54 protein-coding genes and 2 pseudogenes (1 of these 56 running past the window's edge) are annotated in these 55,279 nt (G+C 60.0%); 17 read left to right on the forward strand and 39 right to left on the reverse strand.

Translation table 11 applies throughout. The annotated features are described in order from the left end of the window. The 3 genes in view from ACKUG4_RS15335 to ACKUG4_RS15345 are tightly spaced (at most 47 nt apart) and all read left to right on the forward strand, a layout consistent with a single transcriptional unit that may run on beyond the window. Positions 1–197 carry the final stretch of a carbohydrate ABC transporter permease gene (locus ACKUG4_RS15335; RefSeq protein ID WP_007951486.1) on the forward strand. The gene continues 604 nt to the left of window position 1, outside the view, so 197 of the gene's 801 nt are visible here — the last part of the coding sequence; the start codon falls outside the window, past its left edge; its stop codon occupies positions 195–197. A 10-nt stretch (positions 198–207) separates the two neighbouring features. Next, a complete protein-coding gene (locus tag ACKUG4_RS15340; RefSeq protein WP_039767461.1) occupies positions 208–480 on the forward strand; it encodes a DUF2160 domain-containing protein in 273 nt (90 codons plus the stop codon). A gap of 47 nt (positions 481–527) precedes the next feature. After that, entirely contained in the window at positions 528–2,270 is a 1,743-nt protein-coding gene (locus ACKUG4_RS15345; RefSeq protein WP_007951484.1) for an ABC transporter substrate-binding protein, read from the forward strand. Between the two features lie 42 nt (positions 2,271–2,312). On the opposite strand, the gene ACKUG4_RS15350 is transcribed toward ACKUG4_RS15345, so the two are convergent. The 4 genes and pseudogenes from ACKUG4_RS15350 to ACKUG4_RS15365 form a co-directional block, all read right to left on the reverse strand. After that, positions 2,313–3,191: an alpha/beta fold hydrolase gene (locus ACKUG4_RS15350; protein ID WP_445434332.1), complete on the reverse strand. Its 879-nt coding sequence runs from the start codon at positions 3,189–3,191 to the stop codon at positions 2,313–2,315. 129 nt (positions 3,192–3,320) lie between these two features. Further along, positions 3,321–3,495 (reverse strand): annotated as a pseudogene (locus ACKUG4_RS15355) (OprD family porin); the annotation flags it as partial. Between the two features lie 185 nt (positions 3,496–3,680). Beyond that, positions 3,681–3,995, reverse strand: coding sequence for a helix-turn-helix domain-containing protein (locus ACKUG4_RS15360; protein WP_064597757.1), 315 nt, complete (start codon positions 3,993–3,995; stop codon positions 3,681–3,683). After that, positions 3,985–4,335 carry a type II toxin-antitoxin system RelE/ParE family toxin gene (locus tag ACKUG4_RS15365; RefSeq protein WP_445434399.1) on the reverse strand — a complete coding sequence of 117 codons (351 nt, stop codon included), beginning with the start codon at positions 4,333–4,335 and terminating at the stop codon, positions 3,985–3,987. Before ACKUG4_RS15365 ends, ACKUG4_RS15360 begins: the two co-directional genes overlap by 11 nt. 372 nt (positions 4,336–4,707) lie before the next feature. On the opposite strand from ACKUG4_RS15365, the gene ACKUG4_RS15370 reads away from it, so the two are divergent. Further along, positions 4,708–5,181 (forward strand): GNAT family N-acetyltransferase, encoded by a 474-nt coding sequence (locus ACKUG4_RS15370; RefSeq protein WP_064597750.1) that lies wholly within the window; start codon positions 4,708–4,710, stop codon positions 5,179–5,181. Between the two features lie 58 nt (positions 5,182–5,239). Here the strand turns inward: ACKUG4_RS15370 and nuoN are convergent, their stop codons facing one another. From nuoN to ACKUG4_RS15480, 22 genes are all read right to left on the reverse strand, one after another. Beyond that, positions 5,240–6,703 (reverse strand): NADH-quinone oxidoreductase subunit NuoN, encoded by a 1,464-nt coding sequence (nuoN, locus tag ACKUG4_RS15375; RefSeq protein ID WP_064597748.1) that lies wholly within the window; start codon positions 6,701–6,703, stop codon positions 5,240–5,242. Between the two features lie 7 nt (positions 6,704–6,710). Continuing rightward, complete coding sequence (nuoM, locus tag ACKUG4_RS15380; RefSeq protein WP_011334963.1) at positions 6,711–8,243, reverse strand: NADH-quinone oxidoreductase subunit M; 1,533 nt, start codon at positions 8,241–8,243, stop codon at positions 6,711–6,713. 39 nt (positions 8,244–8,282) lie between these two features. Further along, a complete protein-coding gene (gene nuoL, locus ACKUG4_RS15385; protein WP_085612666.1) occupies positions 8,283–10,136 on the reverse strand; it encodes an NADH-quinone oxidoreductase subunit L in 1,854 nt (617 codons plus the stop codon). After that, on the reverse strand, positions 10,133–10,441 hold the full coding sequence (gene nuoK / locus ACKUG4_RS15390) for an NADH-quinone oxidoreductase subunit NuoK (protein WP_003180046.1): 309 nt from the start codon (positions 10,439–10,441) through the stop codon (positions 10,133–10,135). Before nuoK ends, nuoL begins: the two co-directional genes overlap by 4 nt. A gap of 3 nt (positions 10,442–10,444) precedes the next feature. Next, complete coding sequence (gene nuoJ, locus ACKUG4_RS15395) at positions 10,445–10,945, reverse strand: NADH-quinone oxidoreductase subunit J (RefSeq protein ID WP_007951462.1); 501 nt, start codon at positions 10,943–10,945, stop codon at positions 10,445–10,447. Between the two features lie 9 nt (positions 10,946–10,954). Further along, positions 10,955–11,503 (reverse strand): NADH-quinone oxidoreductase subunit NuoI, encoded by a 549-nt coding sequence (nuoI, locus tag ACKUG4_RS15400; protein ID WP_007951461.1) that lies wholly within the window; start codon positions 11,501–11,503, stop codon positions 10,955–10,957. An 11-nt stretch (positions 11,504–11,514) separates the two neighbouring features. Next, complete coding sequence (gene nuoH / locus ACKUG4_RS15405) at positions 11,515–12,522, reverse strand: NADH-quinone oxidoreductase subunit NuoH (RefSeq protein WP_007964859.1); 1,008 nt, start codon at positions 12,520–12,522, stop codon at positions 11,515–11,517. Beyond that, a complete protein-coding gene (nuoG, locus tag ACKUG4_RS15410) occupies positions 12,519–15,233 on the reverse strand; it encodes an NADH-quinone oxidoreductase subunit NuoG (RefSeq protein WP_445434333.1) in 2,715 nt (904 codons plus the stop codon). The genes nuoH and nuoG overlap by 4 nt, the downstream gene beginning before the upstream one ends. A gap of 137 nt (positions 15,234–15,370) precedes the next feature. Continuing rightward, positions 15,371–16,726: an NADH-quinone oxidoreductase subunit NuoF gene (gene nuoF / locus ACKUG4_RS15415; RefSeq protein ID WP_064597744.1), complete on the reverse strand. Its 1,356-nt coding sequence runs from the start codon at positions 16,724–16,726 to the stop codon at positions 15,371–15,373. After that, entirely contained in the window at positions 16,723–17,220 is a 498-nt protein-coding gene (nuoE, locus tag ACKUG4_RS15420; protein WP_003223804.1) for an NADH-quinone oxidoreductase subunit NuoE, read from the reverse strand. Before nuoE ends, nuoF begins: the two co-directional genes overlap by 4 nt. 2 nt (positions 17,221–17,222) lie before the next feature. Then, entirely contained in the window at positions 17,223–19,007 is a 1,785-nt protein-coding gene (gene nuoC / locus ACKUG4_RS15425; RefSeq protein WP_039767687.1) for an NADH-quinone oxidoreductase subunit C/D, read from the reverse strand. Positions 19,008–19,076: 69 nt separating this feature from the next. Further along, positions 19,077–19,751 carry a NuoB/complex I 20 kDa subunit family protein gene (locus tag ACKUG4_RS15430; RefSeq protein ID WP_007951456.1) on the reverse strand — a complete coding sequence of 225 codons (675 nt, stop codon included), beginning with the start codon at positions 19,749–19,751 and terminating at the stop codon, positions 19,077–19,079. 10 nt (positions 19,752–19,761) lie between these two features. Next, entirely contained in the window at positions 19,762–20,175 is a 414-nt protein-coding gene (locus ACKUG4_RS15435; protein WP_003223812.1) for an NADH-quinone oxidoreductase subunit A, read from the reverse strand. Positions 20,176–20,722: 547 nt separating this feature from the next. After that, positions 20,723–22,048, reverse strand: a complete 1,326-nt coding sequence (aceA, locus tag ACKUG4_RS15440; RefSeq protein WP_064597742.1) for an isocitrate lyase — start codon at positions 22,046–22,048, stop codon at positions 20,723–20,725. Positions 22,049–22,524: 476 nt separating this feature from the next. Next, a complete protein-coding gene (locus ACKUG4_RS15445) occupies positions 22,525–23,277 on the reverse strand; it encodes a secretin N-terminal domain-containing protein (protein WP_236189185.1) in 753 nt (250 codons plus the stop codon). Between the two features lie 243 nt (positions 23,278–23,520). Continuing rightward, positions 23,521–23,946 (reverse strand): GNAT family N-acetyltransferase, encoded by a 426-nt coding sequence (locus ACKUG4_RS15450; RefSeq protein ID WP_039767415.1) that lies wholly within the window; start codon positions 23,944–23,946, stop codon positions 23,521–23,523. After that, entirely contained in the window at positions 23,939–25,114 is a 1,176-nt protein-coding gene (locus ACKUG4_RS15455; protein WP_007951451.1) for a ribosomal protein uL16 3-hydroxylase, read from the reverse strand. The genes ACKUG4_RS15450 and ACKUG4_RS15455 overlap by 8 nt, the downstream gene beginning before the upstream one ends. A gap of 86 nt (positions 25,115–25,200) precedes the next feature. Further along, complete coding sequence (gene purB / locus ACKUG4_RS15460) at positions 25,201–26,571, reverse strand: adenylosuccinate lyase (RefSeq protein ID WP_039767413.1); 1,371 nt, start codon at positions 26,569–26,571, stop codon at positions 25,201–25,203. Positions 26,572–26,698: 127 nt separating this feature from the next. Beyond that, positions 26,699–27,322, reverse strand: a complete 624-nt coding sequence (gene hflD / locus ACKUG4_RS15465; RefSeq protein ID WP_039767411.1) for a high frequency lysogenization protein HflD — start codon at positions 27,320–27,322, stop codon at positions 26,699–26,701. Then, entirely contained in the window at positions 27,319–28,443 is a 1,125-nt protein-coding gene (gene mnmA, locus ACKUG4_RS15470) for a tRNA 2-thiouridine(34) synthase MnmA (protein ID WP_445434334.1), read from the reverse strand. The genes hflD and mnmA overlap by 4 nt, the downstream gene beginning before the upstream one ends. A 59-nt stretch (positions 28,444–28,502) precedes the next feature. Continuing rightward, on the reverse strand, positions 28,503–28,949 hold the full coding sequence (locus ACKUG4_RS15475; protein ID WP_085612662.1) for an NUDIX hydrolase: 447 nt from the start codon (positions 28,947–28,949) through the stop codon (positions 28,503–28,505). A 78-nt stretch (positions 28,950–29,027) separates the two neighbouring features. Beyond that, entirely contained in the window at positions 29,028–31,253 is a 2,226-nt protein-coding gene (locus ACKUG4_RS15480; RefSeq protein ID WP_445434335.1) for an NADP-dependent isocitrate dehydrogenase, read from the reverse strand. 481 nt (positions 31,254–31,734) lie between these two features. Between ACKUG4_RS15480 and icd the strand changes: the two genes are divergently transcribed. Continuing rightward, complete coding sequence (icd, locus tag ACKUG4_RS15485) at positions 31,735–32,991, forward strand: NADP-dependent isocitrate dehydrogenase (RefSeq protein WP_007951441.1); 1,257 nt, start codon at positions 31,735–31,737, stop codon at positions 32,989–32,991. Positions 32,992–33,071: 80 nt separating this feature from the next. On the opposite strand, the gene ACKUG4_RS15490 is transcribed toward icd, so the two are convergent. Continuing rightward, positions 33,072–33,365: a cold shock domain-containing protein gene (locus tag ACKUG4_RS15490; RefSeq protein ID WP_064600893.1), complete on the reverse strand. Its 294-nt coding sequence runs from the start codon at positions 33,363–33,365 to the stop codon at positions 33,072–33,074. 224 nt (positions 33,366–33,589) lie between these two features. Here ACKUG4_RS15490 and clpS point away from each other — a divergent pair, with 224 nt between their 5' ends. Both clpS and clpA read left to right on the forward strand, forming a co-directional pair. Beyond that, a complete protein-coding gene (clpS, locus tag ACKUG4_RS15495) occupies positions 33,590–33,973 on the forward strand; it encodes an ATP-dependent Clp protease adapter ClpS (RefSeq protein WP_011334948.1) in 384 nt (127 codons plus the stop codon). Between the two features lie 30 nt (positions 33,974–34,003). After that, a complete protein-coding gene (gene clpA, locus ACKUG4_RS15500) occupies positions 34,004–36,274 on the forward strand; it encodes an ATP-dependent Clp protease ATP-binding subunit ClpA (RefSeq protein WP_064597727.1) in 2,271 nt (756 codons plus the stop codon). A 950-nt stretch (positions 36,275–37,224) separates the two neighbouring features. Here the strand turns inward: clpA and infA are convergent. The 3 genes from infA to aat form a co-directional block, all read right to left on the reverse strand. Further along, complete coding sequence (gene infA / locus ACKUG4_RS15505; RefSeq protein ID WP_002553999.1) at positions 37,225–37,443, reverse strand: translation initiation factor IF-1; 219 nt, start codon at positions 37,441–37,443, stop codon at positions 37,225–37,227. A gap of 112 nt (positions 37,444–37,555) precedes the next feature. After that, a complete protein-coding gene (locus ACKUG4_RS15510) occupies positions 37,556–38,263 on the reverse strand; it encodes an arginyltransferase (RefSeq protein ID WP_007958178.1) in 708 nt (235 codons plus the stop codon). Positions 38,264–38,321: 58 nt separating this feature from the next. Continuing rightward, positions 38,322–39,002 (reverse strand): leucyl/phenylalanyl-tRNA--protein transferase, encoded by a 681-nt coding sequence (gene aat, locus ACKUG4_RS15515; protein WP_445434336.1) that lies wholly within the window; start codon positions 39,000–39,002, stop codon positions 38,322–38,324. Positions 39,003–39,523: 521 nt separating this feature from the next. Between aat and ACKUG4_RS15520 the strand changes: the two genes are divergently transcribed. From ACKUG4_RS15520 to cysG, 6 genes are all read left to right on the forward strand, one after another. After that, positions 39,524–41,932, forward strand: coding sequence for a DNA translocase FtsK (locus ACKUG4_RS15520; protein WP_011334945.1), 2,409 nt, complete (start codon positions 39,524–39,526; stop codon positions 41,930–41,932). Between the two features lie 78 nt (positions 41,933–42,010). Further along, complete coding sequence (gene lolA, locus ACKUG4_RS15525) at positions 42,011–42,631, forward strand: outer membrane lipoprotein periplasmic chaperone LolA (protein ID WP_011334944.1); 621 nt, start codon at positions 42,011–42,013, stop codon at positions 42,629–42,631. 24 nt (positions 42,632–42,655) lie between these two features. Further along, positions 42,656–43,978, forward strand: a complete 1,323-nt coding sequence (locus tag ACKUG4_RS15530; protein WP_445434337.1) for a replication-associated recombination protein A — start codon at positions 42,656–42,658, stop codon at positions 43,976–43,978. Further along, positions 43,978–44,352, forward strand: a complete 375-nt coding sequence (gene crcB, locus ACKUG4_RS15535) for a fluoride efflux transporter CrcB (RefSeq protein WP_445434338.1) — start codon at positions 43,978–43,980, stop codon at positions 44,350–44,352. Before ACKUG4_RS15530 ends, crcB begins: the two co-directional genes overlap by 1 nt. 15 nt (positions 44,353–44,367) lie before the next feature. Next, positions 44,368–45,648 (forward strand): serine--tRNA ligase, encoded by a 1,281-nt coding sequence (gene serS, locus ACKUG4_RS15540; protein ID WP_074688938.1) that lies wholly within the window; start codon positions 44,368–44,370, stop codon positions 45,646–45,648. Continuing rightward, complete coding sequence (gene cysG / locus ACKUG4_RS15545; protein ID WP_445434339.1) at positions 45,649–47,043, forward strand: siroheme synthase CysG; 1,395 nt, start codon at positions 45,649–45,651, stop codon at positions 47,041–47,043. A 116-nt stretch (positions 47,044–47,159) separates the two neighbouring features. Here cysG and ACKUG4_RS15550 read toward each other — a convergent pair whose 3' ends face one another. The 8 genes from ACKUG4_RS15550 to ACKUG4_RS15585 all read right to left on the reverse strand — a co-directional run bounded on the left by ACKUG4_RS15550 (position 47,160) and on the right by ACKUG4_RS15585 (position 51,783). Then, positions 47,160–48,161, reverse strand: a complete 1,002-nt coding sequence (locus ACKUG4_RS15550; protein WP_445434340.1) for a glutathione S-transferase family protein — start codon at positions 48,159–48,161, stop codon at positions 47,160–47,162. A gap of 92 nt (positions 48,162–48,253) precedes the next feature. Further along, positions 48,254–49,255, reverse strand: coding sequence for a glycosyl transferase family protein (locus tag ACKUG4_RS15555; RefSeq protein WP_445434341.1), 1,002 nt, complete (start codon positions 49,253–49,255; stop codon positions 48,254–48,256). Continuing rightward, positions 49,252–49,587, reverse strand: a complete 336-nt coding sequence (locus ACKUG4_RS15560; RefSeq protein ID WP_007958196.1) for a TusE/DsrC/DsvC family sulfur relay protein — start codon at positions 49,585–49,587, stop codon at positions 49,252–49,254. Before ACKUG4_RS15560 ends, ACKUG4_RS15555 begins: the two co-directional genes overlap by 4 nt. Continuing rightward, positions 49,584–49,877, reverse strand: coding sequence for a sulfurtransferase complex subunit TusB (gene tusB / locus ACKUG4_RS15565; protein WP_445434342.1), 294 nt, complete (start codon positions 49,875–49,877; stop codon positions 49,584–49,586). The genes ACKUG4_RS15560 and tusB overlap by 4 nt, the downstream gene beginning before the upstream one ends. Beyond that, positions 49,877–50,233 carry a sulfurtransferase complex subunit TusC gene (gene tusC / locus ACKUG4_RS15570; protein WP_039767393.1) on the reverse strand — a complete coding sequence of 119 codons (357 nt, stop codon included), beginning with the start codon at positions 50,231–50,233 and terminating at the stop codon, positions 49,877–49,879. The genes tusB and tusC overlap by 1 nt, the downstream gene beginning before the upstream one ends. A gap of 1 nt (position 50,234) precedes the next feature. Continuing rightward, positions 50,235–50,627, reverse strand: a complete 393-nt coding sequence (tusD, locus tag ACKUG4_RS15575; RefSeq protein WP_085613268.1) for a sulfurtransferase complex subunit TusD — start codon at positions 50,625–50,627, stop codon at positions 50,235–50,237. A gap of 100 nt (positions 50,628–50,727) precedes the next feature. After that, complete coding sequence (locus ACKUG4_RS15580) at positions 50,728–51,429, reverse strand: YoaK family protein (protein ID WP_445434343.1); 702 nt, start codon at positions 51,427–51,429, stop codon at positions 50,728–50,730. A 24-nt stretch (positions 51,430–51,453) separates the two neighbouring features. Then, positions 51,454–51,783: a DUF6388 family protein gene (locus ACKUG4_RS15585; RefSeq protein ID WP_085648284.1), complete on the reverse strand. Its 330-nt coding sequence runs from the start codon at positions 51,781–51,783 to the stop codon at positions 51,454–51,456. Positions 51,784–51,918: 135 nt separating this feature from the next. On the opposite strand from ACKUG4_RS15585, the gene ACKUG4_RS15590 reads away from it, so the two are divergent. Continuing rightward, complete coding sequence (locus ACKUG4_RS15590; RefSeq protein ID WP_445434344.1) at positions 51,919–52,269, forward strand: hypothetical protein; 351 nt, start codon at positions 51,919–51,921, stop codon at positions 52,267–52,269. 61 nt (positions 52,270–52,330) lie between these two features. Here ACKUG4_RS15590 and ACKUG4_RS15595 read toward each other — a convergent pair whose 3' ends face one another. Continuing rightward, positions 52,331–52,756: a GNAT family N-acetyltransferase gene (locus tag ACKUG4_RS15595; RefSeq protein ID WP_039767388.1), complete on the reverse strand. Its 426-nt coding sequence runs from the start codon at positions 52,754–52,756 to the stop codon at positions 52,331–52,333. A 137-nt stretch (positions 52,757–52,893) separates the two neighbouring features. On the opposite strand from ACKUG4_RS15595, the gene ACKUG4_RS15600 reads away from it, so the two are divergent. The 3 genes and pseudogenes from ACKUG4_RS15600 to ACKUG4_RS15610 all read left to right on the forward strand — a co-directional run. Continuing rightward, complete coding sequence (locus tag ACKUG4_RS15600; protein ID WP_064597703.1) at positions 52,894–53,331, forward strand: hemerythrin domain-containing protein; 438 nt, start codon at positions 52,894–52,896, stop codon at positions 53,329–53,331. Between the two features lie 223 nt (positions 53,332–53,554). Further along, positions 53,555–54,190, forward strand: a complete 636-nt coding sequence (locus ACKUG4_RS15605) for a lytic polysaccharide monooxygenase auxiliary activity family 9 protein (RefSeq protein ID WP_445434345.1) — start codon at positions 53,555–53,557, stop codon at positions 54,188–54,190. A 40-nt stretch (positions 54,191–54,230) separates the two neighbouring features. After that, a pseudogene (locus ACKUG4_RS15610) lies at positions 54,231–55,256 on the forward strand (chitinase); the annotation flags it as partial. Positions 55,257–55,279 lie beyond the last annotated feature (23 nt).

Genomic DNA, 55,279 nt, shown 5'->3' on the forward strand with positions numbered 1-55,279 from the left:
AACTGCTGCTGGCGCGCACGCTGACCTCGGTGAACGCCAAACCGATCGCGGCGGTGATGACGCGCACGGTGTCGGCGTCCGGTATCGACTGGGGTGTACTGGCGGCGGCGGGGGTGTTGACTATTCTCCCCGGCATGCTGGTGATCTGGTTCGTTCGCAACCACGTGGCCAAGGGCTTTGCCCTGGGCCGGGTCTGAGGAACTGATGATGGAATGGATGAGCTGGACCGTCCCGACGGCGGCGTTTTTCATCGTGATTGGTTTGATCCTGGTGGGCATGACCACCTGGGAACTGCGCTCGCCGAGCATCTTGCGGCGAGGGTTTCTGCCGATTGCCACCACCCGTGGCGATCGCTTGTTCATCGGTCTTCTCGGCAGCGCCTACCTGCACCTGCTGGTAATCGGCGTGACCGATTGGAGCATCTGGGTAGCGTCCGCGTTGTCCCTGGTGTGGCTGTTGGCTGTGATGCGTTGGGGCTAGTCGAATCGCTCGGCAATCGTGCTCCGAAAACCTAACAGGAGGTCTCTATGTTCGATAAGAAAAATAAGCTGCGACATAGCATTTCATTGGCAGCCATGCTGGCACTCAGCGGTTTGAGCGCGTCCGCCTGGGCCGACGCCTACGAAGATGCCGCAAAAAAATGGATCGGCAGCGAGTTCAAGCCGTCGACCCTGACGGCCGAGCAGCAGCTCGAAGAACTGAAGTGGTTCATCAAGGCGGCCGAGCCGTTTCGCGGGATGGACATCAAGGTCGTCTCGGAAACCCTGACCACCCACGAATATGAATCCAAGGTGCTGGCCAAGGCCTTCAGTGAAATCACCGGCATCAAGCTGACCCACGACCTGCTGCAGGAAGGCGACGTGGTGGAAAAAATGCAGACGGTGATGCAGTCGGACAAGAACATCTACGACGGCTGGGTCAACGACTCGGACCTGATCGGTACGCACTTTCGCTACGGCAAGACCGAATCGATCACCGACCTGATGGCCAACGAAGGCAAGAACTTCACCTCGCCGACCCTCGACATCAAGGACTTCATCGGCATCTCCTTTACCACTGCGCCGGACGGCAAGATCTATCAATTGCCCGACCAGCAGTTCGCCAACCTGTACTGGTTCCGCGCCGACTGGTTCGAACGCGCCGACCTGAAAGCCAAGTTCAAGGAAAAGTACGGCTATGAACTGGGCGTGCCGGTGAACTGGTCGGCCTATGAAGACATCGCCAAGTTCTTCAGCGAAGACGTCAAGGAAATCGACGGCAAACGCATCTACGGGCATATGGACTACGGCAAGAAAGACCCGTCGCTGGGCTGGCGCTTCACCGATGCCTGGTTCTCCATGGCCGGTGGCGGCGACAAGGGCATTCCCAACGGTTTGCCGGTGGACGAGTGGGGGATTCGCGTCGAGGATTGCCACCCGGTCGGCTCCAGCGTGACCCGCGGCGGCGACACCAACGGCCCGGCGGCGGTGTTTGCCACCACCAAATACGTCGACTGGCTGAAAAAGTACGCGCCACCGGAAGCGGCGGGCATGACCTTCTCCGAATCCGGCCCGGTGCCATCCCAAGGCAACATCGCCCAGCAGATCTTCTGGTACACGGCCTTCACCGCCGACATGACCAAGCCGGGTCTGCCGGTGGTCAACGCCGACGGCACGCCGAAGTGGCGCATGGCGCCGTCGCCGCGCGGGCCGTACTGGGAAGAAGGGATGAAGCTCGGTTATCAGGACGTGGGCTCGTGGACCTTCATGAAGTCCACGCCTGAGAAACAGAAACTCGCGGCCTGGCTGTACGCGCAGTTCGTGACCTCGAAAACCGTGTCGCTGAAGAAAACCATCGTCGGTCTGACGCCGATTCGCGAGTCGGACATCAACTCGCAAGCGATGACCGATCTGGCGCCGAAACTCGGTGGTCTGGTCGAGTTCTACCGCAGCCCGGCCCGTGTGCAATGGACGCCGACCGGCACCAACGTGCCGGACTACCCACGCCTGGCACAATTGTGGTGGAGCCACATCGCCGAAGCCGCCAGCGGCGAGAAGACCCCGCAACAGGCCCTCGACGGTCTGGCCAAGGATCAGGACGCGATCATGACCCGTCTGGAACGCTCCAAGGCCCAAGCGGTGTGCGCCCCGAAAATGAACCCCGAGCGCGACGCGCAATACTGGTTCGACCAGCCGGGCGCACCCAAACCGAAACTGGCCAACGAGAAACCGAAAGGCGAAACCGTGAGCTACAACGAACTGCTCAAGTCGTGGGAGGCGGCACGCAAGTAAGCGCCTTTGCGGGACGGAACGGCACCTTCGGGTGCCGTTTTTTTAGCCCTCGATTTCACGTTTCACCGCCCGACGCACCGCTTTGAGGAGGGCGTTTTCAAAGGCGTTGTGCCCGGCGTGCAGCAGCCGGCAGTGAATGTTCATGCGTTGCCTGAGCCAGCGCACGCTGGCCATGCCATGGGTGTCGCGGATGCCCTGGATCAGCAGGGTGTTGTCGTCGAGGGTCAGGTATTCGTCCTTTGGTGTGAAGAAATAGTTGTGCAGGTGGTAATGCAGTTCGAGGCGGATCGCGAGCACCGCTTCCTGATCGACGAAGCGCTCCAGTGTGGCGCGGCAAATCGTCTGCCCTGTGCGACGTAGAACAGCGTTCAACCATACGATGGCGGCGCGGTGTTGCTGCGATGGACAGCCTTCGCCGAGGATTCGGTAGATGTTCCTGGCGCGGTCGCCGGTCGACGTTTGAGGCGATTGAGCCAACCCGTCATTGAGTGCCTGATCGTAGGTCTGGACATTGGCGGCAAACGGCACGAATACCGAAACCAGCGTGGTTTTCAGCAGGTGCTGCGGATATCGCTGTTGGTACTGGATCGCCAGCCAGCTACCCCATGACATGCCCAGCACGCTGATTTTTTCGAAGCCGAAATGCTGGCGCAGGGCATCGATGTCTTCGACACACGGCGCGGTGCTGTTGTCCCGCAGCTCGCCGTAAGGCGTCGAGCGCCCGCAACCCCGTTGGTCAAACAGGATGATGTCGAACCGGCCCGGGTCGAAAAATTGCAGATGGTGACGACTGCTTCGCCCGCCGGGCCCGCCATGGAGGAAAAACACCGGTTCGTGTCCCGGAACACCATGGCGTTCCCAATAGAGTTGATGGCCGTCGCCGGTCGGGTAATAACCCCGGCTGTGCAGGGAAAAGGTCATGCCGGTTGCGCAGTCTGGAGACTTTGAGGTGCATGACGCGCAGTCTTGATGTCGCTGACGTAGCTCATTAGGTGTTCCCCCTGACGGTTCTGTGGGTGAGCGAGTTCAAGCACGAACCGAATCTAGGCCTGCGGCAATATAAACATTGCCGGTAGGACTGGACTGGCCGTTGCGGTGATCACGATTGAAATAGAAGTTACGGTTGAGCACCGTCAGGCTGCGGCATTCGATAAACCCTTCGGGTTTTTCTTCTGTAAAACACCACGGACGGCCCGGAGTCGACAATCACTGCCAGAGCGGCCATCGACACTCTTTTGTTGTTAACCATCAATCACTCCTTGGGTTAGGCAGAGCGGGAACGAGCTTCGGCGTGGGTTTTATTGTTCGACGGGCAAGAACCCGCCGGTATGGTCGCCGGGAGAAATCGTTGCTGCGCTGCGGATAACGCCGAGGTGATCGGGGGATCACAAATTTGTTGGATCCCCGAAGTCAGGTCAGAGCCGCAAGATGGTCGATCGTTTGTGGAAAACGCTCGACCAGTCGAATGAGTGTCGTCGCTTGGGCATTTGGCGTTGCTCGACCTTGTTCCCAGTTTTCGAGAGTTCGTGTGTTGGTTCGCAGATACATGGCGAACACTGACCTGGAGAGGTTGAGTTGTTGGCGGATCGCGACCACTTCCTCCGCGGTTATCGGCAACAGCTTTGGTAATTGGACTTTGTGGGTTCGAAGGGTGACCTTGCCCTGGCGCTCGTCAGCCAAAGCCTCCATGCCCTCCATCAGTTCGGAAAAAATGTCACGTTTCATATTTGGCTCTCGTGTTGATTTCTGTATCCAATGCCTGTTTGAAGACTCTTTTCTGGGAAGGCAACAGATCGTCTTGCTCGTTTTTGCTGTACACGGTGAACAGCCAGAATTGGTCGAAACCAGACCACCAGTAATAAATCACTCGTAATCCGCTGCGCTTGCCTTTTCCGCGTCGTTGGTCGCAGAAGCGAATTTTGCGCAGCCCACCCGTGCCTTCGATGAGATCGCCCGCTTCGGGATTTTTCAGCAACTCCAACTGAAAGCTGCGGAATAGATCATCATCCAGGTAATCGTTCCGGTGCTTCTGGAACGCGGGTAATTCGATAAAAAGAGCATCCATGTTCTGTACGTTACCTGCGTATAGTTTTGTCCCGATGATCGAATTGGTCAAGGCCTCCAGGCCATCCTTTTCGCCCCCTTTTCAACGGTAGTCACCGACCGTAAAAACGCCTGTAGGACGAGTCGGCCAGTGTGGTGGGAACGTTCAACTGTTCAGGGAAGAGCTTTGCGATTGACTCGTCGGAACAATCCGCAGCACTATCCAGCCATGACTGCCCAACACCGAATGACCATGATGTGCTCCTCTATGACCGCTTCCGGCGGGCCATAAGGTCATGCATGTCTGGTAAATGACGTGTTGTTACCCAAAGCCCCGCCAGAAATGGACGGGGCTTTTTCATTGCCCGTCCGCACATGGCTCAAGGAGAGAGAAATGTTCGAAATGAAAAGAGCCGACCCGGACGATGCCGGGATAGCGTTCGAGATCCGGCGACTGGCGATCCGGCATCAATGCATCGGTGCCTACAGCGAGCAGCAAATGCTCGACTGGACAAAGGGCTCGGCAGCGGATGGTTATGACACGCTCATGCAAAAGCATTTCTATCTGGGTTGCATTGAGGGTGAGCCCGTGGCAACCGGAATGCTCGATCTGGAGCACCGTGAAATCGGTGCAATCTTCATTCATCCGGATTTCATGCAGCGTGGGCTGGGTAAGCGAGTGCTGCAGTTTCTGGAAGCGCTGGCACAGGATCTGGGGCTGGCAGAGGTTTGTCTGGATGCGACGTTGAATGCCGCTGATTTTTATCGGCGCTGCGGTTACGTCGGGGAGGGGAGGGCGATCTATCAATCGCCTTCAGGTCTGCAACTGGTTTGCGTGCCGATGGTGAAAAAACTCAAGACGGTCTAGACGCAAAAACGGCACCCGAAGGTGCCGTTTCTGTTTGTAGCCAACTATCGCTGAGCGATCAGCCCGCCAGGCCCGATTGCTGAACCAGGGTCAGCAACGGTTGTGGGTACAGGCCGAGGAAGAACGCCAGGACGGCAATCGCCAGCAGCATCACGCCGCCTGCTTTCTGTTCCCAGTGCAGTTGGGCGTCGTGGCGGCGCAGGTTCGGTTCGATCAGGTACAGGGTGACCATCACGCGCAGGTAGTAGAACACGCCGATGGCGCTGCCCAGGACCAGGGAACCGACCAACCACCATTGGTGCGATTCGACACCGGTGGCGATGATGTAGAACTTGCCGATGAAGCCTGCGGTCAGCGGGATACCGGCCAGGGACAGCATCATCACGGTCAGTACGGCGGTCAGGTACGGACGGCGCCAGAACAGGCCGCGGTACTCGTACAGCGCGTCTGCGTCACGGCCGTTGTACGGGGAGGACATCAGGGTGATCACGCCGAAGGCGCCGAGGCTGGTGATCACGTAGGTGACCAGATACACGCCGATGGCTTCCACCGCCAGACCCTTGCTCGCCACCAGTGCGATCAGCAGGTAGCCGAAGTGCGCGATGGACGAGTAACCGAGCAGACGCTTGAGGTTGCTCTGGGTCAGGGCCAGCAGGTTACCGAACAGGATCGAAGCGATGGCGATGATGGTCAGCACGTTGCTCAGAACGCCACTGCTTGCGGCAGGGGAGATCTGGAACAAACGAACCATGACCGCGAACACGGCCACTTTCGACGCGGTGGCGAGGAACGCGGCTACCGGTGCCGGAGCACCTTCGTACACGTCCGGCGTCCACAGGTGGAACGGTACCAGCGACAGCTTGAACGCCAGACCGATCAGCATCATGCCCAGGCCCAGTTGCGCCAGCGAGCTTGGCAGGCCGGTCGCGGCCAGTGCCTGACCGATGCCGACGAAGCTCAGCGAACCCGAGTCGGCGTACAGCAGCGCCATACCGAACAGCAGGAACGCGGAACCGGCGGCCGACAGCACCATGTACTTGATGCCGGCTTCCAGCGAACGCTTGTTGAAGAAGGCGTAGGCCACCAGACCGTAGACCGGCACCGACAGCAGTTCCAGACCGATGAACAGGCCGGCCAGGTGCTGCGCGCTGACCAGAACCAGGCCACCGGCGGCAGCCATCAGGATCAGCAGGTACAGTTCTTCACGGTTGCCCGGGTAACCCGAACCGCCATCGCCGAGGTAGGCGTGGGCGAGGGTGACGCAAGCGAGGGTAGCGACCAGGATCAGCGCCATGTACAGGCAGGCAAAGGTGTCGATCTGCAGCAATGGGGTCACGGCCAGAGGCGCGACTTTCAGGGCCGGCAGGATCGACAGCAAGGCCAGGTTCAGACCTGCCACCGAAATCAGGAAGGTCTGCGAGTGGTTGCGGCGCCAGGCGATTGCCAGCATCACCACGATAATGGTGAGGCTGGTGATCAACAGTGGCGCTAGCGCAATAAAGTGTTGAATCGTGAATTCCATAGCGCTCTTACCGGGCCGAAGCGAGTTGAGTGAAGGCGGTGCCGAGCCACTGCTGCACGCCATGCATCGTGGCGGCGGAAGTGTCGAGGAACGGTTGCGGGTAGACGCCGAGGTAAATCAGCAGTACCGCAAGGCCCAGCACCATGATCAGTTCGCGACCGTCCATGCCGTGCAGGATCGAATCCGATTTGGACGGACCGAAGTAAGCGCGGTGGATCATGATCAGCGAGTAGACCGAACCGAACACCAGACCGGAGGTGGCAATCGCGGTGATCCATGGCGCACTGGCGAACGTACCGATCAGGATCAGGAACTCACCGACGAAGTTACCGGTGCCTGGCAGACCCAGCGAAGCGGCTGCGAAGAACAGGCTGATCGCCGGCAGGTAAGCGATACGCGACCACAGACCGCCCATCTCACGCATGTCACGCGTATGCAGACGCTCGTACAGCTGACCGCTGAGGATAAACAGTGCCGCTGCCGACAGACCGTGGGCCAGCATCTGGATCACGGCACCTTGCAGTGCCAGTTGGCTGCCGGAGTAGATGCCGATCAGTACGAAGCCCATGTGGGAAACGGACGAGAAGGCGATCAGACGCTTGATGTCGGTTTGCGCGAAAGCGAGGAACGCACCGTAGAAGATCCCGATCAGACCGAGGGTCATGGCGATCGGCGCGAACTCGGCCGAGGCGTTCGGGAACAGCGGCAGGGCGAAACGCAGCAGACCGTAGGCCGCGGTTTTCAGCAGGATACCGGCGAGGTCGACGGAACCTGCAGTCGGCGCCTGGGCGTGAGCGTCAGGCAGCCAGGAGTGGAACGGAACCACTGGCAGCTTGACCGCGAAGGCGATGAAGAAGCCGAGCATCAGAATGTACTCGGTGGTCATCGACATCTTGGTCTTCAACAGATCGGCGTAGTTGAAGGTGATCACGCCGGTGCTGTTGTAGTTGACCAGGACCAGACCGAGGATCGCCACCAGCATGATCAGGCCGGAAGCCTGAGTGAAGATGAAGAACTTGGTCGCTGCGTAGATCCGGGTTTTCTTGCCGTCCGAAGAACTGTGACCCCAGAGCGCGATGAGGAAGTACATCGGCACCAGCATCATTTCCCAGAAGAAGAAGAACATGAACAGGTCGAGGGCGAGGAACACGCCGACAACGCCGCCCAGGATCCACATCAGGTTCAGGTGGAAGAAGCCAACGTGACGTTGAATCTCTTTCCACGAGCAGAGTACCGACAGGATACCCAGCAGGCCGGTCAACAGGATCATCAGCAGCGACAGGCCGTCGAGGGCCAGGTGCACGTTGATGCCGAAGCGCTGGATCCAGACGTGCTTGAACTCAAGCGCCCAGGTCGGATCGGCGCCTGGCGCCGGTGCAAATGAATAGTCACCGTGGGCCCACAGCCAGAGGCCGAGAGCGAGTTCCAGGGTCATGGTCAACAGCGCAATCCAGCGGGGGAGGGTGGCGCCGAAGCGCTCACCCAGCCAGCACAGCAGGCCGCCGATGAAGGGGATCAGGATTAGCCAAGGCAGAATCATGACGGGCTCGTTTCCTTTCGCAAATTCGCAAGGTTCATATCAGACCGCTACCAGCACGACAGCGCCGATGACCAACACGGCACCAGCAGCCATCGAAGCAGCGTACCAACGCAGTTGACCGGTTTCGGTACGGCTCAGGGCAGTGTGACCACCCTTGGCCATGCGCGGGATCAGACCGATGGTCTGGTCGAGCGGGTCTTTGCGCAGCATGTGGCTGATCGCAAGGTACGGCTTCACGAACAGTTTGTCGTAGATCCAGTCGAAGCCCCAGGCAGCGAACCACCAGGCCGAAAGGAGACGGCCGATGCCGCTGTTGGCGATCGCGGTCACGAAGCGACGCTTGCCGAGGAACAGCAGGGCCGCCAGCAGGATACCGGCCAGGGCGATGGCGCCCGAGGCAATTTCCAGACTGTGCTTGGCTTCGCCACCGGCATGGCCAACGCTCTCCGGCAGCACGCCGTGCAGTGGTGGAACGATCATCGCGCCGACGAAGGTCGACAGCACGATCAGCACCGACAGCGGCAGCCAGTGAGCGATGCCGTGACCGGCGTGGGCTTCGGTCTTGGCTTCACCGTGGAACGCGATGAAGATCAGGCGGAAGGTGTACAGCGACGTCATGAAGGCACCGACCAGACCTGCGTAAAGCAGACCGTGGTTGCCGCTGGCGAACGCTTCCCAGAGGATTTCGTCCTTGGAGTAGAAACCGGCGGTCACCAGCGGCAGCGCGGCCAGGGCGGCACCACCGACGATGAAGCTGGCGTAGGCCAGCGGCAGTTTCTTCCACAGGCCGCCCATCTTGAAGATGTTCTGCTCGTGGTGGCAGGCAACGATTACCGCACCGGAGGCAAGGAACAGCAGGGCCTTGAAGAAGGCGTGGGTCATCAGGTGGAAGATCGCGCCTTCCCAGGCGCCAACGCCCAGCGCCAGGAACATGTAGCCGATCTGGCTCATGGTCGAGTAGGCGAGGATACGTTTGATGTCGGTTTGTACCAGCGCGGCGAAACCTGCCAGTACCAAGGTCACGCCACCGACGATGCCGACCAGGTGCAGGATGTCCGGCGCCAGGGCGAACAGGCCGTGGGTACGGGCGATCAGGTAGACACCGGCAGTAACCATGGTTGCGGCGTGGATCAGTGCCGAAACCGGGGTAGGGCCGGCCATCGCGTCCGCCAGCCAGGTCTGCAGCGGCAGTTGCGCCGATTTACCGACCGCACCGCCCAGGAGCATCAGGGTCGCCAGCACGATCCAGAAATCGCCGACCTTGAAGTGCTCGGGCGCCTTCACCAGCAGTTCCTGGACGTTCAGCGTGCCCAGTTGCTGGAACAGGATGAACAGGCCGATCGCCATGAACACGTCGCCGATACGGGTGACGATGAAGGCTTTGAGTGCGGCGTTACCGTTGTTGCGGTTGCTGTAGTAGAAACCGATCAACAGGTACGAGCACAGGCCCACGCCTTCCCAACCGAAGTAGATGAACAGCAGGTTATCGCCCAGGATCAGGAACAGCATGCTGGCGATAAACAGGTTGGTGTACGAGAAGAAGCGCGAGTAACCGTCTTCACCACGCATGTACCACGATGCAAACAGGTGGATCAGGAAGCCGACACCGACGACCACACCGAGCATGGTCACGGACAGACCATCCAGGTACAGCGCGAAGTCAGGCTGGAAACCTTCCACCGACATCCAGCGCCACAGCACCTGGGTGTAGACGCCACCTTCCGGTGGAGCGACGTTGAATTGCCAGATCACGTAGGCCGCGACGATGGCAGACAGGCCGATGGAGCCGACACCGATCAGCGCCGACAGGTTTTCCGAGAAGCGGCCGCGGGAGAACGACAGCAACAGGAACCCGATCAGAGGGAATACGAAAGTCAGAAAGAGTAGGTTCATCCGCGCATCTCACTGGCAGCGTCGATATCGAGCGTGTGGAAGCGGCGATACAGTTGCAGCAGGATCGCCAGGCCAATACTGGCTTCGGCGGCTGCAAGGCTGATCACCAGGATGAACATGATCTGTCCATCCGGTTGCGCCCAGCGGGCGCCCGCAACGATGAAGGCCAGTGCAGAGGCGTTCATCATCACTTCCAGACTCATCAACACGAACAAAATGTTGCGGCGGACCATCAGGCCGACCAGACCAAGGCAGAACAGGATGCCGGCAACTGCCAGACCATGTTCGAGAGGGATAGCAGGCATGTCTTACTCCTTCGCCTCGTTACGGCCCAAATGGAACGCCGTGACGGCTGCAGCGAGCAGCAGCATCGAGGCGAGTTCGACCACCAGCAGATACGGACCGAACAGGCTGATGCCCACGGCTTTTGCATCGACGGTGGTGTGGCCGATGGCCTGACCGCTCTGGTGAGCGAACAGCACATACAGCAGTTCGGCCAGCAGCAGGGCGGCGAGAATCACCGGCCCCGCCCAGATCCCGGGCTTGAGCCAGGTGCGTTCCTGCTGAACCGAGGCCGGGCCCAGGTTCAGCATCATCACCACGAACACGAACAGCACCATGATGGCGCCAGCGTAGGCGATCACTTCCAGCACGCCGGCGAACGGAGCGCCGAGTGCGAAGAAGGTCATGGCCACGGCGATCAACGAAATGATCAGGTAGAGCAGGGCGTGCACAGGATTGGTGTTGGTGACCACACGCAGTGTGGACACAACAGCGATACCCGATGCGAAATAGAAAGCGAATTCCATCGTTCTTCCTTAAGGCAGCAAGCTCTTCACGTTGATCGGCTCGGCTTCGTTTTGTGCGGCGCCTTTCGGCTTGCCCGCAACGGCCATACCTGCAACACGATAGAAGTTGTAATCAGGGTTTTTGCCGGGGCCGGAGATCAGCAGATCTTCTTTCTCGTACACCAGGTCCTGACGTTTGAACTCGGCCATCTCGAAATCCGGCGTCAGCTGGATCGCGGTGGTCGGGCAGGCTTCCTCGCAGAGACCGCAGAAAATGCAGCGCGAGAAGTTGATACGGAAGAAGTCCGGGTACCAGCGACCGTCTTCGGTTTCAGCTTTCTGCAGCGAGATGCAACCCACCGGGCACGCCACGGCGCACAGGTTGCAGGCTACGCAGCGTTCTTCGCCGTCGGGGTCGCGGGTCAGGACGATGCGACCACGGTAGCGCGGCGGCAGGTAGACCGGCTCTTCCGGGTATTGCAGGGTGTCGCGCTTGCGAAAGCCATGGCCGAAGACCATGACCAGGCTGCGCAACTGGGTACCGGTACCCTTAACGATGTCGCCAATATATTTGAACATGGGTCAAATCCTCACTGAACCGCAACCGCAGGTGTGTTCCACAACACAACCGCAGCGGTTATCAGCAAATTGATCAGGGTCAGTGGCAGGCAGAATTTCCAGCTGAAATCCATCACCTGGTCATAACGCGGACGCGGGATGGAAGCGCGCAGCAGGATGAAGAGCATGATGAAGAACGCGGTCTTCAGTGCGAACCAGACGAAGGACAGTTGCGGCAGGATGCCGAACGGACCGTGCCAGCCACCGAAGAACAGGGTGACCAGCAGCGCCGAGATCAGGATGATGCCGATGTATTCACCGACGAAGAACATGCCCCATTTCATACCGGCGTATTCAATGTGGTAACCGTCGGCCAGTTCCTGTTCCGCTTCCGGCTGGTCGAACGGGTGACGGTGAGTCACGGCCACGCCAGCGATGAAGAAGGTACAGAAGCCGAAGAACTGCGGAATGATGAACCACAGGTTCTGCGCCTGGTACTCGACGATGTCGCGCATGTTGAACGAGCCGACCTGCACCACGATGCCCATCAGGGCCAGGCCCATGAACACTTCGTAGGACACGGTCTGCGCCGAGGCACGCAAGCTGCCCAACAGGGCGAACTTGTTGTTGCTCGACCAGCCGGCGAACAGCACCGCGTAGACCGACAGACCGGCCATGGCGAAGAAGAACAGCAGGCCGATGTTCAGATCCGCCACGCCCCAGGTCGGGGTGATCGGGATGATCGCGAAAGCGATCAGCAGGGCGGACATGGCCACCACCGGTGCCAGGGTGAAGATCACCTTGTCGGCAAACGGCGGGGTCCAGTCTTCCTTGAAGAACATCTTCAGCATGTCGGCTGCGATCTGGAACATGCCGAACGGACCCACGCGGTTCGGACCGTAACGGTCCTGCCACCAGCCCAGCAGGCGACGCTCGACAAAGCTGAGCAACGCGCCTGCGACCACCACGGCCAGCAGGATCACGATGGCCTTGATGACCGTCAGGATCACATCGATCACTTCAGGGGTGAACCAGGTCATTGCGCTGCCTCCTGCAGACCATCAACGGTTTGGCCGAAAATCGCCGGCGGAATGCCTGCCAGACCGGCCGGCAGTGCAACCAGGCCAGCGCCCAGCTCTTCATTGATGCGCAGCGGCAGTCGCAGGGTCTGGCCGGCAACATTGAGGCTCAACAGTGCGCCGTCGTTGACGCCCAGGCGATCCGCTTCGGACTTGGCCAGTGCAACGTAGGCGGCCGGAATGCGTTCCTGAACCGGTGCGGCTTTCGACGAGTTCTCCTCGCTGCCGAACAGGTGGTAGAACGGCACGGCTTGCCAGGTGCCCTGGGCCGGGTTGAACGCGCGCGGAACACTGGCGAACCAGTTCAGCGAATCACCGCTGCTTTCGATCAGGCGGGTGCCCGGATCGCCAGCGCGCAGGTGACCACCGACTTCGTCCTGGAACTTGTTCCAGGCTTGCGGCGAGTTCCAGCCCGGCGACCAGGCGAACGGCACTTGCTGACGCGGTTCGGCGGATCCCGAGTAACCTTCCATCGAGAAGGCGAACGCGGTGTCCTTGTCCTGCGGGGTGCGTGGTTCGTGAACGCTGATATCGGCGCGCATCGCGGTGCGACCGGAGTAACGCAGCGGCTCACGCGCCAGTTTCAGACCCTTGATGCGGAACGAGGCGGACGGTGCGGCGTCGACGATACGGGCCAGTTGCGGGGTGCTCGAAGCAACGGCAGCGGTCACGTGGTCGAGTTGCGTCCAGTCGATCGGCTGGTTCAGCAGGGTAGCGCGCAGGGCGTGCAGCCAGCGCCAGCCTTCGTGGACCAGAATGCTCGCGTCCATGTATTGCGGGTCGAAAACCTGGAAGAAGCGCTGGGCGCGACCTTCCTGGCTGACCAGCGTGCCGTCGCCTTCAGCGAAGCTGGCGGCTGGCAGAACCAGATGCGCGCGGTCGCTGGTGGCGGTCTTCTGATGGTCGGCAACGATCACTACTTGCGCAGCGTTCAGTGCCGCATCGACCTTGGCTTTGGAGGTGCGGGTGTACAGATCGTTTTCCAGCACGACGATGGCGTCGGCCTTGCCGTCGATGACCGCTTGCAGCGCAGCATCGACCGATTCGCCACCGAGCATGGCCAGGCCGAGGCTGTTGGCTTCCGGCACGATCAGGCTGATCGAACCGTTCTTCTCGCGCAGCTTCAGGGCCTTGGCGATGTTCGCAGCGGCTTCGATCAAGGCTTTGGAGCCCAGCGAAGTACCGGCGATGATCAGCGGACGCTTGGCCGCGAGCAGGGCGTCGGCGATGCGCTTGGCCAGCTCCAGGGCTTCGGCGTCCAGACCTTCAACGGCCGGTGCGCTGGCGTCCAGGGCGTGAGCCACGGCGAAACCGATGCGTGCCAGATCGTCGGGAGCGGCGTGTACGCATTCTTCGGCGATGTCGTCGAGCTTGGTTTCAGCCAGGCTGGCGATGAACAGCGGGTTCAGTTCGTGCTGACCGATGTTCTTCACCGCAGCGTCGAGCCAAGGCTGGACGCGCATGGCTTCGGCCATGTCTTCGGCCTTGCCTTTGACCGACTGACGCAGGGCCAGGGCCATGCGGGCGGCGGTCTGGGTCAGGTCTTCACCGAGGACGAACACGGCGTCGTGGTCTTCGATGTCGCGCATGTTCGGCACTGGCAGCGGGCTGTCTTTCAGCACTTGCAGGACCAGACGGATGCGTTCCAGCTCCGAGGCTTCGATACCGGAGTAGAAGTGCTCGGCGCCTACCAGTTCACGCAACGCGTAGTTGCTTTCCAGGCTGGCACGCGGCGAACCGATACCGACGATGTTGCGACCGCGCAGCAGGTCGGCGGCTTTGTCCAGCGCAGCATCCAGGCCAAGCTTGGTGCCGTCGGCCAGCAGTGGCTGACGTGGGCGGTCGGTGCGGTTGACGTAGCCATAACCGAAACGGCCACGGTCGCACAGGAAATACTGGTTCACCGAACCGTTGTAACGGTTTTCGATGCGACGCAGTTCGCCGTAACGCTCGCCCGGGGAGATGTTGCAACCGCTCGAGCAGCCATGGCAGATGCTCGGCGAGAACTGCATGTCCCACTTGCGGTTGTAGCGCTCGGAGTGAGTCTTGTCGGTGAACACACCGGTCGGGCAGACCTCGGTGAGGTTGCCGGAGAACTCGCTTTCGAGGGTGCCGTCTTCAACGCGACCGAAGTACACGTTGTCGTGGGCGCCGAATACACCGAGGTCGGTGCCGCCGGCGTAATCCTTGTAGAAACGCACGCAGCGGTAGCAGGCGATGCAGCGGTTCATCTCGTGGGAAATGAACGGGCCCAGTTGCTGGTTCTGGTGGGTGCGTTTGGTGAAGCGATAACGGCGCTCGTTGTGGCCGGTCATCACCGTCATGTCTTGCAGGTGGCAGTGACCGCCTTCCTCGCACACAGGGCAGTCGTGTGGGTGGTTGGTCATCAGCCATTCGACGACACTGGCGCGGAACGCCTTGGATTCTTCATCGTCGATGGAGATCCAGGTGTTGTCGGTGGCAGGGGTCATGCAGGACATGACGATGCGACCACGGGTGTCGTTCTCGTCGGTGTACTGCTTGACCGCACACTGGCGGCAGGCCCCGACGCTACCAAGCGCGGGGTGCCAGCAGAAATAAGGGATGTCGAGGCCCAGCGACAGACATGCCTGTAACAGGTTGTCTGCCCCGTCGACTTCGAGCGCTTTGCCGTCTACGTGGATAGTGGCCATGGTTCAAAGGTCTTCGTTGGCCCGGTGTCAGCGGGCGTGGCTAATGGAATCTTGTTATCCGTCCGAATCCAGTCAGCCCCGAAAGGCGTCATCGGACGAAAGGCGAAGGGCACGGACCCTTCGCCTTTTTTAAGCGTTTACGCGCCGACTGTGATCGGCTTCGCCAGAGGCGGGACGGCGGCGCTTGCGGGCGCGATACCGGCTTCGAACTCTGGACGGAAGTATTTGATGGCACTGCCCAACGGCTCCACGGCACCCGGTGCGTGAGCACAGAAGGTCTTGCCCGGGCCGAGGAAGTTGACCAGACCCAGCAGGGTCTCGATGTCGCCTGGCTGGCCGCGGCCTTGTTCGATGGCCATCAGCAGCTTGACGCTCCATGGCAAACCATCACGGCAAGGAGTGCAGAAACCACAGGATTCGCGAGCGAAGAACTGCTCCATGTTGCGCAGCAGGGACACCATGTTGACGCTGTCATCCACCGCCATGGCCAGGCCGGTACCCATACGGGTGCCCACTTTGGCGATGCCGCCGGCGTACATTTGTGCGTCGAGGTGTTCCGGCAACAGGAAACCGGTACCGGCGCCGCCTGGCTGCCAGGCCTTGAGCTTGTAACCGTCGCGCATGCCGCCGGCGTAATCTTCGAACAGTTCGCGACCGGTCACGCCGAATGGCAGTTCCCACAGGCCCGGGTTCTTGACCTTGCCGGAGAAGCCCATGAGCTTGGTGCCCATGTCTTCGCTGCCGTCGCGGGCCAACGATTTGTACCAGTCGACGCCGTCGGCGATGATCGCCGGCACGTTGCACAGGGTTTCAACGTTGTTCACGCAGGTCGGCTTGCCCCAGACGCCGACGGCGGCAGGGAAGGGCGGCTTGGAGCGCGGGTTGGCGCGGCGGCCTTCGAGGGAGTTGATCAGTGCGGTTTCTTCACCGCAGATGTAACGCCCGGCGCCGGTGTGGACGAACAGCTCGAAATCGAAGCCGCTGCCCAGGATGTTCTTGCCCAGCAGGCCGGCTGCCTTGGCTTCTTCCACGGCACGGTTCAGGTGCTTGGCGGCGGTGGTGTACTCGCCACGCAGGAAGATGTAGCCACGATAGGTTTTCAGCGCGCGGGCGCTGATCAGCATGCCTTCGATCAGCAGATGGGGCAGTTGCTCCATCAGCATGCGGTCTTTCCAGGTGTTCGGCTCCATTTCATCCGCGTTGCACAGCAGGTAGCGGATGTTGATGGATTCGTCCTTTGGCATCAGGCCCCACTTCACGCCAGTGGGGAAGCCTGCACCGCCGCGACCTTTGAGGCCGGCGTCTTTCACGGTCTGGACGATGGCGTCCTGATCCATGTCGGCGAAAGCCTTGCGCGCAGCGGCGTAACCGTTCTTGGCCTGGTACTCGTCGAGCCACACGGCTTCGCCGTCGTCACGCAGGCGCCAGGTCAGCGGGTGAGTCTCGGCCGAACGCTGGATGCGGTTGGCAGGACCGAAAGAAGTCAGGGTCATACGTAGCCCTCGAGCAGTTTGGCGACGCCGGCAGGCTGGACATCGCCAAAGGTGTCGTCATCGATCATCAGCGCCGGTGCCTTGTCGCAGTTGCCGAGGCAGCACACCGGCAGCAGGGTGAAGCGACCGTCGGCGGTGGTCTGGCCCAGGCCGATACCCAGGTTGTTCTGGATTTCGCTGACCACCGACTCGTGGCCGCCGATGTAGCAGACCATGCTGTCGCAGACGCGAATGATGTGACGGCCGACCGGCTGACGGAAGATCTGGCTGTAGAACGTGGCCACGCCTTCAACGTCGCTGGCCGGGATGCCGAGGATCTCGCCGATGGCGTACAGGGCTCCGTCCGGCACCCAGCCGCGTTCCTTCTGAACGATCTTCAGGGCTTCGATCGACGCCGCGCGCGGGTCTTCGTAGTGATGCAGCTCGTGCTCGATGGCCGAGCGCTCGGTTTCACTCAGGGTGAAACGGTCTGTCTGGATAAGCGTGCTGTTCATGCTTAGCGGTCCACGTCGGCCATAACGAAATCGATACTACCCAGGTACGCAATCAGGTCCGCGACCATGCTGCCTTTGATCACCGAAGGGATCTGTTGCAGATGCGGGAAGCTCGGAGTACGGATCCGGGTACGGTAGCTCATGGTGCCGCCGTCGCTCGTCAGGTAATAACTGTTGATGCCCTTGGTCGCTTCGATCATCTGGAAGGACTCGTTGGCCGGCATGACCGGGCCCCACGAAACCTGCAGGAAGTGCGTGATCAGGGTTTCGATGTGCTGCAGCGTGCGCTCTTTCGGCGGCGGCGTGGTCAGCGGGTGATCCGCCTTGTACGGTCCTTCCGGCATGTTGCGCAGGCACTGGTCGATGATCTTGACGCTCTGGCGCATCTCTTCGACGCGAACCATGCAGCGGTCGTAGGCATCGCCGTTGGCAGCCAGCGGTACTTCGAACTCGAAGTTCTCGTAGCCGGAGTACGGACGCGCTTTACGCAGGTCGAAGTCGCAACCGGTGGAACGCAGGCCGGCACCGGTGACGCCCCATTCCAGGGCTTCTTTGGTGTTGTACTGGGCAACGCCGATGGTACGACCCTTGAGGATGCTGTTCTGCAGGGCAGCCTTGGTGTATTCGTCGAGGCGCTTTGGCAGCCATTCAACGAAGTCTTTCACCAGTTTTTCCCAGCCGCGCGGCAAGTCGTGCGCGACGCCGCCGATGCGGTACCAGGCCGGGTGCAGACGGAAACCGGTAATGGCTTCGATCACCGTGTACGCCTTCTGGCGGTCGGTGAAGGTGAAGAACACCGGGGTCATGGCGCCGACGTCCTGGATGTAGGTACCCAGGAACAGAAGGTGGCTGGTGATCCGGAAGAACTCGGCCATCATGATGCGGATGACGTCGACCTTCTCTGGCACCTTGATGCCGGCCAGCTTCTCGACCGAGAGCACGTACGGCAGGTTGTTCATCACGCCGCCGAGGTAGTCGATACGGTCGGTGTACGGAATGAAGCTGTGCCAGGACTGACGCTCGGCCATCTTCTCGGCGCCACGGTGGTGGTAACCGATGTCCGGAACGCAATCGACGATCTCTTCACCGTCCAGTTGTAGGATGATGCGGAACGCACCGTGCGCCGAAGGGTGGTTCGGACCCAGGTTGAGGAACATGTAGTCCTCGTTCGGGCCGGAGCGCTTCATGCCCCAGTCTTCAGGACGGAAGCGCGCGGCTTCTTCCTCGAGCTGTTGCTTGGCCAGGTTCAGGCTGAACGGATCGAACTCGGTGGCGCGCGCCGGGAAGTCCTTGCGCAGCGGGTGACCTTCCCAGGTCGGCGGCATCATGATGCGCGACAGGTGCGGGTGACCTTTGAAGTCGATGCCGAACATGTCCCAGACTTCACGCTCGTACCAGTTGGCGTTCGGCCAGATGCTGGTGACGGTCGGCAAGCTGAGGTCGCTCTCGGACAAGGCGACCTTGATCATCACGTCACTATTACGTTCCAGCGACATGAGGTGATAGAACACGGTGAAATCGGCACCGCCCGGCAGCCCTTGACGCTTGGTGCGCAGACGCTCGTCCACGCCGTGCAGGTCATAGAGCATGACGTACGGCTTGGGCAGGTTGCGCAGGAAGGTCAGGACTTCGACGAGCTTGGCGCGAGCCACCCACAGCACCGGCATGCCGGTGCGGGTCGGCTGAGCGGTGAACGCTTCGGCGCCAAAACGGTTGTTCAGTTCGACGACCACATCCTGGTCGTCTGCCTTATAAGGCGGGATGTACAGAGCACTGCCTGTAGTCATGGTTATTTTTTCGCTTTCGGTCAACGTAAAGAATGAAGCCAGCTTCTCGTTTCTATGAAACAGACTGGATCAGACTTCGTCAGGGCTGCGCAGGTTGGTGACTGCGATTCGCTGTTCGCGGCGCTGTTCCTTCTGCGAAGGCATGTCGGCGCGATAAACGCCTTGATCGCCAACGACCCAGGAAAGTGGGCGACGCTCCTGGCCAATGGATTCCTGCAACAGCATCAAGCCTTGCAGAAATGCTTCTGGACGGGGCGGGCAGCCAGGTACGTAGACGTCAACGGGCAGGAACTTGTCCACCCCCTGAACCACGGAGTAGATGTCGTACATGCCGCCGGAGTTGGCGCACGAACCCATCGAGATCACCCACTTGGGTTCGAGCATCTGCTCGTACAGGCGCTGAATGATCGGCGCCATCTTGATGAAGCAGGTCCCGGCGATAACCATGAAGTCGGCCTGACGCGGTGATGCCCGGATAACTTCGGCGCCGAAGCGCGCGATGTCGTGGGGCGCCGTGAAGGCGGTGGTCATTTCCACGTAGCAGCACGACAGACCGAAGTTGTACGGCCACAGGGAGTTCTTACGTCCCCAGTTGACCGCGCCACTCAGCACGTCTTCCAGCTTGCCCATGAAAATGTTTTTGTGGACTTGATCCTCTAACGGATCGGAAACGGTTTCCCGCTGGCCGATCGGATACTGCTCGTTAGGAGCATCGGGGTCGATTCTGGTGAGATTGTATTGCATTGCCAAAGCCTCATTGTTTCAGCTTCGCCTGCCGCTTGCGACGAGCTTCCGGAGCCCAGTCAAGGGCGCCCACTCGGAACAGGTAGACAAGACCTGCCAACAGAATTGCTATGAAAACGAGAGCTTCGACGAATCCGGTCCAGCCGCTTTCGCGGACGGACACAGACCATGCAAAGAGAAAGAGGGCTTCGATATCGAAGATCACGAACAGCATCGCGACCAGATAGAATTTGGCTGAGAGCCGCAAGCGGGCGCCACCGGTAGGTAGCATGCCGGACTCGAACGGTTCGTTTTTGCTGCGGCCCCAGGCTTTTGACCCTAGGAGGCTGGAGACGCCGAGCATGAAGGCGCACAGGCCGACTACACCCAGAAGGAAAATGGCAAAGCCCCAGTTGTGGGCCATGAGTCCTGTCGCTTCGGGCATGCTGGAAATCCTTAACAGAGAGCAAAGGTCTCTGAGCTTGATAAAGAAATAAGGCAGTGACGATATGTCGCAGCAATCAATCGCGCTGATTTTATGGCTAAACACCCTGCAAGTAAAATTCCTATAGCGAAATTATTTATTGGAATAAGGACATAGCACACCTCGAAGGGCCCGCAGCCCATGCGTTGCGGGCATTAGCCGGGATTTCACGAATTATGTTTTGTAGGAAATGTAACGAACATAGTTGTCGCTAAATGATAATTGATATCGTTTGCAGAGGTTTCGTAACTGTTTAACGGGTCAGTAGTTGGGAAGTTGTCTTATATGCGCGTTACTGCAAGTAGCGGCGGCGCCCGTTTTAGCCGATTTTTGCGATGCGGATACCGCTCTGGATCAATGTTTTGCCTGACAGGCTTTGCCAATTCCTGAGGCGCCCGGAAAACCGCAGGCAAAAAAAACGCCCCGAACCAGTCGGGGCGTCAGTTTTTCGGCAGTGCGGTTAGCTTTTTATACGGTCCGCAAAGGCCGCTCGCTCAGGCGAAGTCGATCAGTGGAACTGTTCTTCTTCGGTCGAACCGGTCAGTGCGGTTACCGACGACGAGCCACCTTGAATCACGGTGGTCATGTCGTCGAAGTAGCCAGTGCCCACTTCCTGCTGGTGAGCCACGAAGGTGTAACCCTTGGCGGCGTCAGCGAATTCCTGCTCTTGCAGCTTCACGTAGGCAGTCATGTCGTTGCGGGCGTAGTCGTGCGCCAGGTTGAACATGCTGTGCCACATGTTGTGAATGCCGGCCAGGGTGATGAACTGGTGCTTGTAACCCATGGCGGACAGTTCGCGCTGGAACTTGGCGATGGTCGCGTCGTCCAGGTTTTTCTTCCAGTTGAAGGAAGGCGAGCAGTTGTACGACAGGATCTGGTCCGGGTATTCCTTTTTGATCGCTTCAGCGAAACGACGGGCTTCTTCCAGGTCCGGCTTGGCGGTTTCGCACCAGATCAGGTCGGCGTACGGCGCGTAAGCCAGGCCTCGGGCGATTGCCTGGTCCAGACCTGCACGAACCTTGTAGAAACCTTCCTGGGTACGGGTGCCAGTCACAAATGGCTGGTCGTACGGATCGCAGTCGGAAGTCAGCAGGTCGGCAGCGTTGGCGTCGGTACGGGCCAGGATGATGGTCGGAACACCGGCAACGTCGGCAGCCAGACGAGCCGCGGTCAGCTTCTGCACGGCTTCCTGGGTTGGCACCAGCACCTTGCCGCCCATGTGGCCACATTTCTTCACGGAAGCCAGTTGGTCTTCGAAGTGAACGCCGGCGGCGCCTGCCTCGATCATGCTCTTCATCAGCTCGTAGGCGTTCAGTACGCCGCCGAAACCGGCTTCGGCGTCAGCCACGATTGGCGCGAAGTAGTCGATGTAGCCTTCGTCGCCCGGATTCTTGCCGGCTTTCCACTGGATCTGGTCGGCGCGACGGAACGAGTTGTTGATGCGCTTGACCACGGTTGGAACCGAGTCCACCGGGTACAGCGACTGGTCCGGGTACATCGATTCGGCGGAGTTGTTGTCCGCCGCGACTTGCCAGCCCGACAGGTAGATCGCCTGGATACCGGCTTTAACCTGCTGCACAGCCTGACCGCCGGTCAGGGCGCCCATGCAGTTGACGAAATCTTTCTCTGGGCGGAAGGACGGCTTGGCACCCTGGGTGACCAGGTTCCACAGCTTCTCGGCGCCCATTTTTGCAAAGGTGTGCTCTGGTTGAACCGAGCCACGCAGACGGACGACGTCAGCAGCGGAGTAATTGCGAGTCACGCCTTTCCAGCGCGGGTTTTCAGCCCAGTCTTTTTCAAGGGCTGCAATTTGCTGTTCGCGTGTCAGTGCCATGGAGATAAACCTCGTCGCGTCTTTATGAAAAGTTGTTCTGCGGTGGAAAATTCCTTGCGCTCGCTGACCAGAAGCTTAGGTGGTCAGGTCGGATTCGGCGGGGCAGGCGACGGGATGAACGATGAGCTCGAGGGGAGGTGAGCAGGTAAAGGCGAACTGGTGGGCGCATTCGGGCGTCGTGGGCCTTTATACGAACGACAGTGTAAAGCCGGGTTACCTAATTACGCTTCCGTCCCTCGGGACAACTTCGTTCCAGTCGGCAACCTCGTCAAACACGCCTTGTGGGCGGTACAGACACGAAACGGCTCGCGGGGATGGTTGCGAGCAGCGCTTCGAAGGCCCTTGCCAGGGCCTCTGATTAGCGGGAGCGAGGCCATCATGCCTTCGCTTTTTTGGCTCGTCAAACGTTTTGTAGTGCTTTTTTTCAAGCACTACATCTTTCGTCTAATACGACTAATCAGTCAGTTTTTGGTGCTTTAGTCCAGCGTGTCGACTTTCACCCGCAACGTCATGTCATCCCGGCCTTGAGTAGAGTAGCTGCGGGCCAGGCCCTGTTTGTCGGCCTGGGTCTGGCGATTCACGCCGGCGAGGGTGATCCATTCACCCAAGCGTCCGGTGACGGTTGTGTCGGTGCTTTGCACGTTCACTACATCGGGACGTTCCTGGCTCATGCGGTCACGGTTGGTACTGATAGCCAGGTGAACGGTTTCGCCGGTGACGCTGGCGGTGACGTAAAAACCCTGGGTGACGTTGCGATATTGGGTCTGGCTGCTGTAATCGCCGTAGGAGTTGGTCTGGCTGCTGGTGATCGGCACGCTCTGGCCGACCTGGATCAGTGCCGGAGCACCTTCGCTGGCCTGGATCTGCTGAATGCCGCCGTCACGGCTGGCAGTGCTTCGACTGATGATGCGGGTTTGCGCGCCATTGACTGAATAACCTTCGTCGCCACGACCGTTGTTTTCGTTGGTGTCGACCGTGATCAGCAAGCGCTTGGGCGCGGTGTCGAGCTGTGAGAGCAGATCCTTGAGTTCTTGAATCTTGCCGGGCTCGGCCTTGACGATCAGTTGGTTGCCATAGGCGCTGACCTGGCCGTCCTTGCCGATGAAGTCCTGAGCCACCGGCAGCATGTCGGCGCTGGTGTGGTACTTGAGGGGCACGATTTCTGTGGCTGCCATCACCGAAACACTGCAGCCGAGCAGCAGGGTGGTGAGCAGGGTGCGTAGGGACATGTCCGTTATCTCCGCTTTCGAAAGGCTTGATATTGCCAGTTTGTCGGCCCAGGGTGGGGCAAGTTGAATCGTAGACAGCAAAACGCCCCGGCATCCGAAAATGGCAGGGCGTTTTGTGGTGTTCTGGAGGGCCTCTTCGCGAGCAAGCCCGCTCCCACATTGGATCTCTGCTGGGCACAAAATCTGTGTTCGCTGGAGGTCTCCTGTGGGAGCGGGCTTGCCCGCGAATGCCGCGACGCGGACTTATGCCGAGTGTCGAACCATGTCTACATGCGGAATCCCGGCTTCGAGGAATTCCTCGCTGACCAGGTTGAAACCCAGACGCTCATAGAACGCTGTGGCCTGAACCTGGGCGCTGAGCATCTGCTGCTTCAGTCCGCGCTCCTCTGCTTCTGCGATGACCGCCTGCATCAGCGCATCGCCGACCTTCAGACCGCGCCAGTCCTTGAGCACCGAAACCCGGCCAACATGCCCGTCGGGCAACAGGCGGGCGGTGCCGATCGGAAAGTCGCCTTCGAAAGCCAGGAAATGCACCGCCGTAGCGTCATCGGCGTCCCACTCAAGCTCGGGTGGAACCGATTGTTCGGCAATGAACACCGTTTCGCGAATGCGGCGGATCTCGGCGTTGTCCTTTTGCCAGTCTGCAACACGTACGCGAATCTTATTCATCGTCGGCGAACCCCAGGCTTCCCTGTTTGACCAGTTCGCACAGCAGGCCGCGACCGTCTTCGTCGCTCAGCCAGTCACCGAGGTTGTCGGTGTGCAGGGCGTCGGCGGAGCAGATCAGCTTCAGCAGCTCGCGCAGCTTGCCCGGCAGGTAACGGCTCTGGCCGCTGGCGAACAGCAGCAGGTCGTCATCGACGTCCGACCACGCCAGGCGTGCGCTCGGGTTGCGGATCAGGATGGCGCCGTCTTCGAGCGCGCCAAGAAGGTCTTCTTCCTCGACTTCTTCAGGGCCGACCACCAGCTCTGGATAACGTGGCTCGGTCATGTACTGGCCGAACCAGGTCAGCAGCAGGCGCTCATCGCTCATGTGCTCGGCGAGCAGCGCTTTCAGGCGGCCGAGTGCATCGTGCTGGATCTGATGTGGATCATCGCTGACCGGTTTTGCATCGGCGTCGGTGTAGCGCTCTTCGTCAGTCAGGAACTGGCTGAGGAAATCGGTGAAGTGGGTCAGTACTTCAGCGGCGCTTGGTGCGCGGAAACCGACCGAGTAGGTCATGCAGTCGTCGACGGCAACGCCGCAGTGAGCCAGGCGCGGTGGCAGGTAGAGCATGTCGCCCGGTTCCAGGACCCACTCTTCGGTCTCATGGAATTCGGCGAGGATGCGCAGGTCGGCGTGTTGCAGCAGCGGGCTTTCGGAGTCGCACATCTGGCCGATTTTCCAGTTGCGCTTGCCGTGGCCTTGCAGCAGGAACACGTCGTAGTTGTCGAAGTGCGGGCCGACGCTGCCGCCCGGGGCGGCGAAGCTGATCATCACGTCGTCGACGCGCCAGCTCGGCAGGAAGCGGAAGTTTTCCAGCAGCTCGCTGACTTCCGGCACGAACTGATCGACCGCCTGCACCAGCAGGGTCCACTCGCGCTCCGGCAGTTTGCTGAATTCGTCCTCAGCGAACGGGCCGCGGCGCAGTTCCCAAGGACGCTCGCCGTGCTCGATCACCAGGCGCGATTCAACTTCTTCTTCCAGGGCCAGACCGGCGAGTTCGTCGGCGTCGATCGGGCTTTCGAAATCAGGAATCGCCTGACGGATCAGCAGTGGTTTTTTCTGCCAGTAATCGCGCATGAATTCGCGCGCCGTAAGACCACCCAGAAGTTGAAGAGGAATATCGGGATTCATATGTAACCTATTGAAAAAAAGCATTTTTCAGACGGGAATAAAAACGCCCGGCGCGGCCGGGCGTCTCAAACGGGTCAAGCAGTCGATCAGATGCGTTTGGCTTGCGCTACAGCGTTGCCGATGTAGTTGGCCGGGGTCAGTTGCTTGAGCTCGGCTTTCGCAGCGGCCGGCATGTCCAGGCCATCGATGAAAGTCTGCAGCGCCTCAGGGCTGATGCCCTTGCCGCGGGTCAGTTCTTTCAGCTTCTCGTACGGGTTTTCGATGTTATAGCGGCGCATCACGGTCTGGATCGGCTCGGCCAGGACTTCCCAGCAAGCGTCCAGATCGGCAGCGATCTTGTCAGCGTTCAGCTCGAGCTTGCTGATGCCTTTGAGGCTCGCTTCGTACGCGATCACGCTGTGGGCGAAGCCGACACCGAGGTTGCGCAGAACGGTGGAGTCGGTCAGGTCGCGCTGCCAGCGGGAGATCGGCAGTTTGCTCGCCAGGTGCTGGAACAGTGCGTTGGCGATGCCCAGGTTGCCTTCGGAGTTTTCGAAGTCGATCGGGTTGACCTTGTGCGGCATGGTCGACGAACCGATTTCGCCGGCGATGGTGCGCTGCTTGAAGTAACCCAGGGAGATGTAGCCCCAGATGTCACGGTCGAAGTCGATCAGGATGGTGTTGAAGCGCGCAATGGCGTCGAACAACTCGGCGATGTAGTCGTGCGGCTCGATTTGCGTGGTGTACGGGTTGAAGCCCAGGCCCAGCTCGTCTTCGATGAAGGCGCGGGCGTTGGCTTCCCAGTCGATCTGCGGGTAGGCCGACAGGTGGGCGTTGTAGTTGCCGACAGCGCCGTTGATCTTGCCCAGCAGCGGAACGGCAGCAACCTGAGCGATCTGGCGCTCGAGACGGTAAACCACGTTCGCCAGCTCTTTGCCCAGGGTGGTCGGCGAAGCCGGCTGACCGTGGGTGCGCGACAGCATCGGCACGTCGGCGAAACGGATGGCCAGTTCGCGGATGGCGTTGGCGGTCTGGCGCATCAGCGGCAGCATCACGTCATCACGACCTTCGCGCAGCATCAGGGCGTGGGACAGGTTGTTGATGTCCTCGCTGGTGCAGGCGAAGTGGATAAATTCGCTGACCTTGGCCAGCTCCGGCAGCTTGGCCGCCTGCTCCTTGAGCAGGTATTCGATCGCTTTGACGTCGTGGTTGGTGGTGCGCTCGATCTCTTTCACGCGCTCGGCGTGCTCCAGCGAGAAGTTTTCGGCCAGTTCATTCAGAACGGCGTTGGCTTCGGCGGAGAAGGCTGGCACTTCCGGGATGCCGGCGTGAGCGGCCAGGCGCTGGAGCCAGCGCACTTCAACCAGAACGCGGGCACGGATCAGACCGTACTCGCTGAAAATTGGGCGCAGGGCCTGGGTTTTGCCGGCGTAGCGGCCGTCAACAGGGGAAACCGCAGTGAGCGAAGAGAGCTGCATGGGGTGTTCTCGGACAGTCGGGCAACGAAATGGGGCGCGTATCATACATGAAAAAATCCGCCGGTCCGTCGCCAACTGACCGGCGTATTACGCGTTACAGGCTACAAAGCTTTTATTGCGCGGCGATTTACTCGCTGCGCATCAACGGATACAGCTCTTTGAGCAATTTGCGCCGGCTCACGACCAGCTGCCAGCGGTGACCGCCGAGCTGGCGCCACAGCCGCGCCGAACGAATGCCGGCGAGCAGCAGGGCGCGGATCTTCGAGGCATTGCTCGGCTGCTGCAGGTTGCGCATGTCGCCGTGCACCTGAATGCGCTGGCGCAGGGTGCTCAGGGTGTCCTGATACAGCGCACCGCAGGCCGCGATCACGTTTTCGTGGGCTGGGCCGAAATGCTCGACCTGTGACTGGATCTGCGGCAAACGCTTGCCAATCACGTCGAGCATGTCGTTGCGCTTGGCCAGTTGCCGCTCAAGGCCGAGCATTGACAGGGCGTAGCGCAACGGTTCGCGCTGCAAGGTGCTCGGGTCGCGCTCGAGGGCGCCGATCAGTGCGCGGTAACCCTCGCGCAGGTTGATATCGTCGCCGCCGTAAACATCCAGCGTGTCTTTCGGGTCGCGAACCAGCAGGCTGCCGAGCATGCAGCTCAGGCCGGCCTCGTTGGTCTGGCCAGTCTTGGCGATCCGGTCAACCAGCACGGCGGCGAGAAACACGCCGCCCAGAGCGGTCAATTGCTCCTGAGTCGGGCTCATGCCTGGCCGCTCCACGGCTCGGCGACTTCGATCACGCCGCCACCGAGGCAGATTTCACCGTCATAAAACACCACCGACTGGCCCGGCGTGACTGCGCGTTGCGGCTCGTCGAACACGGCGCGATAGCCGGTCGCGGTTTTTTCCAGGGTGCAGGCCTGATCGCTCTGGCGATAACGAACCTTGGCGGTCAGGCGCAATGGCTGGCTCAGATCGATCGGATTGACCCAATAGATTTCCGAAGCGAGCAGGGCGCTGGAAAACAGCCACGGATGGTTGTTGCCCTGGCCGACGATCAGATCGTTGGTGTCCAGATCCTTGCGCAGCACATACCACGGTTCGTCGCCGGCGTCTTTCAGGCCGCCGATGCCCAGGCCCTGGCGTTGACCGATGGTGTGGTACATCAAACCGTGGTGACGGCCGATGACTTCGCCTTCGGTGGTCTTGATCTCGCCCGGTTGCGCCGGCAGGTATTGCTTGAGGAAATCGCTGAAGCGACGCTCGCCGATGAAGCAGATCCCGGTGGAATCCTTCTTCTTGGCGGTTGCCAGCTCGTATTTCTCGGCAATTGCACGGACTTCCGGTTTTTCCAGTTCGCCGACCGGGAACAGGGTCTTGGCGATCTGTTCGCCGCCGACGGCGTGCAGGAAGTAGCTCTGATCCTTGTTCGGATCCAGGCCCTTGAGCAGTTCGGTGCGGCCGTCGATGTCGCGGCGGCGCACGTAGTGGCCGGTGGCGATCAGATCGGCGCCGAGCATCATGGCGTAGTCGAGGAACGCCTTGAACTTGATCTCGCGGTTGCACAGGATGTCCGGGTTCGGCGTGCGACCGGCCTTGTATTCGGCCAGGAAGTGCTCGAACACATTGTCCCAGTACTCGGCGGCGAAGTTGGCGGTGTGCAGCTTGATACCGATCTTGTCGCACACAGCCTGGGCATCCGCCAGGTCGTCCATGGCGGTGCAGTATTCCGTTCCGTCGTCTTCTTCCCAGTTCTTCATGAACAGGCCTTCCACTTCATAGCCCTGCTCGATCAGCAGGAGAGCGGAAACGGAAGAGTCCACGCCGCCGGACATGCCGACAATGACGCGCTTCTTGGATGTGTCAGAAGGGGCTGGATCACGCATAGGGATTCAATGAGTGTCTTGAAAAAGGACGCGATTCTATCAGGCTCACGGCCTCAAGGCTAAAGGGAAGGGCGGATCAGTTCGAGGCCGAAGCGATTGCCGGCCAGATAATCGTCGATGCAGCGGATGATCAGCTCGCTGCGCCAGTTATCGCGCTGGGCCAATAATTCGTCGCGAGTCAGCCACTTGGCGCCGACGATGCCGTCGTCCAGTTGATAATCCGGGTGGTGTTTCACCGCTTCGGCGCTGAAGCATACCCGCTGGTAAGTCACGCCGTTGCTCGGGGCGGTGTACAGATAAATGCCGATGACGGCGGTGGGTTCGACGTCCCAGCCGGTTTCCTCGAGGGTTTCGCGCACGGCGGCTTCGATCAGGGTTTCGTCCGGATCGAGATGGCCGGCCGGCTGATTGAGCACGTTACGCCCGGCCTTGTGTTCCTCGACCATCAGGAAACGACCGTTGTCCTCGACGATGGTGGCGACGGTGATGTGGGGGAGCCATTGCATTGATTGAATCTCCTGGGCGAAAGGCAGAAACACAAACCCCGGCGCATGGCCGGGGTTTGTGATGTTCCCTTTACAACCTTAAACCAGCGCAGCGATGGCCGCGTTGAGGGTTGCGCTTGGGCGCATGGCCTTGCTGATCAGCTCGGCATCGGCGTGGTAGTAACCACCGATGTCCACTGGCTTGCCCTGAACGGCGTTGAGCTCGGCGACGATGGTCGCTTCGTTCTCGGTCAGGGTCTTGGCCAAGGTCGCGAACTGCGCTTGCAGTGCAGCGTCTTCAGTCTGGGCGGCCAGGGCTTGTGCCCAGTACATCGCCAGGTAGAAGTGGCTGCCGCGGTTGTCGATGTTGCCGACTTTGCGCGATGGCGACTTGTTGTTGTCCAGGAACTGGCCAGTAGCCTGATCCAGAGTCTTGGACAGAACCAGCGCTTTCGGGTTGTTGTAGTTCACACCCAGGTGCTCGAGAGAAGCGGCCAGGGCCAGGAATTCACCCAGCGAATCCCAGCGCAGGAAGTTCTCTTCGACCAGTTGCTGCACGTGCTTCGGAGCCGAACCGCCGGCGCCGGTTTCGAACAGGCCACCGCCGTTCATCAGCGGTACGATCGACAGCATCTTGGCGCTGGTGCCCAGTTCCATGATCGGGAACAGGTCGGTCAGGTAGTCGCGCAGTACGTTGCCGGTCACCGAAATGGTGTCCTTGCCTTCGCGGGTGCGCTGCAGGGTGTATTTCATGGCATCGACCGGCGCCATGATCTGGATGTCCAGACCGGCGGTGTCGTGATCCTTCAGGTAAGCCTGGACCTTCTCGATCACCACGCCGTCGTGGGCGCGCATCGGGTCCAGCCAGAAAATGGCTGGAGTTGCGCTTGCACGAGCGCGGTTGACGGCCAGTTTGACCCAGTCCTGGATCGGCGCGTCTTTGGTCTGGCACATGCGGAAGATGTCGCCGGCTTCAACAGCCTGTTCCATCAGCAGGGTGCCTTTGCTGTCGGTCACGCGAACCACGCCGTCGGCCTTGATCTGGAAGGTCTTGTCGTGGGAGCCGTATTCTTCAGCCTTTTTGGCCATCAGGCCAACGTTTGGCACGCTGCCCATGGTGGTCGGATCGAAAGCGCCATTGGCTTTGCAATCTTCGATCACCGCCTGGTAGATGGTCGCGTAGCAGCGATCCGGGATCACAGCCTTGGTGTCGTGCAGCTGACCGTCGGCGCCCCACATCTTGCCGGAGTCACGGATCATGGCCGGCATCGAGGCGTCGACGATAACGTCGCTCGGCACGTGCAAGTTGGTGATGCCTTTGTCGGAGTTGACCATCGCCAGCGACGGACGAACGGCATAGACCGCCTGCACGTCAGCTTCGATCTGGGCTTGCTGCTCGGCCGGCAGGGATTTGATGCGGGCGTACAGGTCGCCGATGCCGTTGTTCAGGTTGAAGCCGATTTCGGCCAGCACGTCGGCGTGCTTGGTCAGGGCGTCCTTGTAGAACTCGGCAACGATCTGGCCGAACATGATCGGGTCGGAGACCTTCATCATGGTGGCTTTCAGGTGAACCGACAGCAGCACGCCTTGTTGCTTGGCGCTGTCGATTTCAGCGGCGATGAACGCGCGCAGGGCCTTTTTGCTCATCACGGAGCAGTCGAGGATCTCGCCCGCCTGAACGGTGGTTTTTTCTTTCAGGACGGTGGTGGTGCCGTCTTGGGCGACCAGCTCGATTTTCACGGTGTCAGCGGCGTCGATCAGGGCCGCTTTTTCGCTGCCGTAGAAATCGCCGGTGCTCATGTGAGCGACGTGGGACTTGGAGTCCTTGGCCCAGGCGCCCATTTTGTGCGGGTGCTTGCGAGCGTAGTTCTTGACCGACAGCGGAGCGCGACGGTCGGAGTTGCCTTCACGCAGAACCGGGTTCACGGCGCTGCCCTTGACCTTGTCGTAGCGCGCCTTGGCGTCTTTGTCGGCGTCGCTGGTCACGGTTTCCGGGTAGTCCGGCAGGTTGTAGCCCTGGGCCTGCAGTTCTTTGATCGCGGCTTGCAGTTGCGGAACCGAGGCGCTGATGTTCGGCAGCTTGATGATGTTGGCTTCAGGCGTAACGGCCAGGTCGCCCAGTTCGGCGAGGTGGTCGGCTACGGCTTTGTCGCCCAGTTGCTCGGGGAAGCTGGCCAGAATACGTGCTGCAAGAGAGATATCGCGGGTTTCCACGGCGATATCGGCCGAGGCGGTGTAAGCCTCGATGATCGGCAGCAGGGAATAGGTGGCGAGGGCTGGAGCTTCGTCGGTGAAGGTATAGATGATCTTCGAGCGGGTGGGCATATTCGGATTAACTCTCTCTTCTTTGCTAAAGCGTGCGCAGAAACTCGAGGGGCGCCGGGTAAGCGCGTTCGTTCAAAGTCATCCATGAACCGAATGTCGAGAATCTTCGCGGTGATGTTGGGTGCATCAGTAGAGCGTCAAGCAGTCGGACTGCGGTAACAACCCGACCAATCAGGCGGAAAGTCTCGTGCTAGAGAGGCCAGCCGTCGTGACCCTTTGGTCAGCGGGCGGCATTATACATAGGTAGCTGGCAATCTGCCGATGGTTCATATGCAACGATTCTCGTCCATTGGTCTAAAGGTCGCAGGCCGGGGTGGGGCGTAGAGTCGCCGTGAATGCTTGAGATTGGCGCTTTTCCCTTTGCTTTCAGGCTTGTACGAACCGAGATGTGGTCGCGCCCGGAACAGAGGGTTTGCGTGTTGATTTAACTGGGTTACGCTCGAACCAAGCCAGATGTTCAATCCAAACAATGGAGTTCAGCATGGGTTACAAGAAGATTCAGGTTCCAGCCGTCGGCGACAAAATCACCGTCAACGCAGACCATTCTCTCAATGTCCCTGATAACCCGATCATTCCCTTCATCGAAGGTGACGGCATTGGCGTCGACGTCAGCCCTGTGATGATCAAAGTGGTTGATGCTGCCGTAGAGAAAGCCTACGGGGGCAAGCGCAAGATTTCCTGGATGGAGGTTTATGCTGGCGAAAAAGCGACTCAAGTCTATGACCAGGACACCTGGCTGCCCCAGGAAACCCTGGATGCCGTCAAGGATTACGTGGTTTCCATCAAGGGCCCGCTGACCACTCCAGTCGGTGGCGGCATCCGCTCCCTCAACGTCGCCCTGCGTCAACAGCTCGATCTCTATGTCTGCCTGCGCCCTGTGGTGTGGTTCGAAGGCGTGCCGAGCCCAGTGAAAAAGCCTGGCGACGTCGATATGGTGATCTTCCGCGAGAACTCCGAAGACATTTATGCCGGTATCGAATGGAAGGCCGGCTCGCCTGAGGCCACCAAGGTCATCAAGTTCCTGAAAGAAGAAATGGGCGTCACCAAGATCCGTTTCGACCAGGACTGCGGCATCGGCATCAAGCCGGTTTCGAAAGAAGGCACCAAGCGTCTGGTGCGCAAGGCCCTGCAATACGTAGTGGACAATGACCGCAAGTCGCTGACCATCGTACACAAGGGCAACATCATGAAATTCACCGAAGGTGCCTTCAAGGACTGGGGCTATGAGGTGGCGAAGGAGGAATTCGGCGCCGAGCTGCTCGACGGCGGCCCATGGATGAAATTCAAGAACCCGAAAACCGGCCGCGAAGTCGTCGTCAAGGACGCCATCGCCGATGCCATGCTCCAGCAGATCCTGCTGCGTCCGGCCGAATACGATGTGATCGCTACCCTCAACCTCAACGGTGACTACCTGTCCGACGCCCTGGCGGCGGAAGTGGGCGGTATCGGTATCGCGCCGGGTGCCAACCTGTCCGACACCGTGGCCATGTTCGAGGCGACCCACGGTACCGCGCCGAAATATGCCGGCAAGGACCAGGTCAACCCGGGTTCGGTGATCCTGTCGGCGGAGATGATGTTGCGTCACCTGGGCTGGACCGAGGCGGCCGACCTGATCATCAAGGGCACCAATGGCGCGATCAAGGCCAAGACCGTGACCTACGACTTCGAGCGTCTGATGGAAGGTGCCACGCTGGTGTCTTCTTCGGGCTTCGGTGAAGCGCTGATCAAGCATATGTAAGAAAGACGGCTGCAACGAAACCGCCCGGCTCGAGTGATCGAGCCGGGCGGTTTGTTTTCTGGCAGGTGTTCGGGGTTGCTTCAGCTGGTCACGGATTGGTGCTTAGCGGCAGCAGCGGCTGCGACCGAGGCGGCATCTTTCGCGGCGTCGACATTCTGAATATTTGTTGCGTGCAGGCCTTTGGGCCCTTGCACGATGTCGAATTTAACCTCCTGTCCGGCCTTCAGGGTTTTGTATCCGTCCATCTTGATGGCGGAATAGTGGGCGAAGAAATCGATCTCCTTGCCATCCTCGTCCCTCCCCTCGTGGGATTTGGTATTGATGAAACCGAACCCCTTGGCATTGTTGAACCATTTCACCTTGCCGACAGCCATGCTCAAATCCCTCTGCAACAGTCTCCATCGCTGGAGTATCATCCAATTCATCCGCAGTCGAATCCGTTAAAAAGATTGACTCCGCGGATCTTTTTTCCCCACTGTGGGTTCTATTGGTTGTAACACCGTTTTCCCGATAGTCAAGGTGACCGGGCAGTCGGAGTTGAAAACGTGTCAAGCCGCCCCCACCACTGTATTTGCACAACTGACGAACCTTTCTTTCCATGCATGCAATCAGCCAGATTCGACTAACATTCAATCAGGATCGCCCGCTTCTCCAAAAGGATCTTCCACAGGAGCACGACGACGATTCGGCAGGCGTTGCTGTTCAGGAAGCAAAGCCTGCGTTACAGGCGCCGCCGATGTACAAGGTGGTTTTGTTCAATGATGACTACACACCGATGGATTTCGTCGTCGAAGTGCTCGAGGTGTTTTTTAACCTGAATCGCGAGCTGGCGACCAAGGTCATGCTGGCCGTCCACACAGAAGGGCGGGCAGTATGTGGAGTGTTTACCCGCGACATCGCCGAGACAAAGGCCATGCAGGTCAACCAGTACGCCAGGGAAAGCCAGCATCCGCTACTCTGTGAAATCGAGAAGGACGGTTAATCGCCGACCACTTGGGTATGAGGTGAAGCTATGTTAAACCGCGAGCTCGAAGTCACCCTCAATCTTGCCTTCAAGGAGGCACGTTCGAAACGTCATGAGTTCATGACCGTCGAACACCTGCTGCTGGCCCTATTGGACAATGAGGCTGCCGCCACCGTATTGCGTGCCTGCGGCGCAAACCTCGACAAACTCAAGCACGACCTGCAGGAGTTCATCGACTCCACCACGCCACTGATCCCCGTTCACGACGAGGATCGCGAAACCCAGCCAACCCTGGGCTTCCAGCGTGTGCTGCAACGTGCTGTCTTTCATGTGCAGAGCTCGGGCAAACGCGAAGTGACCGGCGCCAACGTGCTGGTTGCAATCTTCAGTGAGCAAGAGAGTCAGGCGGTGTTCCTGCTGAAACAGCAGAGCGTTGCACGCATTGATGTCGTCAACTATATCGCCCACGGCATTTCCAAAGTGCCGGGGCATGGCGATCACTCTGAAGGTGAACAAGATATGCAGGACGACGAGGGCGGTGAGTCTTCTTCTTCAGGCAATCCGCTGGACGCTTATGCCAGCAATCTTAACGAACTTGCACGCCAGGGCCGGATCGATCCGCTGGTCGGGCGTGAAACGGAAGTCGAGCGTGTCGCGCAGATTCTGGCGCGTCGTCGCAAGAACAATCCGCTGCTGGTCGGTGAGGCGGGCGTGGGTAAAACCGCGATCGCCGAGGGCCTGGCCAAGCGCATTGTCGACAACCAGGTGCCGGACCTGCTGGCCAACAGCGTCGTTTATTCCCTCGATCTGGGCGCTCTGCTCGCAGGCACCAAGTATCGCGGTGATTTCGAGAAGCGCTTCAAGGCGTTGCTCAACGAACTGAAAAAACGTCCGCAGGCGATCCTGTTCATCGACGAGATCCACACAATCATCGGTGCGGGTGCTGCGTCAGGTGGCGTCATGGATGCCTCGAACCTGCTCAAACCGCTGCTGTCGTCTGGCGACATTCGCTGCATCGGCTCGACCACGTTCCAGGAATTCCGTGGCATCTTCGAAAAAGACCGTGCCCTGGCACGTCGCTTCCAGAAGGTCGATGTGGTCGAGCCGTCGGTGGAGGACACCATCGGTATCCTGCGTGGCCTGAAAGGTCGCTTCGAACAGCACCACAACATCGAATACAGTGATGAGTCGCTGCGCGCCGCTGCGGAACTGGCTTCGCGCTACATCAATGACCGGCACATGCCGGACAAAGCCATCGATGTGATCGACGAGGCAGGCGCGTACCAGCGTCTGCAACCGGTCGAGAAGCGCGTGAAACGCATCGAAGTCTCTGAAGTCGAGGACATCGTTGCGAAAATCGCACGGATTCCGCCGAAGCACGTCACCAGCTCCGACAAGGAACTGCTGCGTAATCTGGAGCGTGATCTGAAGCTGACGGTGTTCGGTCAGGACGCGGCGATCGATTCGCTGTCGACTGCGATCAAGCTGTCCCGTGCCGGTCTGAAGTCGCCCGACAAGCCTGTTGGTTCGTTCCTGTTCGCAGGGCCGACCGGTGTCGGTAAAACCGAAGCCGCGCGTCAATTGGCCAAGGCGCTGGGGATCGAACTGGTTCGCTTCGACATGTCCGAGTACATGGAGCGCCACACCGTATCGCGTTTGATCGGTGCGCCTCCGGGTTATGTCGGTTTCGACCAGGGCGGTCTGTTGACCGAAGCGATCACCAAGCAACCGCATTGCGTATTGCTGCTCGATGAAATCGAGAAGGCGCATCCGGAAGTCTTCAATCTGCTGCTGCAGGTGATGGACCACGGTACGCTGACCGACAACAACGGGCGCAAGGCGGACTTCCGCAACGTGATCGTCATCATGACCACCAACGCCGGTGCTGAAACGGCGGCACGTGCTTCGATCGGTTTCACCCATCAGGATCACTCGTCCGATGCGATGGAAGTGATCAAGAAGAGCTTCACGCCGGAATTCCGCAACCGCCTGGATACCATCATTCAGTTTGGTCGCCTCAGTCATGAGGTCATCAAAAGCGTGGTGGACAAGTTCCTCACCGAGCTTCAGGCGCAACTGGAAGACAAGCGGGTGCTTCTGGAAGTTACCGATGCGGCGCGCAGCTGGCTGGCGGCCGGTGGTTACGATTCGGCCATGGGCGCTCGTCCGATGGCGCGCCTGATCCAGGACAAGATCAAGCGTCCGCTGGCGGAGGAGATTCTGTTTGGCGAGCTGGCCGAGCATGGCGGTGTGGTTCACATCGACATCAAGGATGGTGAGTTGACGTTTGACTTCGAGACCACCGCGGAAATGGCTTGATGGTTGTTGGTCTGTTGTAAAGCGAAAGGCGCCTTTTGGGCGCCTTTTTGCTGTCTGCGGTTTTTGGTTTGGGGGGGCATATCCGTTGCTGCGGTAATGGCTTCTTAGGGTTTCGCCCTTACGGCGAGTCACCTTTTCCAAACGCCGAAAAGGTAACCCAAAAGGCTTTACCCTGACGTACGGCCCTCGCTGTGGCTCGGGTTCCTTCGCTCCGGGATTGATCCGGGGGCATCGCCTACGGTTTGCTTCGCTGCACCTCCTCTCGATGTGTTTGGCTTCGCCAAACGGTCGCTGCGCTCCCACCCCCGGATCAATCCCTCCACTCAGCCTGCCGACGGGCCCTGCGATCAAAAACGGTACTCGAGCTAACGCTCATCGTTTTGAGTGGGGAGGAGCGGGGCGTGTTCGGCTTTGGTTTTTGTGGTGGGTTTACCCCTCACCCCAGCCCTCTCCCCGAGGAGAGGGAGCCGTTTTTTGTGCTTTTCAAAGCCTGAGTTCAACGCGGTATTGCACGTCGGCACAACTCTCCCAATCAACTCGGTCGGTCCCCTCTCCCTCCGGGAGAGGGCTAGGGTGAGGGGCTCTTGATCTGGCTCTTGATCTTTAGTCCCTTCGGCAGGCCGAGCGGAGGTGTCCATCAGGGGGTAGGCGCGTAGCGCCGTGCGGCGAAGCCGCATACATCGAGAGGAGGTGCAGCGAAGCAAACCGTAGGCGATGCCCCCTGGTGGACACCGTAGCGAGGGAACACTGAGCCTAAGCGAAGTGCCGTACGCCGGGGCAAAAGCCTTTTGGTTCCTTTTTGGCGTTTGAAAAAGGGACTCGCTGTAAGAGCGAAACCATAAGAAGCCGTTACCGCAGCAACGGATATACACCCAAAACTCAAGCACAAACCCAAAACCCAGACAAACAAAAACGCCCGGCATTAAGCCGGGCGTCTTGTATTGACTTGATTAGCGAGCGCGGTAAGTAATACGCCCTTTGCTCAAGTCATAGGGCGTCAGCTCGACGCGCACTTTGTCACCGGTAAGAATACGAATGTAGTTCTTGCGCATCTTGCCGGAAATATGCGCGGTTACGACGTGCCCATTTTCCAACTCCACACGAAACATGGTGTTGGGCAGGGTGTCGACGACAGTGCCTTCCATTTCGAAGCTGTCTTCTTTCGACATGCAGTAAAGCCCTCGGTATCCAATGAATGGCCCGGTGCAACTGCGCCAGGCAAAAGCGGCGTGCATTGTGCCCGAAAAATGGGGTTTACGCCAAGGGGTTTAGGGTCTGCATTCAGTTCAGGATGACCCAGCGTTGATTAATGAGCAGTTCGATGGGCCGATATTGGGTCTTGTAATTCATCTTTTTGCAGTTTTTGATCCAGTAGCCCAGGTACACCGCTTCAAGCCCCAGGCGTTGGGCTTCGGCGATTTGCCAGAGGATGGCGTAGCGCCCCAGGCTGCGGCGTTCTTCCTGCGGTTCGTAAAAGGTGTAGACCGCGGACAGGCCGTTGGGCAGCAGGTCGGTGACGGCGACTGCAAGTAACCGTCCGTCGAGCCGAAACTCATAAAAGCGTGAGAAGGGCAGGTCGCGTACCAGAAAAGTCGAGAATTGATCGCGGCTGGGCGGATACATGTCGCCGTCGGCGTGGCGCTGTTCGATGTAGCGCTGATAGAGATCGAAATATTCTTCGCTGAACGCCGGCTTGACCGGACGTACCTGCAAGTCGATGTTGCGTTTGAAAATGCGTTTTTGCTGGCGATTGGGGTTGAACTGCGCCACCGGAATGCGCGCAGGCACGCAGGCATTGCAGTTCTGGCAATGCGGGCGGTAAAGATGATCGCCGCTGCGACGAAAGCCCATTTCCGACAGATCTGCGTAGACATGCACATCCATGGGCTGGCTCGGATCGAGAAACAGGGTCGTCGCCTGTTCCTCGGGCAGATAACTGCAAGAGTGAGGCTGAGTGGCATAAAACTTCAAACGCGCCAACTCGGTCATGATCAACCCTCAAGGGTAAGCTGGTGAATTAAGTGTAAGCCACGCGCGCAAAAGTCGCTCAGCAAACCCAGGTCGCATGATTGGGTTGATCGAGGTGCCGGGCTAGATAGTCGGCGAATGTCTGCCGTGAAATGGCCCGGGCGCCAAGGCTGTGCAGGTGATCGGTCGGCATCTGGCAGTCGATCAGCACGAAACCCGCTTCCTTAAGATGTTGCACCAGCGAGGCAAAGCCGTACTTGGAAGCATTGTCCGCGCGGCTGAACATTGATTCGCCAAAAAACAGTTGCCCCATCGCCAAGCCGTACAGGCCGCCGACCAGTTCGCCCTGATCCCAGACTTCCACCGAGTGGGCAAAGCCGCGCCGATGCAGTTCGATATAGGCGTTCTGCATTGCTTCGGTGATCCAGGTGCCGTCGGCGTATTCCCTGGGGGCGGCGCAGGCGCGGATCACGGCTTCGAAATCCTGATCGAAGGTCACTTGATAACGCTGTTTGCGCATCAATTTGCCGAGGCTGCGCGAGACGTGCAGTTCGTCGGGAAAAAGCACGGTGCGCGGATCCGGCGACCACCAGAGAATCGGCTGACCTTCGGAAAACCATGGAAAGCAGCCATGGCGATAGGCCTGGATCAGGCGATCGGCGGACAGGTCGCCGCCGGCCGCCAGCAATCCGTTGGGATCGCGCATGGCCTTTTCCAGTGGCGGGAAAGTCAGTGAGTTGCGTTGTAACCAAGTCAGCATGGCGTCCAGGCTTGCAGAAGGGGAGGGCGGTGGGCAGTGGGCCCGCGGTAAAGTGTGCCGGGAAATGACGCGAATGTCCTCCGTTGCAGTACGGCTTTTGCGTAGCTGCAACTTGAGCATCCGGATGCGGTCGTAATCGGGCGCAACACCGGTGCGAGCAAGCTTGCCGACGTCAATCTGTGGCGTTCATGGGAGATGAGGCGCGGATGCTTCGCTACGTTCATCAAATACACCTCATAAGCCTTTGTCACAAAAGACAATGCATGCTCAAATTGAACGCCGGGTGTTGTGCGTTTGGCTATGCTTGAACCAGAGACCTGGAAGCATGGCATCGAACGCGCAAACCCGTACAATGCCGGGCTGTTACAGAATATTCGCCGCGTGCCGTGTTTATAAAAGGCGGGGCGCAGTGTTAAAAGTAGTCTCCGTTGCGCACGTCAATTTTTTTACCTGCCTGGATTGGGCAGTTTTTTTCGTCATTCAATAGATGGACGCGCCTCTGGCGCAGGAAAAGAAGCGTTTTGAAGAAATCCACGGAAGCACCAAAAACAGTCGTTCCGCTATGGCGTCAACAGTTGCACTACCGGCTCAAGGAAGGTGCATTGATCGCCATCGGCGCCTTGTGCCTGTTCCTGATGATGGCCTTGCTGACTTACGGCAAGGACGATCCGGGCTGGAGCCACAACAGCAAGATCGACGACGTGCAGAATTTCGGTGGCCCGGCGGGCTCCTACAGCGCCGACATCCTGTTCATGGTGCTGGGGTACTTCGCGTACATCTTTCCGTTGCTGCTGGCGATCAAGGCGTATCAGATCTTCCGTCAGCGTCATGAGCCGTGGCAGTGGAGCGGCTGGCTGTTCTCCTGGCGCCTGATCGGTCTGGTGTTTCTGGTGTTGTCCGGCGCTGCACTGGCGCACATTCATTTCCATGCAGCCACCGGATTGCCGGCCGGCGCGGGTGGAGCGCTGGGTGAAAGCCTCGGTGACCTGGCCCGCAACGCCCTGAATATTCAGGGCAGCACGTTGCTGTTCATCGCGCTGTTTCTGTTCGGCCTGACGGTGTTCACCGACCTGTCGTGGTTCAAGGTGATGGACATCACCGGCAAGATCACGCTTGACCTGTTCGAACTGTTCCAGGGCGCGCTAAACCGCTGGTGGTCGGCGCGTACCGAGCGCAAGCAACTGGTCGCGCAGCTGCGTGAAGTCGACGATCGCGTGCATGACGTGGTTGCACCGACGGTCACCGACAAACGCGAGCAGGCCAAGGTCAAGGAACGTCTGATCGAGCGCGAACAGGCCCTCAGCAAACACATGTCCGAGCGCGAGAAACAGGTGCCGCCGGTCATCGCCCCGGCCCCGGTCAAAGCGCCGGAGCCAAGCAAGCGCGTGCAGAAAGAGAAGCAGGTGCCGTTGTTCGTCGACAGCGCCGTGGAAGGCACCTTGCCGCCGATCTCGATTCTCGATCCTGCGGAAAAGAAACAACTCAATTATTCGCCTGAATCCCTGGCGGCGGTCGGCCACTTGCTGGAGATCAAACTCAAGGAATTCGGCGTCGAAGTCACCGTGGATTCGATCCATCCGGGCCCGGTTATTACCCGTTACGAAATCCAGCCTGCTGCGGGCGTGAAGGTCAGCCGTATCGCCAACCTGGCGAAAGACCTTGCACGTTCGCTGGCCGTGACCAGTGTGCGGGTGGTGGAAGTGATTCCGGGCAAGACCACGGTCGGTATCGAAATTCCCAACGAAGACCGGCAGATCGTGCGCTTCTCCGAGGTGCTGTCGACGCCTGAGTATGACAACTTCAAATCGCCGGTCACCCTGGCCCTGGGCCACGACATCGGCGGCAAGCCGGTCATCACCGACCTGGCGAAAATGCCGCACCTGCTGGTGGCCGGTACGACCGGTTCCGGTAAGTCGGTGGGCGTGAACGCGATGATCCTGTCGATTCTGTTCAAGTCCGGCCCGGACGACGCCAAGCTGATCATGATCGACCCGAAAATGCTCGAGCTGTCGATCTACGAAGGCATCCCGCACCTGCTGTGCCCGGTCGTGACCGACATGAAGGACGCCGCCAACGCCCTGCGCTGGAGCGTGGCTGAGATGGAGCGTCGCTACAAGCTGATGGCGAAGATGGGCGTGCGAAACCTGTCCGGCTTCAACGCCAAGGTCAAGGAAGCCCAGGACGCCGGCGAGCCGCTGAGCGATCCGCTGTACAAACGCGAAAGCATCCACGACGAAGCACCGCTGTTGCAGAAGCTGCCGACCATCGTCGTGGTCGTGGACGAATTCGCCGACATGATGATGATCGTCGGCAAGAAGGTAGAAGAACTGATCGCCCGTATCGCCCAGAAGGCGCGTGCGGCCGGTATCCACCTGATCCTCGCGACCCAACGGCCGTCGGTGGATGTGATCACCGGTCTGATCAAGGCCAACATCCCGACACGGATGGCGTTCCAGGTATCGAGCAAGATCGACTCCCGGACCATCATCGACCAGGGCGGCGCCGAACAACTGCTCGGCCACGGTGACATGCTTTACATGCCGCCGGGCACCAGCCTGCCGATCCGGGTTCACGGCGCATTCGTGTCCGACGATGAAGTTCACCGGGTGGTTGAAGCCTGGAAACTGCGCGGCGCGCCGGAATACAACGACGACATCCTCAACGGTGTCGAAGAGGCGGGCAGTGGTTTCGAAGGCAGCAGCGGCGGCGGTGACGGCGACGATCCGGAAGCCGACGCGCTGTACGACGAAGCCGTGCAGTTCGTGCTGGAAAGCCGTCGCGCCTCCATCTCCGCTGTACAGCGCAAGCTGAAGATCGGCTACAACCGTGCCGCACGCATGATCGAAGCCATGGAAATGGCCGGGGTCGTGACGTCGATGAACACCAACGGTTCCCGCGAAGTCCTGGCCCCTGGCCCGGTACGCGACTGATTCGATACCCTGATCCAAATGCAATGGGCGGTGCATGAAGCGCCGTCCACTTTCCCACGAGTATTCAAGAGGACTCCCATGCGTCTTATCCGCATGTTGCTGCCGGTACTGGCTCTGACCACCCTCACGGCTCACGCCGATGACAAGGATGTGGCTCGCCTGACCCAATTGCTCGAAACATCCAAGACCCTGACCGCCAATTTTTCCCAGCTGACCCTCGACGGCAGCGGTACCCAGTTGCAGGAAACCACCGGCGACATGACCCTGCAGCGTCCGGGCCTGTTCTACTGGCACACCAATGCGCCAGCCGAGCAGACCATGGTGTCCGACGGCAAGAAAGTCACGCTGTGGGACCCGGACCTGGAGCAGGCCACCATCAAGAAGCTCGATGAGCGTCTGACCCAGACCCCGGCGCTGTTGCTGTCTGGCGACGTATCGAAGATCAGTCAGAGCTTTGACATCACCGCGAAAGAGGCCGGTGGCGTGATCGACTTCACCCTGAAGCCGAAAACCAAGGACACGCTGTTCGACAGCCTGCGCCTGTCGTTCCGCAACGGTCTGGTCAATGACATGCAACTGATCGACAGCGTCGGCCAGCGCACCAACATCCTGTTTACCGGTGTGAAGGCCAACGAAGCGGTCCCGGCCTCGAAGTTCAAGTTCGACATCCCCAAGGGTGCCGATGTGATCCAGGAATAAACACAGAGGTTTCAACGGTACGTGATGGATCTGTTTCGCAGTGCACCGATTGCCCAGCCACTGGCTGCCCGTTTGCGGGCGACCAATCTGGATGAGTACGTCGGTCAGGAACACGTGCTCGCTCGCGGCAAGCCTCTGCGTGAAGCGCTGGAGCAGGGTGCCCTGCATTCGATGATCTTCTGGGGCCCGCCGGGCGTGGGCAAGACCACGTTGGCGCGGTTGCTGGCAGAAGTCTCGGATGCGCACTTCGAAACGGTTTCGGCGGTGCTGGCCGGGGTCAAGGAGATCCGTCAGGCGGTGGAAATCGCCAAGCAGCAGGCCGGCCAGTACGGCAAGCGCACGATCCTGTTTGTCGATGAAGTGCACCGCTTCAACAAGTCTCAACAGGACGCCTTCCTGCCGTACGTTGAAGACGGCACCCTGATCTTCATTGGCGCCACCACTGAAAACCCTTCGTTCGAACTGAACAACGCATTGCTGTCGCGGGCGCGGGTCTACGTACTCAAAAGCCTCGACGAGGCGGCGTTGCGCAAGTTGGTGCACCGCGCGCTGACTGAAGAGCGTGGTCTGGGAAAACGTCATCTGACCCTCAGCGATGAAGGCTTTCAGATGCTGCTGTCCGCCGCCGATGGCGATGGCCGGCGCCTGCTGAATCTGCTGGAAAACGCCTCGGACCTCGCCGAAGACAACAGTGAGATGGGCACCGAGTTGCTGCAAAGCCTGCTCGGCGACACTCGCCGGCGTTTCGACAAGGGCGGCGAAGCGTTCTACGACCAGATTTCCGCGCTGCACAAATCGGTTCGCGGCTCGAATCCTGACGGCGCGCTGTACTGGTTTGCGCGAATGATCGACGGCGGCTGCGATCCGCTGTACCTGGCCCGGCGGGTGGTGCGGATGGCCAGCGAAGACATCGGCAACGCCGATCCTCGCGCCCTGAGCCTGTGCCTGGCGGCGTGGGAGGTTCAGGAACGTCTCGGCAGCCCGGAAGGTGAGTTGGCAGTGGCCCAGGCCATCACTTATCTGGCCTGTGCGCCGAAAAGCAACGCGGTGTACATGGGTTTCAAGACCGCACTGCGCGCTGCCGCCGAACACGGTTCGCTGGAAGTGCCGCTACATCTGCGCAATGCGCCGACCAGATTGATGAAGCAATTGGGTTATGGCGACGAATACCGCTATGCCCACGACGAACCGGACGCTTACGCTGCCGGCGAAGACTATTTCCCGGAAGAACTCGACCCGATTCCGTTCTACCAGCCGGTGCCCCGTGGCCTGGAGTTGAAGATCGGCGAGAAGCTCAACCACCTCGCCCAACTTGATCGTTTAAGCCCCCGGCAGCGGAGAAAATAGTGGTTCCATTGATTGTTGCGGTCTCCGTCGGCGGGATTGCTGGCACTTTGTTGCGCTTCGCCACCGGTAATTGGGTGAACGCCAATTGGCCGCGGCACTTCTATACCGCGACGCTGGCCGTTAATATCGTGGGCTGTCTGCTGATTGGCGTGCTGTACGGCCTGTTTTTGATACGCCCGGAAGTACCGATCGAGGTACGTGCCGGGTTGATGGTCGGCTTCCTCGGGGGGCTGACGACTTTTTCATCCTTTTCACTGGATACGGTGCGCCTGCTCGAAAGCGGGCAAGTGCCGCTGGCCCTGGGCTATGTGGCCATCAGCGTATTCGGCGGGCTGCTCGCGACCTGGGCTGGCCTGTCCCTGACCAAACTTTGATAACGAGAAACCGACATGCTCGATTCCAAACTGTTACGTAGCAACCTTCAGGACGTAGCGGACCGCCTGGCTTCCCGTGGCTTTGCCCTGGATGTCGCGCGCATCGAAGCGCTGGAAGAACAGCGCAAGACCGTCCAGACCCGCACCGAAGCACTGCAGGCTGAGCGTAACGCGCGTTCCAAATCCATCGGTCAGGCCAAGCAGCGCGGCGAAGACATCGCGCCGCTGATGGCGGACGTCGAGCGCATGGCGGGCGAACTGAGCGCCGGTAAAGTCGAGCTGGACGCGATCCAGACCGAACTGGATTCGATCCTGCTGGGCATCCCGAATTTGCCGCACGAATCGGTACCGGTCGGCGAAGACGAAGACGGCAACGTCGAAGTGCGCCGCTGGGGCACCCCGACCGCCTTCGACTTCCCGGTTCAGGACCACGTGGCTCTGGGCGAGAAGTTCGGCTGGCTCGACTTCGAAACCGCCGCCAAGCTATCCGGCGCACGTTTCGCCCTGCTGCGCGGCCCGATTGCCCGTCTGCACCGCGCACTGGCGCAGTTCATGATCAACCTGCACGTCACCGAGCACGGTTACGAAGAGGCCTACACGCCTTATCTGGTTCAGGCCCCGGCGCTGCAAGGCACCGGTCAACTGCCGAAGTTCGAAGAAGACCTGTTCAAGATCGCTCGCGAAGGCGAAGCCGATCTGTACCTGATCCCGACTGCCGAAGTGTCGCTGACCAACATCGTGGCCGGTGAAATCGTCGATTCGAAACAGCTGCCGATCAAGTTTGTTGCCCACACTCCGTGCTTCCGCAGCGAAGCCGGCGCGTCGGGTCGTGACACTCGCGGCATGATCCGTCAGCACCAGTTCGACAAGGTCGAGATGGTCCAGATCGTCGAGCCGTCGAAATCGATGGAAGCGCTCGAGAGTCTGACCGCCAACGCCGAGAAAGTCCTGCAACTGCTGGAGCTGCCTTACCGCACCCTGGCACTGTGCACCGGCGACATGGGCTTCAGCGCGGTCAAGACGTACGACCTGGAAGTGTGGATCCCGAGCCAGGACAAGTACCGCGAAATCTCGTCGTGCTCCAACTGCGGCGATTTCCAGGCCCGCCGCATGCAGGCGCGTTTCCGCAACCCGGAAACCGGCAAGCCTGAGCTGGTGCACACCCTGAACGGTTCCGGTCTGGCAGTCGGTCGTACCCTGGTGGCCGTGCTGGAAAACTACCAGCAGGCCGACGGTTCGATCCGTGTGCCGGACGTGCTGAAGCCGTACATGGGTGGCCTTGAGGTCATCGGCTAAATGAAATATCTGCCGCTGTTTCACAACCTGCGCGGCAGTCGTGTGTTGGTCGTCGGTGGGGGGGAGATTGCCTTGCGCAAATCCCGCCTGCTGGCCGATGCCGGTGCGCTGCTGCGGGTGGTCGCACCTGAAATCGAAGCGCAACTGCGCGAACTGGTTGCCGCCAGCGGTGGCGAATGCCTGCTGCGTGGCTACGCCGAAACGGATCTGGACGGCTGCGGGCTGATCATTGCCGCCACCGACGACGAAGCGTTGAATGCGCAGGTCTCTGCCGATGCCCATCGGCGCTGCGTGCCGGTCAACGTGGTCGATGCGCCGGCGCTGTGTAGCGTGATCTTTCCGGCAATCGTCGATCGTTCACCGCTGATCATCGCGGTCTCCAGCGGCGGCGATGCGCCGGTGCTGGCCCGGCTGATCCGCGCCAAGATCGAAACCTGGATTCCTTCGACCTACGGCCATCTGGCCGGTCTGGCCGCGCGGTTTCGTGATCAGGTCAAAGGCCTGTTTCCTGATGTGCAGCAGCGTCGCGGTTTTTGGGAAGACGTGTTTCAGGGGCCGATTGCCGACCGGCAGCTGGCAGGACAGGGCGCCGAAGCCGAACGTTTGCTGCAAGCCAAGATTGACGGCGAAGCCATGGTCACGACCGGTGAGGTGTATCTGGTTGGGGCAGGACCTGGTGATCCGGATCTGCTGACCTTCCGCGCCTTGCGTCTGATGCAGCAAGCCGACGTGGTGCTGTACGACCGCTTGGTGGCTCCGGCGATTCTTGAGCTGTGCCGTCGCGATGCCGAGCGGGTCTACGTCGGCAAGCGTCGCGCCGATCACGCCGTGCCGCAGGATCAGATCAACCAGCAACTGGTGGATCTGGCCAAGGCCGGCAAGCGTGTGGTGCGGTTGAAGGGCGGGGATCCGTTCATCTTCGGCCGTGGCGGCGAAGAGATCGAGGAACTGGCGGCCCATGGCATCCCGTTTCAGGTGGTGCCGGGCATCACGGCGGCCAGCGGTTGCGCGGCGTATGCCGGGATTCCGCTGACTCATCGCGACTACGCTCAGTCGGTGCGTTTCGTCACCGGGCACTTGAAGGACGGTTCGACCGATCTGCCGTGGTCGGACCTCGTCGCGCCGGCGCAGACGCTGGTGTTCTACATGGGGTTGGTGGGGTTGCCGATCATTTGCGAGCAGTTGATCAAGCATGGTCGCGCGGCCGATACCCCGGCTGCGCTGATCCAGCAGGGCACTACGGTCAATCAGCGGGTCTTCACCGGCACGCTGGCCGACCTGCCGCGGCTGGTGGCGGAGCATGAAGTGCATGCGCCGACCCTGGTGATCGTCGGCGAAGTGGTGCAACTGCGCGAGAAACTGGCGTGGTTCGAGGGCGCTCAGGCGCAGGTCTGAAAGCCGAGTAGCCCCATTCGCGAGCAGGCTCGCTCCCACAGGGGATTTGTGCACGACACAGATCCAGTGTGGGAGCGAGCCTGCTCGCGAAGAGGCCTTCACAAACGCTGAATAACTCAGCTCCGACGCCAGACCCCTTTCCCGCCCAACCGGTCCCGGTCATGGGCAATATTGAAATCCTGCTCCGGCCCCTTCGGCACCACCCCGGTCGGGTTGATGGTCTTGTGGCTGCCGTAGTAGTGGTTCTTGATGTGCTGGAAATCCACGGTCTCGGCAACGCCCGGCCACTGGTACATCTCACGCAGCCAGTTCGACAGGTTCGGATAATCGCTGATGCGCCGCAGATTGCATTTGAAGTGCCCGTGGTACACCGCGTCGAAACGAATCAGCGTGGTGAATAACCGCACGTCAGCCTCAGTCAGGTATTCACCCGTCAGATAACGGTTGGCGTCCAGCACCTGTTCCAGATGATCCAGTTCGGCAAACACATCATCGAACGCTTCTTCATAGGCCTTCTGCGAGGTCGCGAACCCGGCGCGATACACGCCGTTGTTCACGGCAGGGTAGATCCGCTCGTTCAGCGCATCGATCTCGCCGCGCAACGGCGCCGGATAGAAGTCCAGATCGTTGCCGGTCAAGTCATCGAAGGCGCTGTTGAACATGCGGATGATCTCCGCCGATTCGTTGCTGACGATGCGCTTGAGCTTCTTGTCCCACAGCACCGGCACGGTGACGCGGCCGGTGTAGTCGGCGGTGTCGGCGGTGTAGCGCTGGTGCATGAAGTCGAAGTGGTCGAGTTTGTCGCCGGTCGAGCCGAGGTTCTGGTCGAAGGTCCAGCCGTTTTCCAGCATCAGCCAGCTGACGACCGAAACGTCGATCAGGCTTTCCAGGCCCTTGAGCTTGCGCAGGATCAGCGTGCGATGCGCCCACGGACAGGCGAGAGAGACATAAAGGTGATAACGCCCGGCTTCGGCGGCAAAACCGCCTTCACCGCTCGGGCCCGGCTCGCCATTGCGAGTGACCCAATTGCGGCGCTGCGCCTGTTCGCGCTGGAACGCGCCGTCCTTGCTGCTTTCGTACCACTTGTCCTGCCAGCGGCCGTCGACGAGTAAACCCATGATCAAGACTCCAGAAACCAATAATTCGTTGGAGTTGAGTCTATTCCGATGAGTTCGAACAAAAAGCGCAAAGATCGGGCGTTAATGATCGGTTAAATCGATTTATCCCGCGCGGCCCAGTATTGCTCGGCGGTTTCAAAAGCCTGTTCACGGCTTTGGCCGAGGCCGCGCAGCGCCAACGCCATGGTCGAGATCAACGCCATTTGCGGGTAACTGTCGACCACATCGCCGCGCCAAACGGCCTTCAAATGCTCGATATCCAGCGACGCCGGTTTGACGTGACGCTGCGCCGACAGCTGCGGCCATTCCTCGTCCCAGCTCTCGCCGCCGGTGGTGCCGTACAAGTGGCTGTCGGCATCCGGGTTGATCTCGATTTCGCCGCCGTCACCCTTGATCACGATGGCCGTGTCGCCGAGCAGGCCGCTGGCATCGCGGTGCACCGCTTGATAGCCGGGGTGGAAAATACTCTGCAAGCCGCAACGCGCGCCCAATGGATTGAGGATCCGCGCCAGCGAATGGATCGGCGAACGAAGGCCCAGTGTGTTGCGCAGGTCGATCATCCGTTGCAGCTGCGGTGCCCAGTCCACCAGCGGCATGAACGCCAAGCCACCGTCATCCAGCGCCACGCCGACTTGTTGCCAGTTGCGGCACAGCGGAATGTTCAGCTCACCGAGCAGTTGTTCGGAATACAAGCGCCCGGCGGTGTGCGCGCCACCTCCGTGCAGGAAAATGCGCACGCCGTTCTGTGCCAGGCACTTGGCGGACAGCAGATACCACGGCAGGTGACGCTTCTTGCCAGCGTAGGTCGGCCAGTCCAGATCGACCTTCAGCGCTGGCGCCTGCAAACGTTCGCGCAGTGCCTCGGTGAAGCCAGCCATTTCCTCAGCGCTTTCTTCCTTGTGCCGCAGCAACATCAGGAACGCGCCGAGCTGGGTTTCTTCGACCGCTTCGTCGAGCACCATGCCCATGGCTTCCCGGGCTTCCTCGCGGGTCAGGTCGCGGGCACCGCGCTTGCCCTTGCCGAGGATGCGCACGAACTGGGCGAATGGATGCTCGGCGGGCGTTTCGAGGGTCAGCGCTGGATAGTCGGTCATAGGCAATTCGTCGGTTTGGGCAGGCCCGCCAGTTTCGCGGCGAGTTTGGCAGGGGTGCCTTTGAACAGTCGGTTCAGGTGCAGGCTGTTGCCTTTCTCCGCGCCGAGTTTGAGCGCGGTGTACTTGATCAGCGGCCGGGTGGCCGGTGACAGCTGGAATTCGGCATAGAAGCTGCGCAGCAATTCGAGGACTTCCCAGTGTTCCGGGCTCAGTTCGATGTCTTCGGCAGCGGCGAGGGCGCTGGCGACTTCGGCCGACCAGTCGTTGAGGTCGACCAGGAAGCCGTCCTTGTCCAGTTCGATGGCGCGGGCGCCGACGGTCAACGCATTCATAGCCAGCTGTTGACCTTGTCGTGGTGGATCGACAGCTCGACGAAGGCCGGGTAATCGATGGCTTCGGCCCAGTCCGGAACCTGCACGGCACGGGCTTGCGCGTCTTCGGCCAGCACGAACAATTTCACCTGACGTATTTCCAGCGCACTGAACGGCGCGGTGCCAGGCTGCAGCGCATAAGCAGCATCGCCAGTCAGCAACAGTGCATCGGCAGAACCGAGCAGGCGCAGGCAACTGGTCAGGCGTTCGTCGCCGAACGGGGAGTGGGACAACACATGCAAAGTCGACATCAGAGGGTGATCACCTGGTCGTAACGGTCAATAAGGGCGGTGATTTGCTCGGCGGCCAAAGGCTGCGCCTCGTCCAGCGAACGATCGCCGAGGCCGCGAACACTGGCGCTGTCGGCGCAGTAGAACAGCTCTTCGACGCCAAACATCGGCAACGCTTGCAGGTTGGCGCTCAGGTCTTTCTGTTGCAGGGCCTTGGCGTTTTGCCCGGCTGCCAGTTGCAGCACGCCGTCGTCGAGAAACAGCAGGCCGATCGGCAGATCGAAGGCGCCGCCGGCGAGCACGATGTCCAGCGCTTCGCGGGCGCCGGGGCCGGACCACGGCGATTGACGGCTGATAATCAGAAGGGATTTGGCCATGTCATGCGCCTCCGAAACAGATCAGGCGGTCGGCATCCTGCACCGAGTCATGCAACTGGCCGAGGCCGGACAATTCCCACGGCGCGCTGACGGCCACGGCATCACGCTGATAACGCCCGGCTTCCTCGGCATTCAACACGCCACGGCGCAGGGCGGCGGCGATGCACACCACGCCGTCGAGGTTTTGTTCGGTGATGAAATTGCGCCACTGCTTGGGCAGGTCCAGTTCGTCCTGCGGCGTGACCACGGCGTTGGACGCGTTGTGGACCCCGTCCTGATAGAAAAACAGCCGGACAATCTCATGCCCGCCGGCGAGCGCAGCCTGGGCGAACAGCAGGGCGCGGCGCGAGGAGGGCGCATGGGCGGCGGAAAACAGCGCAATGGCGAACTTCATGACGGACTCGATCAGCAAAACTGCGGCCATGATAAAGCTTTCTCGGCGGGGCGGCGAAGTGGATGTTTCCCGCGCCCGTCTCGATACGAGCAGGCGTCCGTCAGCGCGGCATGTAGCCCAGCTGCCAGCGCCGCGGAATTTTCAGGGTCAGCAGCCCCAGTACGGCGGCGAACAGACCGCTGACCAACATGGCCTTGAGTCCCAGATGATGTTCCAGCACCGCCCCCAGAATGGCCCCGACCAGCATCCCGCTCCACGGCACCAGTTGCACCCGCCAGCCGCTTCGCCGTTCGCCGAGCACCCACCGGCCCAATCCCCGACCAAATCGGGACAGGGCGCCGGTGACATACGTCAGCCCGACCGGCAGGCCGTTCACTTCTTCCACCGCCGCGTTGAGCATGCCCATCGCAATGATCGCCGCCAGCAGGGCCGGCAGTTGCGTGTCAAAGGGCCAGGCTGCGGCACAGAGCAGTGCGGCGATGGACAACAGCAACGGCAGCGCCCGCCGACCACCCAACCGACTGACCACGACACCCAGGGCATTGCCGACAATGAACGTTGCGACGAGCAGGATCAGCCGCCCTGTCAGTGCGCTGTCGCCATCGCTGATCGCCACCGCCAGCCGCGTGGTGTTGCCGCTCATGAAGGAAACGAAATCGCCACTGGCCATGAAGCCGATGGCGTCGGTCATGCCGGCCAGTACCGACAGGCTGGCAACCAGCGCCAGACCCACACGGCCGCGCCATTTCTGTATGTGAAGATGTCCGGGACTGGCGCGGTGGGTCGAGGTTGAAGGCAGCATCGAGGCAGCGTCCTTAAGCGGGGTTTACGGTTCTATGCCATACAAATCGCAGTACTCCAGCCAGTCCATCCCGGCCATTTCCGCCACTTCGCGATGCACTTCCAGGCGTTGTGCCTGATACTCCTCGGGCGTGGTGGCAGTCAGTTGCAACGTCAATTCCCAGGCAAACAAACCTTGGCTTTCGGCCTCGGCTTCGAAAGCTTCGTGCAGGCGTTCTTCGCGGTACTGCGCCGGAGTTTCGCCCTTGGCCTGGGCCAGCAAAGGGTTGAGGTGGTCGAGGGCTTCGCGCAACTCGGGGCGTGCATCGAGAAACAGTTTCAAGGCTTGTTCGTGTCGCTGGTCAGTAGGCGCCATGGGCTTTCCTTGTGAGGCTGGTCACCGTTAATGTGCCGCAGGCGCCGGCATGTGTCGCGTTTTAAATGCAGTAAAGCAGAACGATTTTTGCCGTTGCGGTGATACAGTCCGGTTTTTTCCGAATGAGCGAATGCAATGCGAATGCTGATGGTGGTGCTGGCGGCAACCCTGCTGGCCGGTTGCGCGGGTTCGGCGATGGAAGACGCCCGCACGCAAACCCCTAACAAGACCCTGAATTCGGACAAACCCGAAAAAGTCGTGGCCCAGTGCGTGCAATTCGCCTGGCAGGACGAAGCGGTGTTCGGCGTGGACGCGGCGGCGTATCTGCAACCGGGCAAGAAGGGTGGTTCGACGGTCTACACGCGCTCGGCGGAGTCGTTTGTCGACTTGACCACGGATGCGTCCGGTACCGTATTGAATTACTACGCGCAGAAGGATGATTTTGTGGCCAAGCGCCGCTTGGCGGCGCTGGCGACCTGTCTGTAACGGGCGGCTGGATGCGTTGATTTTGCGACCCTCACCAGCCTGCGGGCGAGGGTCGCTGAAATCAATCAATCAAGCGTTTCTGGAAGAAATGCCGCTTGTGCCCCAGCGGATAATCCACAATCTCGCCACACTCGCTATAACCCAGTTTTTTGTAGAACCCGGGCGCCTGAAAATCAAAGGTATCGAGCCAGATCCCAACGCAATCTTTTTCCCGGGCGAATTCCTCGACCATGTTCATCAGCTTCGAGCCGATGCCCTGTCCCCGGCCTTCTTCCGGCACCGCCAGCAACTCGATAAACAGCCACCGATAGAACGTGTGCCCATAGAGGCCACCGAGGATCGCGTCGTTGTCGTCGCGCACCAGTAGCGCGACCGGTTCGTACAGCGACGGCCCGGCCTTGGCAATGTTGTAGGCACGCAGGGGCGCCAGGATGGCCGCGCGCTGTTCTTCGGTGGGGTCCTGTGACAGCTCGATCCGCAACGTCATGTCGTCTTCCTTGTAGTAATGAATCGGCAGCCTATCGCGCCACAGCCGATTGAAGCAATCGCTTGGAACCGTCGCTCCTGTGGCGCGGTCTAGCCCTTCAGGGCGTCCATCCGGTACGCGTTTGCCTGGGAGATTCCATGAACATTTTCGAAGCCCTGCGTGAAAGCCACGATCGTCAGCGGACCTACGCGAAATCGTTGATCAAGACCAGCGGTGACACCCCGGAAAGGGTCGAGGCCTACAAGCAGCTGAAGGCTGAGCTTCAGGCCCACGAAACCGCCGAAGAGCGTCACTTCTATATCCCGTTGATGGAGATCGACAAGGGTGTCGACCTCAGTCGCCATGCCATTGCCGAACACCATGAAATGGACGAGATGATGGAAGAGCTCGACGAGACCGACATGTCCAGCCCGGCCTGGCTGGCGATGGCAAAAAAGCTCTCGGATAAGGTCCATCACCACTTGCAGGAGGAAGAGCAGAAATTCTTCCAGATGGCCGGCAAGCTGCTCGACGACAAGCAAAAGGAACAGCTCGCCGGGCAGTATCAAAAGGAGTTCAGAGCGCAGCTTCCCTGAACCGGTGAATGCAGGTTTTTGTAATGACGCGGTGTAGTCCTTTTGCCATGCGTCGGGTGAGCGTCGTCGCAATGCACTGTGTTTATATACAGTGTTTTCGGCGTTTTTCGGGTTCTGCCAAGGCAGACTGCGACAAAACCGCCGATGGACAAAAAATCCCCCTCCGTTAGCTTGAAGGCCTCTCCTCGGACTGGAGAGTTCTTAAATCAACGGAGTGAAAAACATGAACCAACCACAAGCTCAAACCCAACTGCGACACGGTCGCGTCATTTCCCCTGCAAGCCGCGGCGCGGTGGCCATCGAGCAAGGATTGCTCGGCGGCTGGCAGGTCAATGAAATGGAAGGCGGCAAGAACTTCCCGGCACTCGCGGCTGGTCCGTTCCCCGCGCCGTTCGAAAGCGACAACCCGAGCGTCGTACCGCCGGCTGACGGCTATATTCTCAGTGGCGGCAAGAACGACGCACGTGACTGTGTGAACTTCACCGCAGAAGAAATGAGCAAGAAACTCGGGCGCCCGTTCTCCTGGCCACTGCTCAATGTCACCCCCGGCCAGACCCTTGAGGTCAAATGGGAGTACACCGCGCCGCATACCACTCGGGGTTACCGCTGGCTGATCACCAGGGATGGCTGGGACCCGAAACAACGCATCACCCGGGCGCAACTGGAAGCGCAACCGTTTGCCGAGGATTTCTATCCGCCAGTGCCGTACTACAGTCATGCGGCGGAATTGAAAGCCAAGGTCAATCACGCCGTGAAACTTCCGGGCAACAAGCAGGGTCATCACGTCATCGTGCTGATGTGGATCGTCGCCAACACCGGCAACGCCTTCTATCAGGCCTTCGATGTGGACTTCAAATAAGCCCGCAACGTCAAACCCACACGTTCTGAAGGATTAGAACATGTCAAACATTGACTTCACCCTATTGAATAACCAGGCCAGCGATGCGGCATCGCTGATGCCGAGCCTTGCCGGCAAGAAGATCCTCATGGGCTTTTGGCACAACTGGCCGGCCGGCCCGAGCGATGGTTACCAGCGCGGCCAGTTCGCCAACATCACCCTGGAAAACGTCCCGAAGGAATACAACGTAATCGCGGTGGCCTTCATGAAGGGCAGCGGGATTCCGACCTTCAAGCCGTTCAACGTCTCCGATGCCGAGTTTCGCCGTCAGGTCGGCGTGCTCAACAGTCAGGGGCGGGCCGTGCTGATTTCCCTGGGCGGTGCCGATGCGCATATCGAGTTGCGCGCCGGTCAGGAGCAACCGCTGGCCAATGAAATCATCCGTCTGGTGGAAACCTACGGTTTCGACGGCCTGGACATCGATCTTGAACAGAGCGCGATTGATTTCGCTGCCAACAAGACCGTCCTGCCTGCCGCGCTGAAACTGGTCAAGGATCACTACGCAGGCCAAGGCAAGCATTTCATCATCAGCATGGCGCCGGAATTTCCGTACTTGACCGCCTCCGGCAAATACGTTGGATATCTGCAGGCGCTGGAAGGCTATTACGACTTCATCGCTCCGCAGTTCTACAACCAGGGCGGCGACGGGGTCTGGGTGCCGGAAGCCAATAACGGCAACGGGGCGTGGATCGCCCAGAACAACGACGCGATGAAAGAGGATTTCCTCTATTACCTGACCGAGAGCCTGGTGACCGGCACCCGCGGCTTCACGAAGATCCCGGCGGACAAGTTCGTCATCGGCCTGCCGGCCAACGTCGATGCCGCCGCCACCGGTTACGTGATCGACAAGACCGTGGTCGGCAACGCGATGAAACGCCTGGCGGTCAAAGGGCATCCGATCAAGGGCCTGATGACCTGGTCGGTGAACTGGGACAACGGCACCAGCAAGGATCGCGTGCCTTACAACTGGGAATTCAGTCGGCGTTATGGACCACTGATTCACGGGGCGCCGTCTGCGGTGCAGGGCGCTGATGCCGCAACGGTGAGCGT

Origin of the sequence: Candidatus Pseudomonas auctus, from assembly GCF_048654275.1 — a bacterium.
Lineage (GTDB): Bacteria > Pseudomonadota > Gammaproteobacteria > Pseudomonadales > Pseudomonadaceae > Aquipseudomonas > Aquipseudomonas pharyngis.

What these genes read in the sequence shown, in the direction of transcription:
- ACKUG4_RS15605 (WP_445434345.1), top strand. Translation starts at nt 53,555, where the DNA reads ATGAACCAACCACAAGCTCAAACCCAACTGCGACACGGTCGCGTCATT.
- mnmA (WP_445434334.1), bottom strand. Translation starts at nt 28,443, where the DNA reads ATGCGTGATCCAGCCCCTTCTGACACATCCAAGAAGCGCGTCATTGTC.
- ACKUG4_RS15590 (WP_445434344.1), top strand. Translation starts at nt 51,919, where the DNA reads ATGCGAATGCTGATGGTGGTGCTGGCGGCAACCCTGCTGGCCGGTTGC.
- nuoJ (WP_007951462.1), bottom strand. Translation starts at nt 10,945, where the DNA reads ATGGAATTCGCTTTCTATTTCGCATCGGGTATCGCTGTTGTGTCCACA.
- icd (WP_007951441.1), top strand. Translation starts at nt 31,735, where the DNA reads ATGGGTTACAAGAAGATTCAGGTTCCAGCCGTCGGCGACAAAATCACC.
- ACKUG4_RS15555 (WP_445434341.1), bottom strand. Translation starts at nt 49,255, where the DNA reads ATGACCGACTATCCAGCGCTGACCCTCGAAACGCCCGCCGAGCATCCA.
- ACKUG4_RS15550 (WP_445434340.1), bottom strand. Translation starts at nt 48,161, where the DNA reads ATGGGTTTACTCGTCGACGGCCGCTGGCAGGACAAGTGGTACGAAAGC.
- nuoF (WP_064597744.1), bottom strand. Translation starts at nt 16,726, where the DNA reads ATGACCCTGACTTCTTTCGGTCCTGCCAACCGCATCCAGCGTTCGGCC.
- ACKUG4_RS15370 (WP_064597750.1), top strand. Translation starts at nt 4,708, where the DNA reads ATGTTCGAAATGAAAAGAGCCGACCCGGACGATGCCGGGATAGCGTTC.
- nuoN (WP_064597748.1), bottom strand. Translation starts at nt 6,703, where the DNA reads ATGGAATTCACGATTCAACACTTTATTGCGCTAGCGCCACTGTTGATC.
- ACKUG4_RS15365 (WP_445434399.1), bottom strand. Translation starts at nt 4,335, where the DNA reads ATGGATGCTCTTTTTATCGAATTACCCGCGTTCCAGAAGCACCGGAAC.
- ACKUG4_RS15350 (WP_445434332.1), bottom strand. Translation starts at nt 3,191, where the DNA reads ATGACCTTTTCCCTGCACAGCCGGGGTTATTACCCGACCGGCGACGGC.
- clpS (WP_011334948.1), top strand. Translation starts at nt 33,590, where the DNA reads ATGCATGCAATCAGCCAGATTCGACTAACATTCAATCAGGATCGCCCG.
- nuoC (WP_039767687.1), bottom strand. Translation starts at nt 19,007, where the DNA reads ATGACTACAGGCAGTGCTCTGTACATCCCGCCTTATAAGGCAGACGAC.
- ACKUG4_RS15530 (WP_445434337.1), top strand. Translation starts at nt 42,656, where the DNA reads ATGGATCTGTTTCGCAGTGCACCGATTGCCCAGCCACTGGCTGCCCGT.
- ACKUG4_RS15510 (WP_007958178.1), bottom strand. Translation starts at nt 38,263, where the DNA reads ATGACCGAGTTGGCGCGTTTGAAGTTTTATGCCACTCAGCCTCACTCT.
- nuoL (WP_085612666.1), bottom strand. Translation starts at nt 10,136, where the DNA reads ATGAACCTACTCTTTCTGACTTTCGTATTCCCTCTGATCGGGTTCCTG.
- nuoH (WP_007964859.1), bottom strand. Translation starts at nt 12,522, where the DNA reads ATGACCTGGTTCACCCCTGAAGTGATCGATGTGATCCTGACGGTCATC.
- tusD (WP_085613268.1), bottom strand. Translation starts at nt 50,627, where the DNA reads ATGAAGTTCGCCATTGCGCTGTTTTCCGCCGCCCATGCGCCCTCCTCG.
- ACKUG4_RS15430 (WP_007951456.1), bottom strand. Translation starts at nt 19,751, where the DNA reads ATGCAATACAATCTCACCAGAATCGACCCCGATGCTCCTAACGAGCAG.
- ACKUG4_RS15360 (WP_064597757.1), bottom strand. Translation starts at nt 3,995, where the DNA reads ATGAAACGTGACATTTTTTCCGAACTGATGGAGGGCATGGAGGCTTTG.
- ACKUG4_RS15455 (WP_007951451.1), bottom strand. Translation starts at nt 25,114, where the DNA reads ATGAATCCCGATATTCCTCTTCAACTTCTGGGTGGTCTTACGGCGCGC.
- nuoK (WP_003180046.1), bottom strand. Translation starts at nt 10,441, where the DNA reads ATGCCTGCTATCCCTCTCGAACATGGTCTGGCAGTTGCCGGCATCCTG.
- nuoE (WP_003223804.1), bottom strand. Translation starts at nt 17,220, where the DNA reads ATGAACAGCACGCTTATCCAGACAGACCGTTTCACCCTGAGTGAAACC.
- tusC (WP_039767393.1), bottom strand. Translation starts at nt 50,233, where the DNA reads ATGGCCAAATCCCTTCTGATTATCAGCCGTCAATCGCCGTGGTCCGGC.
- hflD (WP_039767411.1), bottom strand. Translation starts at nt 27,322, where the DNA reads ATGAGCCCGACTCAGGAGCAATTGACCGCTCTGGGCGGCGTGTTTCTC.
- ACKUG4_RS15480 (WP_445434335.1), bottom strand. Translation starts at nt 31,253, where the DNA reads ATGCCCACCCGCTCGAAGATCATCTATACCTTCACCGACGAAGCTCCA.
- ACKUG4_RS15580 (WP_445434343.1), bottom strand. Translation starts at nt 51,429, where the DNA reads ATGCTGCCTTCAACCTCGACCCACCGCGCCAGTCCCGGACATCTTCAC.
- cysG (WP_445434339.1), top strand. Translation starts at nt 45,649, where the DNA reads ATGAAATATCTGCCGCTGTTTCACAACCTGCGCGGCAGTCGTGTGTTG.
- ACKUG4_RS15445 (WP_236189185.1), bottom strand. Translation starts at nt 23,277, where the DNA reads ATGTCCCTACGCACCCTGCTCACCACCCTGCTGCTCGGCTGCAGTGTT.
- tusB (WP_445434342.1), bottom strand. Translation starts at nt 49,877, where the DNA reads ATGTCGACTTTGCATGTGTTGTCCCACTCCCCGTTCGGCGACGAACGC.
- ACKUG4_RS15435 (WP_003223812.1), bottom strand. Translation starts at nt 20,175, where the DNA reads ATGCCCGAAGCGACAGGACTCATGGCCCACAACTGGGGCTTTGCCATT.
- lolA (WP_011334944.1), top strand. Translation starts at nt 42,011, where the DNA reads ATGCGTCTTATCCGCATGTTGCTGCCGGTACTGGCTCTGACCACCCTC.
- ACKUG4_RS15345 (WP_007951484.1), top strand. Translation starts at nt 528, where the DNA reads ATGTTCGATAAGAAAAATAAGCTGCGACATAGCATTTCATTGGCAGCC.
- purB (WP_039767413.1), bottom strand. Translation starts at nt 26,571, where the DNA reads ATGCAGCTCTCTTCGCTCACTGCGGTTTCCCCTGTTGACGGCCGCTAC.
- nuoG (WP_445434333.1), bottom strand. Translation starts at nt 15,233, where the DNA reads ATGGCCACTATCCACGTAGACGGCAAAGCGCTCGAAGTCGACGGGGCA.
- serS (WP_074688938.1), top strand. Translation starts at nt 44,368, where the DNA reads ATGCTCGATTCCAAACTGTTACGTAGCAACCTTCAGGACGTAGCGGAC.
- ACKUG4_RS15600 (WP_064597703.1), top strand. Translation starts at nt 52,894, where the DNA reads ATGAACATTTTCGAAGCCCTGCGTGAAAGCCACGATCGTCAGCGGACC.
- aceA (WP_064597742.1), bottom strand. Translation starts at nt 22,048, where the DNA reads ATGGCACTGACACGCGAACAGCAAATTGCAGCCCTTGAAAAAGACTGG.
- ACKUG4_RS15450 (WP_039767415.1), bottom strand. Translation starts at nt 23,946, where the DNA reads ATGAATAAGATTCGCGTACGTGTTGCAGACTGGCAAAAGGACAACGCC.
- ACKUG4_RS15585 (WP_085648284.1), bottom strand. Translation starts at nt 51,783, where the DNA reads ATGGCGCCTACTGACCAGCGACACGAACAAGCCTTGAAACTGTTTCTC.
- ACKUG4_RS15595 (WP_039767388.1), bottom strand. Translation starts at nt 52,756, where the DNA reads ATGACGTTGCGGATCGAGCTGTCACAGGACCCCACCGAAGAACAGCGC.
- ACKUG4_RS15490 (WP_064600893.1), bottom strand. Translation starts at nt 33,365, where the DNA reads ATGGCTGTCGGCAAGGTGAAATGGTTCAACAATGCCAAGGGGTTCGGT.
- aat (WP_445434336.1), bottom strand. Translation starts at nt 39,002, where the DNA reads ATGCTGACTTGGTTACAACGCAACTCACTGACTTTCCCGCCACTGGAA.
- ACKUG4_RS15340 (WP_039767461.1), top strand. Translation starts at nt 208, where the DNA reads ATGGAATGGATGAGCTGGACCGTCCCGACGGCGGCGTTTTTCATCGTG.
- infA (WP_002553999.1), bottom strand. Translation starts at nt 37,443, where the DNA reads ATGTCGAAAGAAGACAGCTTCGAAATGGAAGGCACTGTCGTCGACACC.
- nuoI (WP_007951461.1), bottom strand. Translation starts at nt 11,503, where the DNA reads ATGTTCAAATATATTGGCGACATCGTTAAGGGTACCGGTACCCAGTTG.
- ACKUG4_RS15560 (WP_007958196.1), bottom strand. Translation starts at nt 49,587, where the DNA reads ATGAATGCGTTGACCGTCGGCGCCCGCGCCATCGAACTGGACAAGGAC.
- nuoM (WP_011334963.1), bottom strand. Translation starts at nt 8,243, where the DNA reads ATGATTCTGCCTTGGCTAATCCTGATCCCCTTCATCGGCGGCCTGCTG.
- ACKUG4_RS15475 (WP_085612662.1), bottom strand. Translation starts at nt 28,949, where the DNA reads ATGCAATGGCTCCCCCACATCACCGTCGCCACCATCGTCGAGGACAAC.
- clpA (WP_064597727.1), top strand. Translation starts at nt 34,004, where the DNA reads ATGTTAAACCGCGAGCTCGAAGTCACCCTCAATCTTGCCTTCAAGGAG.